Genomic DNA, 55943 nt, shown 5'->3' on the forward strand with positions numbered 1-55943 from the left:
CTGGGCCGTGTCTCAGTCCCAGTGTGGCTGATCATCCTCTCAGACCAGCTATGGATCGTCGCCTTGGTAGGCCTTTACCCCACCAACTAGCTAATCCAACGCGGGCCCATCCAAAGGCGATAAATCTTTGGTCCGAAGACATTATCCGGTATTAGCTCAAATTTCTCTGAGTTATTCCGAACCTAAGGGCAGGTTCCCACGCGTTACGCACCCGTGCGCCACTATCACCGAAGTGATCGTTCGACTTGCATGTGTTAGGCATGCCGCCAGCGTTCGTTCTGAGCCAGGATCAAACTCTCAAGTTTGTGTCACTTACCAATCCAGCACGATCCGAAGATCGCCATCCAGATAAGCAAGAGCATCAAGGAGCCGATACCTGCACTGTCAAACGTAATGGATACGAATGGACATGTATCATCACATGGAAAACGTGGAGTTTCCCAAGGATGTGGCATCGACTTGGTTACCGGTTACCGGAGCCTTGAGGTCCCCGGACCGGGCGCCGTCGCCCACATGTCCCTTCATCAAAAATCAACAATGTCAAAGAGCCACTCAACAAAAGAGGCGGACAACTGATCGATCCCCGATTTACACCGGGGGACCGGTTGTCCACATTTGTTGGCGACCGAAGCGGTGGGAGCCAGTTAGAAACCGTCATCACCGCGTCGGTGAGAGGCCATATATGTGGGGTGTTGATTCGGGTCAACGGGTTTTTGCAATTTTATTTCACGAAGTTTATAAACCCATGAAAATAAACGAGTAAATCTTCCACTTTTGGCCATTGGGGGTGTTTGGGCGACGAATCACGAAGGGCGTTGCCGAGGCATTCCCGAGGGCAATTCCCAGCATCCCTTTGGAAGATTGGCAAATCTTCACTTTTGTCGGCTATTCGGGCTCTCAGAGGTCCAATGCAAACCAACCAGACATCATCCATGGAATCGTCAGAAACACCTGCAACCACCGATCTGGCCGGGCGCGTGCGTAGTGCGCTCGCGTGGCGTTGGGGTTCGCAAGTGGCGGCGCAGTTCATCACCTGGGCATCCACTATTGCCGTTGTGCGGCTACTGTCGCCTTCCGACTACGGGCTGTTCGCTATGAGCCAGGTCGTGGTGACGGCGCTGGCCTTCCTGAATGGATACAGCTTCGCGACATCGCTGATTCAGGCCCGCGAGGTGGATGCGCGTCGTATCGGGCAGGTATTCGGGCTGCTGTTGCTGTTCGCGGGCGGGCTGGCGCTGGCGCAGGTGCTGATCGCACCGCTGGCGGCGGACTATTACAACCAGCCGATGGTGGCGCATATATTACGGGTGCAGGCGCTGCTGTTCCTCACCACACCCTTTATCGCCCTACCCACCGCCTTACTGCAACGGCGGCTTGAGTTCCGCAGTCAGGCCTATGTCAGCACGGCCAGTGCGATTATCTCCGCAGTCACTGCATTCGTCCTGGCATGGTTCGGGTTCGGCATCTGGGCGCTCGTGTGGGCACCCCTCGCCGGATTCGTGAGTCGCGCCATCGGGCTGACGATTGCCGCGCGCCTGCTGGTGAAGCCGGTCTTCAACTTCCGCGGCGCGCGAGAGATCATCTCCTTCGGCGGAGCGCTGACGCTGTGCCAGATGTTCTGGATCATCCAGAGCCAGAGCGACATCTTCATCGCAGGCCGCAGCTTCGGCGCTCACGAACTGGGCCTGTATTCAGAGGCGCTGTTTCTTACCCTGATCATCACCGGGCGTTTCCTCCCCCCGATCAACGATGTTGCCTTCCCGGCCTATGCCGAGTTGCATCAGCAGGGCAAAAGTCTCGCGCCCAGCTTCCTGCGGACGATGCGGACCGTCGCACTGGTCACTACGCCCTTATATGTAGGGCTGGCGCTGACGGCCGAACCAGCGGTGATCACGCTGTTCGGCCCCAAATGGGCAGACATGGCGCCAATCGCGGCGGGTCTGTCGCTGGCAATGCCGGCAATGGCTTTGCAGATCGTGTGCAGCCCGGCGACCAACGCGATGGGCGATGCGCGTATATATGTCATCACCAGCGCTGCCGGGGCGATCATTATGCCGGCGACGTTCCTGATAGGGATCGCTTACGGGCCGACCGGGCTGGTCCATGCGTGGTGGGTTGCGGCGCCCCTGTTGCTGGCAGTGACGCTGGCTGTGACATTACCCGCGGTCAGAGTCTCGTTGGGCAAATTGATTGCCGAGTTACTACCTGTCGCCATCGCCTGCGGTGTGATGGCGCTGGCGGTGACAGCGGTGGAACGCATGGCGCCGCCAATGGCGCCGATTCTCTTGCTCGCCCTGCTCGTTCCGGTTGGCGGCCTGGCCTATTGCGGAACCCTGTGGTTCGGATGGCGCTCTGTCGTGCGCGAAACCTGGGCCATGCTCAGGCAGCGCACGCCTCAGCCATCCGTTTCAGCGCCAGCCGATCGAACCACCACCATGCAGGATGCGCCCGCGGAGTAAATTGCGGGAGATATTGCGGATAAAGCGACGACAATTGCCGCGGCAGGCCAACCGGGCCCTCGCCCTGCATGATGTCGCTGATAATGCGGTTCTGAAAATGCCGCACCGCATAGTTGATCATGCGGCGATACTGGATCGACAGGCTAGCCGGGTTCATCCGCGTCGGTTCGCACAGGAAGCCTGCATCGGGGCACGGCGCCACCCCGGCCTCGCTCCAATGGCTCTCATTCTTCAGATCGGCCTTGGCGAACGCCGCCAACAGGCCATCGTCCCCCACCAGATCGTCAGGCAAACGGATACCGCCTGCCCGCATCCGCGCGACGAAATTGCCCCGCAATGCATAGAGATCGCCGAACATATTGTGATCGCGCATAATCATCTCGCGATAATAGGAAGCCCGACGGCCATTGCAGGGCAGGCCAGCGGCGGCATTGGCCGTGGGGTTATCGGCAAGAGTGCGCGCAAGTGCAGCGAGCGATCCGGGCCGAACCTCCGCATCGCCATCGACGAAGACATATGTCTTCGCCTCCAGTCCGGCGCTGTCGAGCACGAATCGGTTCCAGCTGCGCGACTTCCCGCCTTCGGCATATTCATGGACGGTCACACCGGCAAACTCGCGCGCAATCTGCGCGGTGCGGTCGGTGCTGCCATTGACCACCACATGCACCGCCACATCGGCTGCATCGAGCGGCAGGCTGGCAAGGCACGCAGCGATACGCCGTTCTTCGTTATGGGCCAGGACTGTCACCACGATCGGGGGCATTCGCAAGGCTCCTTATGCTCGCTCTGGTTATGCTCGCTCTGCGCTTGTTCTGGTCGTTGTAGAGCGAACCGGCATTATCTGCCATGTCATTCGGGCAGAGCCTTTGGGAGAGGGCCATGATTGCAACTCTATTGCTAACCGTTGCTGCGTCCGGGCTGGCACTGCCGCTTGCCCCGCCACCTGCGTACTCGCGAGCAGACCGATGTCACCGCGGACGATGTAAACAGGGCGTCGATTGCCGGGAAGCTGTCTTTGGCTCACAACGTCGTGATCGATCGGATGCAGTTGCATTCGATGCCGATCGCATTTGCCGATGCCCCCGCGTTTGCCGCGCTGGGATATGGCGACAAGCCCGCGTTGATTCTGGGCATGGAAAGCCTGCGCCTGTTCGACCGTGTGGCCATCGATTTCGCCCAACGGAAGGTGTTGTTCGACATGCCCGCCGGTTCAATGCGTGACAACCGAATGCGACCGGGCTGATTCGCCTGCCTTGTCCGGCAGACAGGTTGTTTAACCGGCCATGCGCCTCCACATGAAGGCAATGCCACCCGATCAGCCCGCCCCGACACCCGCCGATCACGATGGCTGGGCCACCCTGCGGCGCTTCCTGCCATATCTGTGGCCGAAGGACCGGCCCGATCTGAAACGACGAATCGTGGGCGCGATGGTGCTGGTGCTGCTGGCCAAAGCAGTGACGCTGGCAACGCCGCTGGCGATGAAGAAGGCAGTCGATACGATGGCCGCGCAGGGCAATCCGATGGTGTGGGCTGCGCTCAGCTTCGTCATCGCGTTTGTCGCCGGGCGCTTCCTCAGCAGCGCATTCGACCAGTGCCGCAATATCGTGTTCGAACGTGTCGGGCAGGATGCGACGCGCAAACTGGCGGAAGATACGTTCGACCGGCTCCACCGCCTCAGCCTGCGATTCCATCTGTCGCGCCGCACCGGCGAAATCACCAAGACCATCGAGCGCGGGACCAAGAGCATCGATACGATGCTCTATTTCATGCTGTTCAACATCGTGCCGACAGCGATCGAGCTGATCGCCGTAGCGGTGATTTTCTACACTCTGTTCGGTGCCGGGCTGGTGCTGGCGACCGCAATCACCGTGGTCGTCTATATTGCCCTCACCCGCTGGATCACCGAATGGCGCACCGAACTGCGCCGCCGGATGAACGAACTGGACGGCACCGCACTGGCCCGCGCGGTCGATTCGCTGCTGAATTACGAGACGGTGAAGTTCTTCGGCGCCGAAGCGCGGGAGAAAGAACGCTATGGCAGCGCCGCCCGCGAATATGCGGAAGCGGCAGTCAAATCCGAAAATTCGCTCGGCCTGCTCAATATGGCGCAATCGCTGGTGATGAACGCGCTGATGCTGTTCGCGCTGGCATATACAGTGTGGCGCTGGAGCAAGGGCGACCTGACCGTAGGCGATCTGGTCGCGGTGCAGACATATCTGACGCAATTGTTCCGCCCGCTCGATATGCTGGGCATGGTTTATCGCACGATCCGGCAGGGGCTGATCGATATGGCGGCGATGTTCCGCCTGATCGATATGCCGGTGGAAGTGGCCGATGCACCGGGCGCGCCCGCGCTGATAATCCGCGAACCGCGCGTGACATTCGACAACGTCGTGTTCGGATACGATCCCGACCGCACGATCCTCCACGGCCTCAGCTTCGAAGTGCCTGCCGGGGGGCATGTCGCGATTGTCGGACCTTCGGGCGCAGGCAAATCGACTATCGCGCGGTTGCTGTTCCGCTTTTACGATCCGTGGCAGGGTCGTGTGCTGATCGATGGGCAGGACATCCGCGAAGTATCGCAGGAATCGGTGCGCGCCGCGATCGGCATCGTTCCGCAGGATAGCGTGCTGTTCAACGATACCATCGGCTATAACATTGCCTACGGACACGATGGCGCCACGCAAGAACAGGTGGTGGCCGCCGCGCGCGGGGCCGCGATCCTGCCGTTTGTCGAACGATTGCCACAGGGCTTCGATACCGAAGTGGGCGAACGCGGGCTGAAGCTGTCGGGTGGAGAGAAACAGCGCGTCGCCATTGCCCGCACGCTGGTAAAAGATCCGCCGATTCTGCTGCTCGACGAGGCAACCAGCGCGCTCGATTCGCGTACCGAGCGCGATATCCTCGCCACCCTGCACCGGGTCAGCGCACACCGCACCTCGATTTCCATCGCCCACCGGCTGTCGACGATTGCCGATGCCGACACGATTCTGGTGATGGAGGCAGGGCAACTGGCCGAACAGGGCAGCCATGCCGATCTGTTGCGCCGCGACGGGCTCTATGCCGAAATGTGGGCGCGGCAGCAGGCGGAAAGTACCGTGCAGGCGGAAGCCGCAGAATAATGCGCGGGGTTGTGCTGCACTGCACAATAATGCACTAGCGCCGATGTAACAGTGCCGTGGCATTGCGCGGCGGGCCGTCTCAGGCAGCTGATAAAACAACAGAACAACAGGTATTCGGATATGTTTTCACCTGCCACGCTGAAACGCGACTGGCTCGCTCAGCCACGTGCCGATATTCTCGCCGGGGTGGTCGTGGCGCTTGCGCTGATCCCCGAAGCAATCGGTTTTTCGATTATCGCCGGGGTAGATCCGCGGGTCGGCCTCTATGCTTCGGTGGCGATTGCGCTGGTTATTTCATTCACTGGCGGGCGGCCGGGCATGATCTCTGCCGCCACTGCCGCCGTGGCGGTGCTGGTGGTGCCTCTGGTGCGCGATCACGGGGTCGAATATCTCTTCGCCGCGACGATCCTGATGGGGGTGTTTCAGGCGCTGGCAGGCCTGATGCGACTCGACCTGCTGATGCAGTTCGTCAGCCGCTCGGTCATTACCGGGTTCGTCAACGCATTGGCGATCCTGATTTTCATGGCGCAATTGCCGCAACTGACCAACGTGGGGTGGGAAACCTATGCGATGGTCGCGGTCGGGCTGGCGATTATCTATACCCTGCCCCGGCTGACTACGGCGGTCCCCTCTCCACTGGTCGCTATCGCAGTGCTGACGGCATTTGCCATCGCCACCGGCGCGCCGGTCAATACAGTCGGCGATATGGGCACATTGCCCGATGGCCTGCCCAGTTTCGCACTGCCGGATATCCCGCTGACATGGGACACGCTGGCGATCATCGCGCCTTATTCCGCGACGATGGCAGCGGTCGGTCTGCTCGAATCGCTGCTCACTGCTCAGATCGTCGATGACATGACGCATACCGATTCGAACAAGCGCCGGGAATGCGCCGGGCAAGGTGCCGCCAATATCGCCGCAGCCTTCTTCGGCGGCATGGGCGGTTGCGCGATGATCGGACAATCGGTCATCAACGTCACGTCGGGCGGCCGCGGGCGGCTGTCGACCTTTACCGCAGGCGCGACGCTGCTAGCCGGACTGGCTCTGGTCGGTCCCTGGCTGGCGCGGATTCCGATGCCTGCACTGGTGGCCGTGATGATTATGGTCAGCATCGGTACGTTTAGCTGGAACTCGATCTCCAACCTGCGTCACCATCCGTGGCCTTCCTCGGTGGTGATGCTGGTGACTGTCGTGACTGTTGTCACCACGCACGATCTCTCGATCGGGGTGCTGGCGGGCGTGGTGCTGTCGGGCATCTTCTTCGCCGGGAAGGTCCGCCGGATGTTCGCGGTGGAGCGTGTGCGCGAAGCGGACCGTGCGGTCTATATCGTGACCGGGCAGATATTCTTCGCGTCGGTCGATCGCTTTATCCGCTCACTCGGCCCGGAGAGCACGCAGCCCGACCCGTCGGATCACGTGGTGATCGACGTGAGCGGAGCGCATTTCTGGGATATCTCAGCGGTCGGCGCGCTCGATAAAGTGGTCGAACGGATGCGCCGCAATGGCCGCAGCGTTCAGGTGCTGGGCCTCAACACCGCCAGCGCCGATCTGGTCGACAAGTTCGCGCTTACCGACAAGACCGGCGTGGAAATCGGCCTGGCCCCGCATCCGTGAGGGTGGAGGCGGTCCGCGTCAGCAGCGGGCCGCCCCACCATCACCCGACGAAACGCATCGCGACATCGCATCGCGCATAGCGAGAGCCATATTGCGCCATGATTTCGGCATCGTGATCAAATCCGTGCTTTTCATACAGGTGGATCGCGGGGGCGCACCTGCTGCTGGTCAACAGATAGAGCGGATCGGCCCCCATCGCCCGCGCCCGTGCAATCGCAGCGTCGAGCAGGAATTCACCGGCCTTCATCCCACGCACCGATTCGCGCACACCCATCTTGGTCAATTCCACACCTGAAGTGCCGGATCGTTGCAGCGCGCAAGTGCCCACAATGCCCAGACCGGGCGCCTCGACGAACAGCACCGCCCCGCCGGGATCGACGATTTTCGTCCGGGGGTTTTCCAGCACTTCGATATCGACCGGTTCCAGCGTGAACATCTGTTCGATCCACACCGCATTGATGTCGTAAAAATGGTGGGCCAGCGAATCGTCGAATTCGCGAATTCGCAGTCCGCCCGGCTGTGCCCGACTCGCCCGTTCGGCAATCGATCCTTCATCCAGCGCTGCCTCTATCGCGGCGATCTGGTCGAGGAACGAGCCTGACGCACCGGCCATCAATTCTTCTGCTGCCATGCCAATGCGCGACCACATGTCATGCGTCGCCCGGTGGGCTGCATCGCGCCCTGCTTGCGTCAATTCGACCAGCCGGGTGCGCTGGTCTGCGGCGGGCGCATCGGTCAGAATATCCAGCTTGGCCAGTTGATTGACGCTGCGCGTCACGCCGGGCTGGCTGACCCCGATTTCCTCCGCCAGTTGCCCGATAGTGCGCGGCCCCGCCCGCAAGGCGGCCAGCACGGCCATATGCCCCGGCTGCAACGGCAGCCCGGCATCGGCAATCACACTGGTTGCGCCCGCCTGCATTCGTTCGGCCAGCCGCTTTAACCTGCTGCCCAGAAATGACGGCCCCATCTCGGCAATAACATCACGCATCATATGCTCCATACCACGTTATATAACGCGGTATGGATATCGCTCTTGCTGTCAAGCTCCTTTTCGTATTGCCACCTGCCGGGCAATATCGATCAGAGGATATACTTCGACAGGTCGCTGTCTCCGGCCAGATCGGCCAGCCGTTCGCGCACGTAATCGGCGTCGATCGTCACAGTTTCGCCCTTATGATCTTCCGCCTCGAAGCTGAGTTCTTCGAGCAGCTTTTCCATCACGGTCTGCAAACGGCGGGCCCCGATATTCTCGACGCTTTCGTTCACTTGCGCGGCGATGCGGGCGATTTCGGCAATCGCATCGTCGCCCAGTTCGAGGGTGACGTCTTCCGTGCCCAGCAGCGCCTTGTACTGCGCCACCAGATTGGCGCGGGTTTCGCTGAGGATGCGGACGAAGTCTTCCTCCGTCAGCGCGCGCAGTTCGACGCGAATCGGCAGGCGGCCCTGCAATTCGGGCAGCATGTCACTCGGCTTGGCGAGGTGAAACGCGCCGCTGGCGATGAACAGCACATGGTCGGTCTTCATCGGCCCATATTTGGTCGAAACCGTGGTCCCTTCGATCAGCGGCAGCAGATCGCGCTGCACGCCTTCGCGGCTGACCGATCCGCCGCGCACGTCGCTGACGGCAATCTTGTCCACTTCGTCGAGGAAGACGATCCCGTTGTGCTCCGCATTTTCCAGCGCGACACGGGCCACGTCGTCCTGATCCATTCGCTTTTCGGCTTCTTCGTCGACCAGCTTGTCCCACGCATCGGGGACTTTCAGCTTGCGCCGCTTGGTCGGGGTCTTGCCCATCGCCTTGCCGAACATGTCGGACAGGTTGATCATGCCGACATTGCCGCCCATCCCGCCGATATCGAACGGCATCTGCGGCGCTTCTTCGACTTCGATTTCGACTTCGACGTCGTTCATCGCGTTATCGACGATGCGCTGGCGAAAACTCTCGCGGGTCGCTTCGCTGGCGCTGTCACCCACCAAAGCACTCAGCAGACGGTCCATCGCCGCATTGCTGGCTGCCTCGCGCACGGCTTCGCGGCGACGGTCCTTTTCGAGACGAATCGCCTCTTCCACCAGATCGCGGGCAATCTGTTCGACATCGCGCCCGACATAACCGACTTCGGTGAACTTGGTCGCTTCCACTTTCACGAACGGCGCTTCGGCCAGTTTGGCGAGGCGGCGGCTGATCTCTGTCTTGCCGCAGCCGGTGGGGCCAATCATCAGGATATTTTTCGGCGTCACTTCGTCGCGCAGATCGGGCGACAGACGCTGGCGGCGCCAGCGGTTCCGCAGTGCCACGGCGACTGCGCGTTTGGCCTCCTTCTGGCCGATAATGTGCGCGTCGAGCGCTTCGACGATGGCTTTGGGGGTGAGATTGTCGGTCAAGATAATCGCCTTGGTTTTATGGTGTATCGCGCCGGATCGCATCCGGGATGCAGCCGAAGCTGCAAAGGTAAAGAGTCAGACGGTTTCCAGCGTCACCTGATCGTTGGTGAACACGCACACCTCTGCGGCAACCGCCATTGCGCGGCGGGCAATCTTTTCGGCATCGTCTTCGTAATCGGAGAGCGCCCGCGCGGCAGACAGCGCGAAATTGCCACCCGATCCGATAGCCGCAATGCCGCCTTCGGGTTCCAGCACATCGCCGTTGCCTGTCAGCACCAGCAGGGTATCCGCATCGGCTACGATCATCAGCGCTTCGAGATTACGGAGGTATTTGTCCGTCCGCCAGTCTTTCGCCAATTCCACCGCGGCGCGCATCAGTTGCCCGGAATATTGCTCCAGCTTCTTCTCAAGCCGTTCGAACAGCGTGAAGGCGTCGGCGGTGGCTCCGGCAAATCCGGCGACAACCGCGCCGCCCTTGCCGATGCGCCGCACCTTGCGGGCATTGGGTTTCATCACGGTGTTGCCCATGGAAACCTGACCATCGCCCGCAACCACGGTTTTGCCGTTGCGTTTCACACCGATGATGGTGGTGCCGTGCCACGGGGTCAGCCCGTGTGAATCGTTTCTGTCGCTCATGCCGCGGGATATGGGCTTGCGCGGCGCGGCTTCAAGTCAGGTGCCGTTCGGGCCGCCGCCCGTGCGCTGGCCCGGACCTGCCCCGGCGCCGACCTGCCCGATATTGCCGAACAGATCCTGGAAGAAACCGCGGTGGCGCCCCAGCGTGGGTGTTTCGGCCCCATCGGGCCGCAGATAGACCACTTTGTCCATGCCCGTGCGATCGACCGCAACGACATTGCCCGCCGCGTCGAACTTCACTGCCAGCACCGATTGATCGATGATGCGCGGGCGCACGAACGGCTTACGCCCCGTCACGCTCGACACGTAATACCATGTCGGCTGGCCATATTCGCTTTTAAAGCTGGGATCGCCCAGCGTACCGGCGACCGATGCCTGATTATCGATCCCCGGCTGCACGGCCGAGGTCAGCGTTTCATCGACCATATAACCGCGATGTTCCTTGATCGAAGCGCAACCCGAAACGGCCAGCGCCGCCGCCAGCGCTACGCCTGCCAGGATGGTCCGTTGTACGCTCATCGAAAATCCTCTTGTATTCCCGCCAAAAAAGGCGCGGGCGCCGGGCACCCGAAACATTCGTCCAACCCGCCTTAGGGCCGCCTGCGCGCGCTGGCAATCGCCGGTTGGCGCATGACTGTGCCCGGCGCGATGCAGATGCGTGGTTGAATTGCGGCTGAATGTCGCCGAAATGGCGCCAGACATGAGTATCTTTGCCCGCCTGTTCGCCCGCAAGCCCGATCCGCGCGAAGCTTTGCGCCCGCTGTGGAACGCTGTCGTCGCGGAAGCGCGCCGCCCGTTGTGGTATGCCGATGGCGGGGTGGCCGATACGGTTACCGGGCGCTTCGATATGGTCTGCGCGGTGCTGGCGACAGTATTGCTGCGGATGGAGCGCGATGCCGGACTGGAACGCGAATCGGTGATGCTCACCGAACTGTTCGTGCGCGATATGGACGGGCAATTGCGCGAATTCGGCGTGGGCGACGTGATCGTGGGCAAACGCGTGGGCAAGCTGGTGGGCGCGATGGGCGGGCGTCTCGGTGCTTACCGCAGCGGACTGGCTGGCGACGATGCGGAGCTGGCGGAAACGGTCCGGCGCAACATCACTCTGCTGGACAGTGCGGACACAGCGCTGATCGCCAACGGCCTGCGCGCGCTGGCCACACGCCTGGACATGACCGCAGATCCAGCCTTGCTGGCGGGCGAGATCGCCGCATGAGCGAAGCTCTGCCTCCGCCGCCCGAATTCAGTCGCATGGTGAAGGTGCGCCCGCACCCGCCGGAAGCGCTCACCATCGAAGCAAGCGACAGCGAGCGCGCGGCGCTGGCGCAGCGATTCGGCATTGCCGCCATCGATTCGCTGGTGGCAGTGGCCCGCTTTGCCGAAGATGGGGCGAACGTCTCTGTCGAGGGAACGGTCGACGCAGCGCTGGTTCAGGAATGCGCGGTCGCGGGCGATCGCTTCCCGGTGAAAGTGGCAGAGAGTTTCTCCGTCCGCATGATCCCGCCGGTACGCCATCCGACAACGCCCGATGAAGAGATCGAGCTGGACGAAGACGATCTCGACGAAATCGAGTTCGACGGCGAAAGTTTCGATCTGGGCGAAATCGTGGCGCAAACGCTTGCGCTCGCCATCGACCCTTACGCCGAAGGGCCGAATGCCGAGGCAGCTCGCAAGGAAGCCGGTATCGTCAGCGACGAAGAACCGCAGGACGGCCCGCTGGCCGACCTGCTGCGCGGATTGAAAAAGAACTGACGCGCCCCGTTCGAACCCGGAACGGGCTCAGAACGGGATATCGTCTTCCAGATCGTCGTAGTTCGAGCCGCCGCCGGAACCACCGGACGCGCCGCCCGACGAACCGCCACCGCCCTGGCCCCAGTTGCCGCCACCGCCGCCCGAGCCACCGCCCGAACCGCCACGGTTCCAGTCACCGCCGCCGCCGCCATTGCCGCCACCGCGCTGGCCACCGCCACCGGGCGCACCGTCGAGCATCGTCAGCGTGCCGTTGAAGCCACGCAGAACGATTTCGGTCGAATAGCGGTCGTTACCCGACTGGTCCTGCCACTTGCGGGTCTGCAACTGGCCTTCGATATAGACCTTGCTGCCCTTACGCAGATAGTTTTCGGCCACATTGACCAGACCTTCGGAGAAGATCGCCACGGTGTGCCATTCGGTGCGTTCCTGCCGCTGCCCATCGCGATCCTTCCACGTTTCGCTGGTGGCGATTCGCAGGTTGCAGACTTTGCCGCCGTTCTGGAAGCTCCGCACTTCGGGGTCCGCGCCGAGGTTCCCGATCAGCATTACCTTGTTGAGTGACCCGGCCATGTTCGATTCCTTTAAGCAAATTCGACCGGCGGCTTAACCGATGGCGCCAGCGCTGGCCACCCGTGGCGGCGGCGATTCCCACATCGGGTTACGACGTGCGCCGGAAAGCAGGCCGGTTGCCCGGCTACAACCCCAGCGCCACTGCGGTCCAATACGTCAGCCCGGCGAATATATAGGCGAGCGCAAACAGGTAGCCGAGCATGAACATCGGCCATTTCCACCCGTTGGTTTCCCGCCGCACAACAGCGATGGTGGACAGGCACTGCGGCGCGAACACGAACCATGCGAGGAAAGCCAGCGCCGTTGGCAGGCTCCATCGGGAGGAAAGCTGCGATGCAAGGCCCGCTTCTGTAGCGGCCTCGTCGTCCTCCGGCGCATCGACCGCATACGTCGTCGCCAGCGAACTGACGGCCACTTCGCGCGCGGCCATCGCCGGGATCAGCGCCAGCGCGATGTCGCGGTTGAAGCCGATCGGTTCGACCACCACGGCCAGCCCCTTGGACAACTGCCCCGCGATCGATGCATCGACCTGGCTCTGCCCCGGTTCGGCACGCGGAAAGCTGAGCAGAATCCACAGCACCACAGTGACAGTGAAAATGATCGTCCCCGCGCGGCGCAGGAACACCCATGCGCGCTGCCACAGGCCGATCAGCAGATCGCCCAGATGCGGCAACTGGTATCGCGGCAATTCCATGATGAACCCACTGGCGGCCCCTTTGGTAACCGAACGGCGCAGCACGAGTGCCACCGCCATCGCACCGACAATGCCCGCTACATACAGCGCGAACAGCACCAGCCCCTGCAACCCGATAAAGGCGAAACCGCTGGGGCCGACTTTCACTTGCGGAATAAAGGCCGCGATAATCACGGCATAGACCGGCAGGCGCGCCGAACACGTCATCAAAGGCGCGATCAGGATCGTGGTCAGGCGGTCTTTCGGATCGGCAATCGAACGGGTCGCCATGATGCCGGGAATGGCACAGGCAAAACTGGACAGCAGCGGAATGAAGCTGCGGCCCGACAGCCCCACACTCTGCATCATGCGATCCATCAGGAACGCCGCGCGAGCCATATAACCGCTGGCCTCCATCGCCAGAATGAAGGCGAACAGGATCACGATCTGCGGCAGGAACACCACGACCGACCCGACCCCTGCCAGCACGCCCTGCGTCACGAAATCGCGCAGAATTCCGCCAGGGAAAGTCGCCACCACCCAATCGGATATCGCCGCGATCAATGCCTCCAGCGCATCGGCAAATGGCGTGGCCCAGGCAAACACCGCCTGAAATACCACGAACAGGAAAGCGAACAGGATCAACGGCCCGATCCACGGATGCAGCAGGACTTTATCCAGCCCGGCGTGGAGGCGGCGCTCGGTGGTTTCCGAAAGAATCGCTGCCTTGGCGATATTGGTTGCGGCCAGTCTTCGTTCGGGCAGAGTCAGATGCGGGCGCTCGTGCGGCTCGCCCGGTTCCACCCGCGCTTCTGCCCTGGCGATAGCGTCGATCAGTTCAGCGATCCCGCGCCGCCGCACCGCCACGGTGGGCACCACCGGCACGCCCAACGACGATGCCAGCGCCGCCGGATCGAGCACCAGCCCGTCCCGCTCCGCCAGATCGACCATGTTGAGCGCGACCACTGTCGGGCGACCCAGCGCGATCACTTCCTGCGCGAAGACCAGATGTTGTTCGAGATTGGCCGCATCGAGCACCACCACCAGCACTTCGGGTGTCGCTTCGCCTGCAAACTGGCCGTGAACGACCTTGCGCGTTACTTCTTCATCGGGGCTGGTCGGATCGAACGAATAGGCGCCCGGCAGATCGATCAGATCCATCGGCTCGCCAGTGGGCAGGACAATCCGGCCCGCCTTCCGTTCCACGGTCACGCCCGGATAATTGGCGATTTTCTGACGTGCGCCGGTCAGCGCGTTGAACAGCGCGCTTTTCCCGGCATTGGGATTGCCGACCAGCGCGGCAATGCGAGAACCGGTCATAGTGGTTCGACCTCCATCGCGGCGGCATGAACGCGACGGACGGCAACAGTCATCCGCCCGACAGTGATCGCCAGCGGATCGCGGCCGCCGAATACACCGCGATGCGCCATGCCAACACAGGCCCCTTCATCGATGCCAAGCGCGCGCAGACGCGCGCCCTCGTCAGGAGCAAAGCGGTCCCAATCGACCGATACGATGCGCGCCGATGCGCCGCGTGCGAGAGCTTCCAGTGTCACGAGCCGGCTGGTGCCAGATGCGCGTGCTAATTGCAATTCATTATCAATAGAGAATTCGTGCAATCTTACCTGCCCCCCGCCTGCCACTGCCCGCCCAATATCATCGCGATGCGGGCGCACGGGGCTAGCATGGCGAAGCGCTGCACCGATTTGCGCTACCGCAAAAAGTGCGGATCAGCGTGCCGGGTAACGTAAACGGCCCAGAAAGCGGGATATGCTGAAGCGCTGGTCGTCGCCTTTCAGCAATTGCGCCTTGGCCTTTTCGAACCGCATCACGCCATCGATTCGCCGGTCGAGGAAAGCGCGGGTTTCCGCCTTTTCTTCGGTTTCGTCATTAGCGAACACTGCCAGCGTGGCGGCATAGATCGAAGAGAGGATCGCGCGCTTGGTATAATGATTGTAATCGGTGGCGGTATCGCCCGCCATGCGCCACATCTTGTCTGCGCTGGACCAGCCGAGCTTGCCGGCGCGGACCACGTTTTGCGGCATCGCCATGATCGCCGTGGCCCGCCGCAACGCCTCTTCCCGCCCGGCAATCGCATCGAGCCGGGCAAGCACAAGAGCGGTAATCTTTTCCCGAATCTTCATCGTCGCCAGCTTTCCCGGCGGCAACGCCTCCGCCATCGCCAGATCGACCGTGCCGATCCACGCGGCGATCATGTCCATCGCTCCGCCCGGATAGGCGAGTCGGGCAACATCGACATCGGCCCCCGCCATCTCTGCCGCCGCGACCAGCGACGCGTCGCTCCACCCGTCGAACGCAGCCGAATCGGCAATCGCCGGCGCCAGCGCCAGCGCCAGCTCGTCCAGCGTCATATCGGAAACGGGGATAGCGGCAGCACTCACAGGCCGGGACCGTAGGTTTTCGAGGGCGTTTCGCCGCGTTCGGATTCGGCCTGATTGATCGCGTCGATCACGCCTGCCGATTTGCTGAGCAACTGCGCGTAATCGCGCGCGGAACGGCCCGAATTGTCCGTCCGGTCGGCGTTGGCACCATGCTTCAGCAGCAGGCGAATCATCGGGATATTGCGCTGATGCACGGCATTGATCAGCGGGGTTTCGCCGGTATCGGTCTTGTCGTCGATATTGGCGCCTTTGTTCAGCAGACGCTCTGCCCCTTCGACCCAGCCCAGGTTGACTGCCAGCCCCAGCACAGTGGCGCCATTATAGGCCGAAATATTGGGATTGGCCCCCTGATCGAGCAGGAAACGCAGCCACACTTCGTCGCGCCGCTGGACCACCGTGAACAGCGCGGTCTGCCCGGTCGACTGATCGCGCGCGTTGATCACTGTGCTGCCCGGTGCCTTCAGGTATTTGGTCGCGCCGTCGCCATCGCGTTCCTTCACCGCTTTCAGAAACTGGTATCCATCCGAAAACTGCTGCGCCATCACGGGCGGCGCGCCGAACATCAACGCAGCCGCCAGTATCAGGCCGGTCTTGCGAAGGGCGGTACGGGACATTTCATCGATCTCCATAAAAACCAGCCAGCGGTCGAAATTCGCACGATCGCACTTGTCGTGAGCCGGTTAGCAGACCATGAAGCGATGCGCCATGCTGCGTAAGATCAAAACCCCGCTCGCCCTGTCCTTCACTCTCGCGTTGTCGCTCGCTGTTGCGGGCTGCGACGGGCCGCCCAAAACTCCGCTCGATCAGGCTCCGCTGGCCGGCGCGGCCATCGGCGGACCGTTCACGCTGACCGATCAGAACGGCAAGCCGCGGAAGTGGAGCGATTTTCGCGGCAAGTTCACTGCGATCTATTTCGGCTACACCTTCTGCCCCGACGTGTGCCCGGTCGACATGCAGCGGACCGCGCAGGGCATCGCGCTGTTCCGCAAGGAACATCCCGATCTGGCAGACCGGGTGCAACAGGTGTTCGTCACTGTCGATCCCGCCCGCGATACACCGGAAAAAGTCGGCCAGTTCGCCGCTGCATTTGGCAAGGATATCGTCGGCCTGACCGGATCGCCCGCCGAAATCGAGAAAGCGGCCAAGGAATTCAAGGTATTCTACGAAAAGGGTAAGGACGAAGGCGACGGCGCCTATCTCGTCAACCATTCCAACGTCACCTATCTGTTCGGGCCGGAAGGGCAGCCGGTCGCCACGCTACCGACCGATCTTGGCGCGAAAGATATCGCCAAAGAGCTTGCCAGGTGGGTGCGTTGAGAGATCGCTTCTGGGAACTGCCGCTGGCCGACCTGACTCGCGCGGAGTGGGAGGCATTGTGCGACGGGTGCGGCCGGTGCTGCCTGCACAAGCTGGAAGATGAAGAGAGCGGCGCGATCGAATATACCAACGTGGCGTGCAAACTGCTCGACACGCAGACCGCGCAGTGCAGCAACTATCGCAACCGCAAGGCATTCGTGCCCGATTGCCTGCGACTGACCCCCAAACTGGTCCGCGCCGTCGGCTGGCTACCGCATTCGTGCGCCTATCGCCGCCGCGAGGAAGGGCGCCCGCTGGCCGACTGGCATTACCTGATCAGCGGCGACCGCGAAGCAGTGCACCGGCGCGGCCCCGGTGTGGCAGGCAGGGTGGTCAGCGAAACCGACGCCGGGCCGCTGGAGCATCATATCGTGTCGTTCGACGATTTATCGGGCGGACCCACCCCGTGATCGACTGGTTGCGCCGCCCGCAGAGCGACCCGACGGTCGACATCGCGGGGCGCACACTGCCGGTCGAAATCACCCGCAACCGCCGCGCCCGCCGTCTGACCATGCGACTGGCCCCCGATGGCAACGCGGTTCGGGTTACGCTGCCCAACTGGTGCCGCACGGCGGAGGCGCTGGCTTTCGTCCACGCACGTACCGCATGGCTGGCCCAACAGATCGCCAAAGTGCCTGAACGCCGCCCGCCCGCACCCGGCGGCACACTGAGTTATCGCGGGGCGGAGCTGGCGATCGACTGGTGCGCCGACGCCCCGCGCACCCCCGCGCTGACCAATGATCGGGTGACCATCGGCGGCCCACGCGACAACCTGCCCGCCCGCCTGCAACGCTGGCTGGAGCGGGAGGCGATGCATCTGATGGCGAGCGATCTGGCGTTTTATGCCGACCGTGCCGGGATCGAGACGCCCAAACTCGCGCTCAGCCGCGCGCAGCGGCGCTGGGGCAGTTGCTCCACCGCGGGCATAGTGCGAATCAACTGGCGGCTGGTACAGGCCCCCGATGCAGTGCGCCGCTCGGTCGTGGCACACGAAGTGACCCACTGCCTCCATTTCGACCACAGCCCGGCCTTCCACGCCGCGCTGCGGGCGATATTCGATGGCGACATTGGCGAGGCCGATGCATGGATCAAGGCGCATGGCCGCACACTCTATGCCAGCTTCGGGTAATAAGCGGGAAGCACCGCGCGCCGTCATTGCGACCTGGCAATCCGTCTACCGCACCTCGCCTCCATCGCAACTGTTGCACTGGAAGGGGGCGTCGGGCGGAAGATTGTCACACGAAGGCACGAAGAGGGTTTGGTTCAGGAGCAGGACGCACTGCCAATGGCTGGCCAAAACTATCGCGTGCATCCCCGCCCCTCGTCATTGCGAGGAGCCATAAGCGACGTGGCAATCCATGGCACGCCCTCGCCTCCATCACATCCGCCGCGATGGGCGCAACCGCCGCGTCATGGATTGCTTCACTGCCGTCGCAATGACGAGAGAAGGGGGTTTCGGCTCCGGGCCTTTGCATAGCGGCAGGCGCTGGCGGATGGCAGGAACAGCGCCAGAAATGCCGCTTCGCTTCCCGGTCACTAGCCGAACCGGCGCTTTGCCCCTATCTTGCCGACCATGCGTGTATTGCATCGCCTTAACCCCGGCCCCGGATTCGCGGATTTCTGGTCTGAATTCAGACGGCCCAACCCCTATCGCTGGCCGATCCTCGCGGTATCGATACTGGCCACATCGTCGCTGCTCTATCTGTTAAGCAGCGACGCGCAGCGGCCCAATCTGCTGGTGGCGATCATCCTGCTGGCATTCGGCGCAGTGGCTGTGACGATGTTCGTGATCGCCCGCATCCGGCTGCGCTGGGGCATTCTGGCGATTGCCGCGCTGATCGCCGCGATCCCGATGTACCAGTTCGCCAAGTTCCGCGTGATCGGCCCCGGCCCCAAGGCGGACGTGACATGGATCACCACTTTCGCGCCGGATCGCACAGACGAAGAAATCATGCAGTCCAACATCGCCGCGCAAAAACGCGCCGATGAACGCGCCGCGCTGGAAAAACAAAGCGAGGAACGCAAGAAAGATCTCTACCGCGCGCTGGGCCGCGCCACCGGGGTCGATGTCGATGCGATCCAGAAACAGATCGACGCGGAAGAGGCACAGGAAAAAGCCGCCGCCGAAGCGGAGCGCAAGCAATTGCGGGAAGAAATGGGCGAAAGCGCCCAGCCCGGCCAGTGAAGCGGCCCATTGCGTGGCCGATAGTCTGACCCCTTCACCGACCGCCGATCACGCCAGCGACCGTCGCTGGCTGGCCACCGCCGCCCGGCTGGCGGGGCGCGGCAGACCGCTCAGCCGCCCCAACCCCGCTGTCGGCTGCGTGATCGTGCGCGATGGCGTCGTGGTTGCCCGTGGCTGGACCCAGCCCGGTGGCCGCCCCCATGCCGAAGCGATGGCGCTGGCGGCTGCGGGGGATGCGACACGGGGCAGCACGATCTACGTCACACTGGAACCATGCGCCCATATCAGCGTACGCGGCCCCGCCTGTGCCGATCTGCTGGTCGCCGCACATCCGGCGCGGGTCGTGGTCGGCACACTCGATCCCGATCCGCGCACATCGGGCAAAGGCATGGCCCGCCTGCGCGATGCCGGGATTGCAGCGGACCACGTGCCCTCTGGCGAAGCGGAAGACAGCCTGTCCGGATACCTGATGCGCCAGCGCGCCGGGCGGCCGCACGTCACGCTGAAGCTGGCGATGTCGCTCGATGGCTGCATCGCGCTGGCCGATGGCACATCGCAATGGATCACCGGACCGGCGGCGCGCGCGCATGTCCATGCTCACCGGGCGCAGGCCGATGCCATTCTCGTGGGCGGCGGCACATGGCGCAATGATCGCCCCCGGCTGGACGTGCGCCTGCCGGGGATCGAACAGCGCAGCCCGCAACGCTGGATTCTGACCCGTGGCCCCGCGCCAGAGGGTGCGCTGGCGCTGCCTTCCCCGCAAGATATCGCCGCAATGGCAGGTGTGCAGTATCTCTATGTCGAAGGTGGCGCGCAGACCGCCGCGGCTTTCCTCGCCGCCGATCTGGTCGACCGTATCGAGCTGTACCGCGCGCCAATCGTCGTGGGCGATGGTTTGCGGGCGGTCGGCGCGGTCGGCCTCACCGATCTGGCCGCTGCCCACGGGCGCTGGCAATTCGAAGAGAGCTGCCAGCTTGGCAGCGACAGCTACACGGCCTATCGCCGCACACGCAGCAGTTGAGGAAGTTACCATGTTTACCGGGATCGTCACCGCCATCGGCACAGTGGAAAGCGTGGAACAGCGCGGCGATCTGCGCCTGCGTATCGCGTGCCCTTGGGATCCGGCGAAGATCGCCATCGGCGCATCGATCTCCTGTTCGGGCGTGTGCCTGACAGTCATCGAACGCGGCGGCGAACCGGGCGCGGCATGGTTCGCGGTCGATGTATCGGGCGAAACCGTCGCCTGCACCGCCGCGCACAAGTGGAAACAGGGCGCGAAGCTCAACCTCGAACCCGCGCTGAAAGTGGGCGACGAACTGGGCGGTCATATCGTGACCGGCCATGTCGATGCCGTGGGCCGCGTGGCGCATTGGGAACCGGAAGGCGATTCGATGCGCGTCACCATCGATGCGCCCCCCGCGCTGGCCCCGTTCATCGCCGCCAAAGGATCGATCACGGTCGATGGCGTGTCGCTGACGGTGAATTCGGTGGAGGACCGCCCTGACGGCGCGGTCCATTTCGGCCTCAACATCATCCCCCACACCGCCGAAGTGACCACTCTGGGCGAACTCAGTCAGGGTTCCGAAGTGAATCTGGAGATCGATACCGTGGCCCGTTATCTGCAAAGGCTGGAAAGCCTGCGCGGGTAAGGCATCAGGCGACAATACCGCATTAAAGCTTCTCGTCATTGCGAAGAGTCGAGGGCGATGCGGCAACTCATGGACGGACGCCCGCGCGCCTCACAACCGCCGCGGCAATGGCGGGCCTCGGCCCATGGATTGCTTCACCTGCGGTTCGCAATGACGAAGTGAGGGAGCAACAATCACTTACGGATTCGTCGTTGCGCCTGTCATAACACCGTCGCAATTCGTGCACTTGAAACACCCGATTGCACCCGCCGTCTACATGATCGCCAACCACCGCAACGGCACACTTTACACCGGCGTCACCTCCAATCTGGTGAAACGCATCTGGCAACACCGCGAAGGTACCATCGAGGGTTTCACCCAATGTTACGGCTGCAAACGGCTCGTCTGGTTCGAACACCATGCGACGATGGAACACGCGATCGCACGGAAGAAACGGATCAAGGCCGGCCCGCGTAAGCGCAAGATCGCTCTGATTGAAACGGCCAATCCCAACTGGCGCGACCTGTGGTTCGATATCTGCCGGTGATCGTGCTGCACGGATGACGCCATTGGGTGGTCGCCATGGTGAAGGGGAGAACAGGATGCCTCCCCACCCCTCGTCATTGCGAGAAGCCGCAGGCGACGTTGCAATCCATCGCCAAACGTCCGCCGCCCTCACAACCGCCATGATGACATCAGACCCCAGTCCACGGATTGCATCACCAGCGGCCCGCAATGACGGACCAGGCGCGGCACCGTCCTCGCAGCACCCCGCCGCTTTCCTACACGCGCGGGTGGTGCGACAATCGCCGCCCGCTCTTTCTCAATGTGCAAGCTACCACGGTTCACCGCGCGCTGTTCGTAATGCAGAGGCCGAAAGTCACACACGACTGCGACTCTGCCTAAAGCAAAGTCCACACCCGACACGCGCGAAAACGCCCGCTCACCCTCGGGGCAGGCAGCGAAAGTCACAGCTTTCAAAACTGCAAGGAGCGGTCCACCGATATGTGGACTTCGCCCCCCCGCAATGAGGCCCCGGCGATCAGACGGAAACGGCGGCCACTGCGTCGATGAACTTGTCGATGTTGCCCATGGTCAGGCCCGCCACGTTGATGCGACCGGAACCGGCCATGTAAATGGCGTGCTCGCTCCGCAGCGTGGCGATCTGATCCTTGCTCAGCGGCAGCATGGAGAACAGGCCGTTCTGAATGCCGAGCGGGGTCATATCGACCGCACCCGCCGTTCCGGCAGCGGCCAGCCGGTCGCGCACCTGACGCATCCGGGCGCGCATGGTGTCGAGTTCGTCCAGCCACATCGTAGTGAGCACGGGATCGGTCAGGATCAGGCGCACCGCCGCACCGCCGTGATCGGGCGGCATCGACCAGTTGGCGCGCGCCAGCGAAGCGGCGTTTGACATGATCGCATCGAGCTGACCCGGCTCCTTCGCCATAACGTAGAACGCGCCCACGCGATCGCGATAGAGGCCAAAGTTCTTGTCGCAGCTATAGGCGATCAGCGCTTCGGGCACCGATGCCAGCACCTTACGCAGGCCATAGGCATCCTCTTCCATCCCGTGGCCGAGGCCCTGATAGGCGACATCGATGATCGGCAAGGCCTTGCTGGTGGCCAGCGCGGCGGCAATCGCATCCCACTGTTCGGGGGTGTAATCGATCCCGGTGGGGTTGTGGCAACACCCGTGCAGCAGGATCGCGTCACCCTCTTCCGCATTGCCAATCGCGGCCAGCGCGGCATCGACATTGGCGGTGCCATCGTCGTTGTCATGATCGAATGCGACCATGTCGAGCGGCAGGTCGGCCAGGATCTGCGCGTGGTTGGGCCAGCTTGGTGTGCCCATGAACACCCGGCGAATGCCCGCTGCCCTGGCCAGTGCCACGGCAAGGCGCACCGCGCCGGTGCCGCCGGGCGTCTGCATCCCCTGAATGCGCCCGCCCATCGACGGGTCTTCAGCGCCGAAGATGTAAGGCATCAGCGCCTCGACGAAACCCATGTCCCCTTCGGGGCCGAGGTACGCCTTCGAATCCTGCTCATCCACCAGCTTGCGTTCGGCGGCCTTGATCGCAGCGAACACAGGGGTATCCCCCTGCCCGGTGCGATAGACCCCGACCCCCAGATCGACCTTGTCGGGCCGCGGATCGGCAGCATAGAGCTTGATAAGCGCGAGCAGCGCATCGGGCGATTGAGCTTGGAGACGGTCTAGCATGACGTTCGTCCCCATACTCCATGCAGATGGGGCCGCAACAGCAAACCCGTCGCGGCCCCATGCAGGCGATGCAGATTTTCTTGAGGTATGCCTAGAACGGCAACCAGCGCTGCTTGTGGGAGAACTTCATATACCCGGCGTTGACCCCCAGCCGCAGCCCGGCACCGACGCGAATCGGGATGATGACGACATCGCCCCAGCGCATATACGAAGCCGTCAGCCCGCCCACGACATAGGCCTGCCCCTCTGCCGCGGGGAAGCGTTTGAACAGGTCTTCGGTATCGTAGAGGTTATAGACCAGAATGAAGGTGTTGCCGGCATTGGCCCCGGCATCGAACCCGATCGACGGGCCGGTCCAGTACACCGGTTGTTTGCCCTCGACCTTGTGGAACAGCGTTCCCGAACCATAGCGCGCGCCGATCACGAACGCCCCGCTCGCCTCGCGCCCGACGATATAGGCATTGGGTTCGCCCTGCTTGGCAAGGATGTTCTGGATCATCCGCGCCAGCCCTTCGGCCCCCTTGCCGAACACGCCCTCTGCCGCGCCGATCAGGTCGTCCTGCTTGTAAGTCGTGCCTTGCGCGGATGCGGTGCCGGGTTCGGCTGCCGCCTGCCCTGCGGCAGTCGATGGATCGGGCGACGTGACCACTGGGTCGGCCCAGCTTGGCGCAACCTCGGGATTGGTGCTGTTCGCGACGCTGCTATCCGCCGGGGCCGGGGCCGGGGCCGGCGCGGTCGTCGGCGTTTGCGCGTTATAGGGTGTCGGTTCGCCCGGCTGTTCGAGATCGGCATCGACCGCATTGTTCGGGTCAATGGTTTCAATCGATTGCGCCATGACCGGCGTTGCCGCGATCGCGGCACCCGCCGCCACGGCGATCCATGCGCGGCGCAGCGCTTTGAGAGTGCGGCTCATGCTGTCCCTCCGTCCGGCCCGGCCCCTGTGGCCGGTGCAGCAAATATCCAGTTCGCAACAGAGTCCTTCGCGGCTGAAGCGACAATGAACCGGCGACGAATCGAATCGCTTTTGCGGCGAACCGAGTCCAGCCGCTCTCTACATCGCACTCTGCCGCATGGGGCACCCGATCCGCGCTGCAAGTCATTGTAGCACAACGCAGGCAAAAACGATGCAACGTGCCCCTTGCCGCCCCCCGCCCCCCTCGCTATAGGCCGCCGCTCGCTAGCTGCGATCCGGAGACGTGGGTGAGTGGCTGAAACCAGCTCCCTGCTAAGGAGCCATACCTCTATCGGGGTATCGAGGGTTCGAATCCCTCCGTCTCCGCCACCTTTCGTTGAAATCAACGAATTAACAGCCAAATCCGAAGACTTACCCCTTCCTTTCCCTCATAGGATTTGGGCACGATCCAATGGCCGATCGGTTCGATTTGATCGCTTGGCGGCGCTTGCTTGTTGGCGACTGCGGATTGGTTCGTTGTTGAGACTAGCCTGATCGAAGTCTTCGGATACATATAGCCGCATGTATGTGAATCTCGAAAATCAACTCCCTGACAACGTCCTTCGAATTGTCGTCGATACGGAAGGCCCTGTTCGGGCCGAAAACGCTGTCGAATGGGCGCTAAGTATTGTTCGCTATCTTCAGTCGATCCGAGTTGGCGACGGCGAACCCGATATCGAAGTTCGTCACCTTGGATACGGTTCAACGGCTCTTGAACTTGTGTTCCTAGGTGCCGCCGCATTCGCTGGCGTAGGAATGTTCGCTTTGGAATTGAAGAAGTCTCTTGAAGCGGGCGACGTTCAGACTGCCCAAGTTACCCGTAATTTTGCCGAAAATTTCGGCGGTCAGACCGTAACGATAATCTGTGCCGATCGCGAACCGATAACAGTTCAAATCGCGGATATGCCCGGTCAACCGACCGAAGCGACTGGCAGAGCGTCGGGCAGTTCGAGCGCTCTAGGATATGGGGGAGACCCGATCGGAGGGGATTCCGCTTCGCCGGTCGTCAACGATGACGAAGACACCTTCGAAGCTTCAGGCCGAATCGTCACAACGCACGGCGGACGCTTCGCTGTTTTCCGCACCGGCCAATCGGAATATGTCGTTTCCTCGCCCCTCGATTTGATCGATCGCGTGCCGATCGGCGAAGATATCGTTGTAACGGCTTCGCATCCGAATGGAGACGCGAGCCATATCGAAATCAGCGATTGGCGAATGGCGAGCGACGATCACATTGATTGGGAGAACGAAGAAGGTTTGCCGGGCATTCAAGTTGAAAAGCTAAATGCGATCGAACAACGTAACCAATGGAAGGGGTTTGGAACGTCCGATGATTGGGAAGGTGAAACCGACTATCGAACGAAGATTCCCGAAATTAAGGGCGAATATCCAAGCCCCGATAGTTTGACGCCCCCGCTTAGCAGCGAAGCGAGGGTCATTGATGCAGCGGACGCGCATCTGCATCCATTCGTCAAACTCGCCGGGCACTTTGGAACCGCATCAAACGCCGTTCTCTATTTCGGAACTGACAAGCTTTATGGCCCCGTAGCGAACCCCGATGATTATTGGGAAGTCGAAGGACCGGTATTCGCGAAGATTAAGATCGAAAGCGCGGCATCGGAGAACAAGGTCGTGCTTCACATCGAAAGCATAGAACCGATAGATTCGTTATAGCCCACAGAGCTATGCCCCGACCTATCAACCCGAAAATAGGCCGGGGCACGCACCGCCGTAGGGCTGTAAGGAAGGAAGAACTACGGCGGCAGGCACAGAGCAACGTCGATCGGACTTGCGGACTAGATTTCGACGCGGCTCTTTGCCTTTTCCGCGATCGCGTTGTTGAACCATGATGAACGAATGCTCTTCGTCACCTTCGGGTATTTCGCGGCGAGTTCGCGCATGGCAACGGCGTCGTCGATCTTACGCATGGCGTCGGGCTGGTGCATCCGATAGCCGGCTTCAAGAAGCCGATCGCGAACGTCGCTCGCCAGCCCCATGATGTAGGGCTTCGAATGCTGAAGCACGATTACGATTTCAGGGTCGTTTTGCATTTCGGCGCGGATACGCTGAAGCTCGTCTTTCGCCTTCGCCGTCTCGCCAATCCATTTGCCGATTTCGAGTTGGATAAGCCCACCGACAATGCGTTCATCGAAGCGTTCAACAGCAAGCTACGGAGCGAATGCCTGAACGCGCACTGGTTCCTGTCGCTGCAAGATGCTTGCGAAAAGCTGGAGGCGTGGCGTAGACACTACAACGAAGAGCGACCGCACAGCGCGATCGGGACTATCCCTCCGATCTTGCTGGCAAACTCAGCCGGTGCCACCAGCCCATCGGATCTGAGCGAGGCGGAAAACTCCAGGCCCGAGTGGTCCAAGGTTGGGTAGCAGTGCAACAACCGCCCGGCTCTAATCCCAGATGGGGGAAAGCTGGGGGTCACGTCATGACGTTCCGCTCGCACCGAATTCCCCCCGGCCGTCGCCGCGTCAGTCCGCACGGTCAAGTACTTACCACCGGACTGGATTATGAAGGTCTGGAGCACAGCTTCAGGCGGCGGGCCGCGTGGTGGGTATCCCATGCCGCGCGCCGCGTTCAAACAGGGTCACGCGTGAACTGGAACCATCACTGGGGCGAGAACCGATGCGCCGGACTCGAAAAGCCTACCTCGCGATCGAGATTGTGCTTTTCGCGGCACTGGTTGCGTTCATGTCCTTTGGTGCGGTTTACGCGCTTGCCGGCGTGGTATCGAAGGCGTGGCATTGGGTGATGGGCTGAACACGCGGAGTCTGTGATGCAGCGCTGTGCGTTGAGCTAGAATTTCTTTCGCAGCGTTAGTCGCACCGTTCGACCAAGCGGATCGATCTCGTCGCGACTGTATCCGGCGGGAACGCTACCATCATCCAGTGTTACCCGGCGGTAGCCATTAAAGAGATTTCGCACATCGAACGAAATCTTGAGGCCGTCGATCAACGCGCCACCTTCTGACTTGCCGAGGAGGCGATCGGGCTCGATGAACGTCGAGAGATTGAGCACGATCGGCGGTTCGGAGACGAAGCTATCGTCGCCCGCGCGAATTCGAGTCGCACTGCTCCAGTTTCCATTCAAACTTGCACCAATCCCGGCCTTTCCTACGGTTGCCTGCACCGACACGTTGTGTCGCGATTGACCGCCATTGCTGAGCTGATCGATAGGCGGGACACCGAGCCGGGTGAGCAGTTCGCTCTTCAGCTGCCAACGATGATTGACCGCGAGACTGAACTGCAGCGGATCGGTATCGGATGTGCTGCGCCATCCTTGACGGAGGCGCAATGCAATACCTGTCGTCAACACGGAATCGGTGTCGCGGACAATGTTGATGGCGCGCGCATCGACAGCAATGAGCCGTCCTTGTGCATCGCGTGTCACGCGCTCGGGAAACGCCGCCTCGATAACTGGGGTCAGCTCGGGAAACGACGCCACATCTCCCTTCGCGATATGCTTTCGATAGCCGATCTTGAGCGACAGCGTCTGATCGTCGAACGGCCTTATCAGGGCTCTCAAGTCCAGGCTCTGCCGGCTACCACGGCCAAGCGCAGGATTACCTCCGGTGATCCAGACGGGTTCGGCGATCTCCTGTCGGGTGTAATCGAAGATCCGGTTGACCGTCGTAACGATCGGAGCGTCGAGCTGATCGAACGAGGGCGCTGTCTGGGCAAATTCGAACGAGCCGCGCAGACGGAGGATCGAAATGGGCGACCAGATCATATCACCGCCGAACCGCGTCTGCGTCCGTGTGTTGGTCATTGCCTGCCCCTTGAAGGATAGGTCGAGGGTTAGGTCGCCCAATGGTCCGATCGCGGCTCCATCGCGGGCCGAAATCGGCAGACTGAGCGACATCTGGCCGTTCAGTTGATCCCGACCCGAATTATTCACCGAGAGGAGTTCCCCACCGCTGTCGTTCTGCCGGCTTCGCGTCCGATTATGGCTAGCGTTGGCAGCCGCGCTCAAAACGACCTGGCCGGCAGGCAGACCGACAATATTCTTCCGGACATTGAGCCGGGCGCTCAGACTTTCTCCGCGCGCGCGATTGCGGTTGGAGAGCAGCAGGCTGTCCTCCCACGGGCCGTAGGGGTTGAAGTCGGGCTCGGCAGCATCGATCAACTGCTGGACGTGTTCGACGTCGATCCCGCGCTCGAGGAGGTTGTCCGCCCAGTTGCGCGAATAGCTTGTCCCCAGGCTCGTTCGCCAGTCTCCGATTCTGCCATTTAGCGTCAGCGATGCGCTTAGCGATTCCGAGCTATTGTCCGCGCGCAGCACGCGCTCGCCGGAGAACGGCCGCGTGAGGACAATGTCGTTGACAAAAGGCGACGAGGGATGGCCGGCGGGAATGACGATCGACGCCATCGGGAGGCCGTGCAAACCCTCGCTGCTGCTGCTGTTGGCGTTGAGGTTCAACGATGCGGAGAAGGCGCCCACCGGGTGTGCAATACCGACACTGAGCGAGGCATTGCGTCGGCCCGATCGCAGAGTTTCGAAGGCGTTGGGATCGGCCGGATGACGAAGGCCGGCGGTTGCGACGAAGTCCTCGAGTGTCGGCGAACCTGACCCCAAGTTGCCGGGAATAGCCGCGTCGGTGACGCGTTCTCCCACCGCAATACTCAGAGCGGGATCAATCTCCCCGCCTCCAGCGCGCCCGATATAACCGACGCTGTCGAAAGCTCCGTCTTGCGCTGGAATATCTCTTGCGTCCCTGCGCAGGGAGCCATCGCGGCCGATCCTGGCTTGGACATTCCAGCGGGTTTCACCGCTAATTGCGGTACGCCCGAGAGAAAGATCACCGCCATACTGGCCGCCGGCGGTGGCGAACTCCACGCCAGCATCGGCGTTCAGCATGGAAAAGCTCTTCTTGAGCACCAGGTTGACGACGCGCTTGCCCGCCGCCTCGCCGTAGTGCGCTGCCGCCTCGGGCTTCAGCACCGTGAGGCGGCTTAGCGCTTCGGTGGGATAGGATAGAATTGAGCGGTCGAACCCGGCAGGTTTGCCGTTGATGAGAATGACGGGCTCTTCCCCGCTTGGATCGATAAATGGAGCGAAGCGGGCGAGCAACTCCTGAATACTATCGGCACCTTGGCTCGCGATCTCTGCTTCATTGAATTCAGCCTCGGCGGGAACATCTGCCTCGTCACGACGGCCAGCGGTGACAACAATGTCGTCTTCAGATGCGCGATCACCGGGGGCGGCTTCTACTTCGGGCATCCTAGACGTGGCGGGGCTTAAGTCCATCGCTCTCGTCTCGCCCTGAAGGTGCTGCCCGTAAGATGGATCGAGCGACAGCAACATGACAAATCGAGGCAATATCATCGCTGGAATACGCTCACAGTAAGCTATGTCGCCAAGTGCTGTGAGTTGCTTCCCGCGTAGATCCGGCCGGAACTCACGTGAAGCCGGAGCTCATTGCATGAGCGACGCTGCGACTTAACAGAAGAAGGCCTTTCACTCAGCGAGTAAAGGTCAAGCGGGCGCGCAAATTGCGCGCCCGCCAACTCCAAATCATATCGCCGTAGAAGGCGTCCGATCTTACGACGCGAAGCCCTCAACGGTGCAATCCGCCCCTGCCGTCTTGGCGGGAAGGATGTCATCGATGAGTAGGGTCGTTCCATCCCAGGTGCCACTGATATCACCAGCGCAATCGCCCAGAGTAATGGTGGTCACGTCCACATCATGGAAGGTCAACACGCCGCTCGAATAAGACGTATCGTAAGGCATTCCGTTGAAATTCAACGCAGCACAATTTGCATCACCAGGGTTCATTGCGATGGACCCTTCGTTCGCGCCTGCGTCGAGCGTGAGCACCAGCTCACAGTTCAGTGTGATTCCCTTAGTGGCCACAACAAAGCCATTCAGAACACCATTCGGCGCTGATTGAGCCATTGCCGCGGTACCAATAAGCTGCGCTCCGACAAAAGCTGAGGAAAGTACAGCAATCTTTACAAGCCTTTTCATTGCAATCTCCCAACTGCATTTACTATTCGTAGCCGAATCGCTACATCTATAATATTCCATATTACATATTATTAGTCAACATATACTTAAAGTATTGTGTGCTATTTCGATAGCCATCCGCTGTCATTATTCTAGAACCCCTTGGTCACGCTGAAGCCGATGATGCGCGGATCGAGAGTGAAGACGTTGCTCGTCAGCCCCGTATCGTCGCTGTTGGTGAAGAAGTCGGTGATCGGCGCATCGTTGAACACGTTCTTTACGTAGAGCTGGAACGCGAGCTGCGATTCCGGACGTTCGAGCGTCACCGCGAGGTTGAGGTTGTCCCACGCTTTCAGTCGGTCGTATTCGGTGTTGTAAACCCGCGCATAACTCTTCGCCTGACGATAGTAGTCGCCGCGGAAGGTCAGCTCCCAGTCGTCGTCCTCGAGGAAGAAGGTGTACTGGGCGCCGAGGTTTATCGTCCAGCGCGGCGCGTTGGGCAGCTCATTGCCGGACAAGTCGGCATAGAAGCCGCGCCCGCCGTTGGGGGCGCCGCTGCCGCCATCGGCGATATCCAAACCGACCGTGCCCGGATTGTATGGCGCGAAGGGATCGTACGTGAAGCCGTATCTTTCGTAGAACCGGTTAAGGCGAACATCCACGGCCGGATTATACGTGCCTATTCGAGTAGCCCCGGGGCACAGTGCTGCCAAAGCGATGGTATTTTCCGGTCCCGCCAGAACTTGCTCAACGAAATCGCGCGGCGCGATACAATTCGACGGAACCTGAAGCCACGGGCGAAGAAGAACCCAATCCGGATCGCCCTGTGTCCGGTTCATCACGTCGATCGACTGCGCGCCGTCTCCCAACCGCGTCCTGAGATAGCCCAGATTCGCGTGCAGACTAAATGCACGGGATGGACGCCATGCCGCCTCGAACTCGAGTCCCCATATCGTCGCATCAAAATTCTCGTTATAGGCGATGCGATCTACGATCTGGGATATCTGGTAATCTGTGTAGTCGTAGAAGAAGGCACTGGCGTTCAGCGTCAGTCGACCACCGTCAAACGCGTTCTTCGTCCCGATCTCGAATGCATTGATAAATTCCGGCCGGAACGTCTGAGGCAGAAACTGATACTGCACAATTTCAGGATTGAAATCCACTCGGGGCGGATTGGTCCCGCCCCCTTTGTAGCCCCTGGACGCGGACACATAGACGAGGGTTTTGTCTGTAAAATCGAGTACCGGCTGCCAATCGAGTACCGCACGCCCGGTGAACTCACCCCATTTCTGCTCAATGTCTGGAAGCGCCGGATAGCCGCTGTTTACTCGTCCGCCCGTGATGTCGCCGACGAACTCCGGCCCGAACGGATTTTCCGTACCGCCCGCCAGCAGCAATTGGCTTGGGATCTGATCCGATACCTTCTTATCGCGTGTATATCGCGCTCCAAGCGTCAGCTTCAAATCATCAGCGATATCCCAATATATTTCACCGAATATCCCGAGACTCTTAATTCGGATTCCATTCTGGCTGAGAAAGTAGTTATGCCCTTGATTATCTAGATTTTCGATTGAGTTACGATCAACGTAGGGGCACTCCCGACCCTCGAACCCCAGATCGCATGGTGGCTGGGTAGGACGACGCGGAACTCCGCTGGCACTGTAGAACCAGTCCGCGATTAGAGTGAACATATTGTTGAAAACGTAGTAATCGTCCTGTGACTTGAAATCTAAATAATTCGCTCCGAGATTGAAGTTAAGTGGTCCACCGAAGTCGGATTGGAGACGGAACTCCTGCGACCACTGGCGGTTGCGCGAACGGCTGAGATCAGCAGACACCATCCGATCAGAGCATCCGAGCTGCGGATCACAGAAAATGCCTCCCGGCGTAGGACCAGGAAACTCGGTGGTGTCTATGGGTCTGCCAAAAATGTTGACGAGCGCTTGTGTGGAATCGTTGAAAACAGGGTTCGTGACGAAGCGATTGTAATCTTGCGTCGAGTAGAAGCGATCCCGCGAGTAAGCTGTTTGCGAGACCAGTTGCAATCCATCGGCCGGTTCAAACTCGAGGTTGAGCTGAACCACATCATTCTTCGCCCGAAACACCGGGTCGTAACTGGTTGAGATTTCCCGCAGGTTGCGGGACTGGGTCACTCCGGCGAAGGGATCGCCACCCTTTACGGCGTACACAAGAGGGCCAACACCTCGGGGGGCGCTGGGGTCGGATTGGAAGCCGAGACTAATGGTAGAGGGGACCTCAAGATAAACCAGGCTGAGCCCGTTGGGCACTCCGTACGCCGAGTCATCGTAAAGGGAGCCGGGCAAGCAACCTTGACTGAGCTTACCGCGCACCGCCTCGGGCACCGGAGTATCTCCAACCATTTCAGGTCCCGAATCGGTGCGACAAAGCTGTTTGCCCGTACGCGACCGGTTGTCGTCCTCTTCGAAGTGCTGCCAGATTATGTTGGCGCGGAAGCGGTCGCTCGGCTCCCATTGCAAGGTGGCGCGAGTGGACCAAAGATCACGGCCGTTCACATCCTCCTGCGTAAACGTGTTGTAGTCGAACCCATTGCGTTTGGTCAGTTGACCGGCGATGCGAGCGCCGAGCGTGTCACCCATCGGCACATTGAGCATGCCTCGCAGTCGCCGAGTGGCGTAGCTGCCAACTTCGCCCTGGATCGATCCTTCGAACTCATCGGTTGGCAGTGCGGAGATCATGTTGACCACACCGGCGGTGGCATTGCGGCCATAAAGAGTACCCTGCGGCCCGCGAAGCACCTCCACTCGCTCAAGATCGAGAAATTCTTGCTCAAACAGGCGATTGCGCACCAGGGGCGTATTGTTGAAGCTGACTGCCACCGCCGGGTCGCTTGACGCCGAGATCGCTTTCGTCCCGATCCCGCGGATCGAGAAGTTGTACATGCTGAAGTTACTTTTGGAGAAGTTCACGTTGGGCACCGCCCGCAGCAACTCCGAACCACCCTCGATCTTGCGGCCATCAAGCTCGGCATTGGATAGCGCCGTGACCGCGATCGGCACGTCCTGAATCGATTCCTCACGCTTCTGCGCGGTCACGATGATTTCGGAAGCTGCTGCCACGACGGGGCGGGGAGAAGCGCTCGGTGACGGTGCGGGCTGCGGCTGCGGCTGCGCCTGCGTCACCACGAACACACTACCGTCGCGCCGATAGGTCAGCCCGGTGCCTTTCAGCAGCGCACGCAGGGCCGTCTCTGGTCCTGCCCGGTCGCTAAAGCCAAGCGTCCGCTTACCGCGGACAAGCGCAGTGTCGGCCATGATCGTCATGCCATTCTGCACACCGAAATCCCGCAAGGCACCCTCAAGCGGTTGCGCCGGAATATTATAGCTTATGAGTTTCTCGCCCGCCTGTGCGGGCACTGCTGTAGCGGCCAAACCTACAACGGCCGCGCTGCTCAAAAGAACCTGTTGCAGCGCAGATGCACCAAAATGCATGTATCCCTCTCCCACGTTATTTTTGTGTATCCGGGAGTTCCCCCAGAGTTCTCGATGTGGACTGCCCCATCACTTCATAGGACGCAAAATAGGCGAGTCAGGGGGGGCGCCGGCCGACATTTTTTCGGAAGTTCTCGCCTGCCGTAGGGGAACCCCTAGAAAGAATTTTTAGGTAGACGCAGATTTCGCCCCCCCTAGTCGCCAGTTTGCGCGTCTATTCCTTTAAGTGCCAATGCATCGGGGACAATCGGTGGAAACTTAGAATGAACGAGAAGTTTGGCGAGCACTGTCGGATCTGGCCTCTCGCGAGCGTTCGCTGACGATGACTTCGGTACAACCACGGCCAGATTACGGCGCCTGGATGACAGTGTACGGACCAGGTCTTCGCCGCTATTTTCGGCGCCGCGTCCCCGAGCAGGACGTCGATGATCTGGTTCAGGATGTTTTTACGCGGCTCCAGTCCGCCCAAGCAAATGACGCGATTGAGAACATTGAAGGCTATCTATTCAGAACCGCGCACAATGTGCTCGTCGACCGGTATCGCAAGCAGGCCGCGCGCGTCAGTCTGCTGCATGAAGACTGGGGCGAAGGCCACGACGCCCCCGACCCGCTTTCCCCCGACCGCATCGCGATCGGACGAGAGGAATACCAACGCGTGCTCACAGCAATCCGCAATTTGCCGCCGCGAACGCGCGAAGCCTTCGAACTGCACCGGTTCGAGAACCTGACCTATCAGGCGATCGCCGAGCGCATGTCCATCTCCAGAGAATCCGTGAAAGACCTCATGCACCGCGCGCTTGTCCGCATCGCCGAAGATCGCGAGCTTGACCGATGACCGGCGCGCAATCCGACCGTCGCGCCAAACTGCGATCCGAAGCGGCGGACTGGTACAACGAGCGGCTCGCGGGCGATATGACGCCGGAAGACGAAGTTCGCTTCCGCGACTGGATCGGCCAATCTGACGCGCATCGCGGCGCCTACGAGGTGATCGACAGAGCATGGTACGTCGCCAGCACGACGGCGGCCGATCTCGCCCCGTCGGATGACTCCGCCCCCCCCCGCACCGGGTTCAGCCGTTCGAAGGTTTTCGCTGCGGTTGCATCGATCCTGCTGGTGGGAGGCATCGGTTGGCTTTCCCTAGGTGGCCTCCCGTTTGGCGAGCGGGGTCATCCGGAGCAGTCTTTCCAGACCAAAACCGGGCAACGTGCCACTATCACGCTTCCCGACGGGTCGATCGTGAAGCTCGACTCCGAAACCGACATGAGCTTCTCGGATCTGCCTGACGAGCGCCGTGTGCAGCTGCTCCGCGGGCGCGCCTATTTCGAGGTCGCGAGCGAACGGTCCAGGCCCTTCATAGTCTATGCGGCCGGCAAGACAGTCCGCGCGGTGGGAACCGCATTCGAGGTCAGCATGGATCACGGGGAATTGACGGTCGTCCTGGCCGAAGGAAAGGTTCGGGTCGAGGATGCGAGCGAAAGCGGAAACGGCACCGGCACCGATATGACTCCGGGTCGCCAGCTCGTGATCGATACAGATCGGCGCTGGACGCTGACCAACGCAGACGTGGAGAAGGAGACGGGCTGGACCGAAGGCCGTCTCATTTTCATGCACGACCCGTTGTCAGAGGCCGTCGCGGAGGTGAATCGATACTCCACGCGAAAGTTGACCTTCAAGGACAAGACCATTCCAGACCGGGAGATCGTGGGGGTATTCTCGGCGGGGGATGTTGACGGGTTCATCAAAGCACTCGAACTCAATGGTATAGCAAAGCAGGAATCTGCAACGGACGATGAGATTATACTGACTGAGAACTGATCAGTTCTACCGTCACGCGCAAACCTTGAAAGTCACGAACGGATCTATCGCGGGTAGGGATCTTTATTCGAGTACACAGCACATCTCCCTCTCCCCGAGGAATCACTGGGCTGATGCCAATTCTAGCCTCTCCAGGATTGGCGTCGGCTCCCTTTTTTTGCTTTGTGTCGATCTCGGGGGCGGTGCCGAGCAGCGTTCAGACTGCGGGCGCCTGCCTGGCGCGCGGGCGCCGCGCCGGCGCTTTGGCTGACGTCTTCGGCTTGCGCCCGAGACCGAGTTCCCTGGACACCAGACTTGCCCTTGCGCGCCGGGTGCTTGCGTTTCGCCTTGCTCGTTTCAGTCATTGTCAGTCTTTCGCTTTGCGCGCCTTCGCGCCGATGTTTTGAGAGGTTCCGCAACGCTTGCCGATGATGCGCCCGCCCGGTTCCAGCCGTTCCAGATCGAATTGTGAAGCGGCCTCAGGGCTTGCTCCTTTCAGGACATAGGCAAGCGCCGCCTCCAGATTGACGGCGTGGAGATCGGGATTGCCTGCCTCCAGCCCCAGCCGCCCGCCAATCGGTTTGCTGTGGATCACGCGCGCCCGGTAAGGTTGCCCGGTGATCCGGCGAAGCCAGCCCCGTTGCAGGGCTGTCAGGCGCGAAACGGGATCAGCAGGCAAATAGGGCGAGCAAGTGACAGTGCCCGCCTTTGTCATGGCCGTTGCCGGGGACGTTTTCATGCGTCCAGAGCCATGCCATGCGGCTGCCATGCCGGGCCAGCGCCTTTGTCAGCAAGTCGGCATAGCGATAGGTCGCCTTCGCCATCCCCGCCACTGGCACGCCAGCCGCCTGCCAGTGAATCGAGATCATGCGGGTGAACGGCAGCCCGATCTTCTCGGCATGGCGCTCAGCGGCCTTCAGATTGGCAATCTGAGCGGGTTTCAGTGCATGGCTTTCCCGGTCGGCACGGTTGCGCACGCCGCCCCGGCCCGTGCCTCCAGCGGAAAGGGCTGCCACACCAGAGGTAAAGTAGTTAATAGCAAGCGCCGTGCCAGTTCGGTCAATCGGCGGATTTGCGAGCGATTTTGGCTGGAGCGGTGCAATTGAAGCTCCACCGAAACCGCAATCCCGGTGGAGTTTCAAAGCGCCGCCATGCCGGGCGCTCTGTGGCGTCTTTGGCATGGCGGCAGCGATCACGCGGCAATCCAGACAATGGCCAGCTTGCCGGTGCTATTCGGCCTGCGCTGCCCGCTGTCACGGATAACCCCCTTGCGCTTCAATTCGCTGGTGCGCGGCTGGATTGACCAGCGGTCCATATCGAGCCGTGCCGCCAGTTCGTCGGCGGTAAGGCCATGCGCGCCAGCATCGCGGATTGCGCCCTCTGCCATGCGCTGGAGCCACCCCAGCTTGGGCGCAAGGGCATCGGCAGCGGCAATCGAGGTTTCCACGTTCCGGTGCCCCGGTGCATCGGGATAGGTGCTCATGCCGCGCCTCCCTCTGCCATCGGTGGCAAGCCTGCGCGATCCAGCAACTTCGCCAGCCAATCGGCCTGCGCTTCGCTCATGGGCGTTGGATCAACCGCAAGCTGGCCAAGGAATTGCCCGGCCTTGCGGCTCAGGCGGCTGGTGCCGTTGAGCAGGGCGAGCGCCGCTGCCCGGTGATCGGAAAAGCGCCGTTCAGTCATTGCAGCCCTCCCCAAAGCAGAGCCGTGCCATATCCAGCGCCATCCAAGGCGAGAGGCAAAAACGGGAGGCGATCAATTGCACCTGCCGATCCGATGCAGTAGAGGGGGAATGCAACCAGCCGCCAAGTCGATTGCGCGAAGCCCCGGCCTGCCCGCCGAGGTTTTGCATAAGTGTCGCCATTGCTCATGCTCCCGCCTGATAAGTCGGGAGGCTGGCCAGATAGGCGTCAAGCGACGCGACGGAAACGAGTGTTCGTCGCCCGCACTTTTTCGCTTCAATCTTGCCCATTTTCAGGACTTCATAAATCGAAGTGCGCGACGATCCAGAGTAGGCAACCGCGCCAGGAATCGGCAAGTGCGATGGTTTGATTTGCATTGTTGTCATTGGAAAGAATCCCGCAAGGTCCGTGCGGGATTGCCCAGACATTGCGGAAACCAAGGACACCGGATGCTAACCGAAAAACATGGGGGGTTATTCAGTTTCCTGCTGGTGGAAGCTCGCAGCGGCGAATTGTTGAACCATCGGCAAGATGATGCTCACGGCTTCGTTCTCGCCAAAGTCCGTTGATGCGCGCTCAAGCCAGGAATCGATTACACCAGCCATCACGCTTGCCGGATGATCGGACGCATCCTGAGAGACAAGTTCACGAGCTTGCCTGACGCGGGCAGCGTCCAAGTCTCCCAAGCCAGAATTTTGCATCAAACGCGCGACCGCAGCCAAGCGACTCTTCATTGGAGTCGACTTGTCAGCATTGTGAGCTAGCCAGTGATTGGCGATAGCCGCGATTATCCCGTCTTGTTGATTCCGCTTGAGGGAACGGGACGGCGCACCTTGCCGGATGCGCTCGCAAAAGATTGGATCAAGACGATTGTTCTCGCGCTCAGTCAGGGTTTCGACCGCGTGCAAGATCGGCTGGAGGTGTCGAAGGTCAACACCGTTTTCCGAAAGATAGCTTGCCGTCGATAGCAGGCAGTTCGCTATCGCATCGCGTTGATCCTGCGAGGGACCGTTCTCATAAATCTCGGTGTTCTTGGCTAGTATCGAATCCAATAGGTTTAAGCTGTCGATAATTCCAAAAGGCCTGAAACGGCTTGCCTCGTTCATGCAGCCGCTCCCCGGATTGGCGAAACCTTGGCACCAGCCGCGCCGTCGCTGGCACAATATGTGGCCCAATCGTCCATGAGCCGCCGCCGTTTGTCGAACAGATCGCCGCGCCGATAGGCCCGCTCCACCTTGTTCTCGATGGTGTGGGCCAGCGCCATTTCGGCAACCTCATGGGCATAGCCCGTGCATTCGGCGGCCCAGTCGCGGAAACCCGAACGGAAGCCGTGCACGGTCGCGTCAACCTTCATGCGGCGCATGAGCATCGCCATGGCCATGCCGGACAGCTTGCCGCCCTTCGCGCCGGGAAACAGGTATGCACTGCCAAGCGGCTGGAGGCTTTCGAGGATGGCAACAGCGCGCGGGGACAGCGGCACGCGATGCTCTTTCGCGGCCTTCATGCGGTCGGCTGGGATCGTCCAGATCGCCTTTTGCAAATCGACCTCTGCCCAAGTCGCGCCGATCACTTCGCCAGAGCGGGCAGCGGTGAGGATCGTAAATTCGAGCGCCAGCGCCGCGACAGCCTCCCGCTTGTGCAGCGCGCGGACAAAAGCCGGGACTTGCTCATAGGCGATGGCCTTGTGATGGCCGCGCGATAGCTGGGTGCGAGCGGGCAGGATTTGTGCAAGGTGTCCGCGCCAGCGCGCCGGGTTTTCTCCCTGCCGATAGCCGCGCGCCTTGGCGCTATCGAGCACGGTTTCAATCCGCCCGCGAATGCGGCTGGCAGTCTCGGCTTTCCCTTTCCAGATCGGCTCAAGGATTTTCAAGACGTGCGCGGTTTCGACCTCGGCAACCGGCAAATCCCCGATCACCGGATAAACATAGGTGTCGAGCGTGTTGCGCCATTGCTGGCGATGCTTGGGGTTGCGCCAGCTTTCCTCATTCACGGCGATATAGGCGGTTGCCACGTCCCTGAACGTGGTTCCGGCGACCTTGGCAGCCTGAGCCGCCGCGAGCGTCTGAGCGGCTTCCCTGCCCCTTTCCTCCAGCGGATCAATGCCCGCCTTGACCTTGAGGCGCAGCGCCGCCGCTTCGTCGCGCGCATCGGCAAGCGACATGCCGCCTTGCCCAGCCGCGCCAAGGCCAACATCGCGCGATCTGCCATTGAGCATAAAGCGAAAGACCCAAGAGCGCGCACCGGTTGGCTTCACCAGCAAATGCAGCCCGCCACCATCGGCATGGCGTCCCGACTTGGCGTTCTTCACCGCAAGAGAGGTTAGCGCGTTGTGCAGCTTCTTTGGCATTTCGGCTCCCTGTCAGGGAATCGAACCTGCCAGCACCCTACCTCATTGGCGGAAATAGCAGCCGTTCCCATAACCGTTCCCCGATAATAGCGTTTTTTATGGGAACGCAACGGAACACATGCGGCCGGTCAGATTGTCACGATGGCATAAGATCATATATTTTACAGTATGTAAGAAGACAAATTCGAACACATCTGGCGGATAGTTAGGCGGAATCCTTCTCCGCCACCTGTATCACAGGCCGATCTTTACCCCCGCCCACACTGTGCGCGGGGTGCCGAGGTCGATTGATCCGGCCTGATTACGGGTAACGATCGCTTCATTGCTCAGGTTCTCTCCCCGGATCACCAGTGCCAGACGTGCGGTCAGGGGTACTTGCAGGTAAGCATCGATGGTCGTCGCGGCAGGCAGCAGGTCGGTCTGCAGATCGTCCTCGAACTGTGCGCCGACATGGCGCAGCGTCGTGGCAACGAGCCAACCGGTATCGGGGCGATATGTCGCCGTGGCGCTGCCTGCCCATTGCGGCACCTGTTGCGGACGATTGCCGTCAAATGCAGCACTCGCCTGCTCCATCCGCGCATCGGTATAGGCCAGCGATCCGCGCAAGCTGAACTTGCCCAGCGATAGCCCGGCCCCGGCCTCCAGCCCGCGCGCGTGGATCGCACCGATATTACGGCGCTGGCGGGTCACGGCATCGAGCGTGACATTGGCAATGGCATGCTCCACCCGATTGTCGAAGGCGGTCAGCGACAAGTCCACCGCTTCGCCGGGTGCGAAGTCGATACCCGCTTCGTATCCCACCAGCCGTTCGTTATCGAGCGCGGCATTGGCCTGCGTGGTCACGGGGAAGACCACGAACGGGCGGTACAGTTCGTTCAGCGTCGGCAAGCGCAGCCCGGTATAGGCCGCAGCGCGCAGTCGCACGCCATTGCCCAGCCGGTAGAGCGCTCCGCCGCGCACCGATGTGTCCCAACCCGAACGGTTGGCGAAGCGATCGCTGATCCTTACCGCGCCGCCCCCGGCACGCTCCACATAGAACCCGTCGCGTATGGTAAACCGGTCGGCCCGTACGCCTGCGGTCAGCGTCAGATCGCCCAGCGTCAGATCGTTTTCCAGATAGAGGCCGAGGTCGGTATTGCTGCCCCCGGCATGACGGCGGGCGGTAATCTGGCCGGTGAAAGCGCTGAGCGCGGTTTCGGAGAGTTCGCCCGATGCCTTGCGATAATCCAGCCCGATCCGCAGCACATTGGCCGGGCCAAGCGGAGGGCGCAGCTCGATCTTGCCGCCCAGCCCGGTGGTCGGCGTGTTGCGTTGATCGAGCACTGGCACGAACCGGGTCGAACTGACGACGACATTCGTGAAATTGCGCGCCTGCACATATCCCAGAATATCGAACTGCCAGTCCCCGCGCCCGACCAGGCGCAAGCTGGCATCCTGCCCTTCTATAGTGCTGTCCGCCCCGGTGAAGCGCAGCGTCCTGTCATCGCGATAGGCCAGCGCATGGGCCTGCAACTCGACATTGTTGCTCAGCGGCGCGACCCCGCGCATCTGCACCGAATAGCTATCGTAAGCCGCACGCGCGCTGGCAGGCACCCGCTGTCGTTCGGGCGTGGTCCAGAAACCCTGCCCGCGATCCCATCGCCCCGACACCGTGGCGAAGCCCGCGCCGAGCGGTGCGGCGAGAGTGGCACTGGCCTCTGTCTCGCCTCGATCATTCAACAGCACCTGTCCGCTGACCGGGCGGAGCGATGCGGCATCGGCACTGACCATTTCGATGGTTCCCGCCAGTGCGCCCGCGCCGAACGGGCCCGATCCGCCGCCCCGTGTCACTTGCACATAGGCAAACCGTTCGGGCACAATCGCGCTGAACGGAATATAGCCGAAGAACGGATCGCCCATTGGCACACCGTCCAGCAACACCAGCGCCCGGCTGGAAGCATTGCCCCCCAGCGCCCGCAATGTTGCCCCCTGCGCCGATGGATTGGCGGAGCGGCTATCCGATCGGCGGAACTGCTGAAATCCGGCAACCGACGCCAGCGCATCCTCTATCCGCCCCGATGCCGTGGTCGCCAGCACCTCCCGCTCGATCCGCCGGGTGTCGTAGGCAGGTGTCGCGGGCGTATCGCTCAGCCCCTTTCCCGTGACGATAATCGGCGGGCTGCCGTCGCCAGAGGCCTCTTCCGCCAATACGGGAGCAGGCACCGCGATCCAGACTGACAGCGCAGCGACCAGCCCCGGAATGACGCGCACCGATCCCGCATCGTTCTGCATGCCCATATCTTACCAGCCAGAGGTTATTACCCAAGAACCGCGGCGTTGCCCCGGTTGACTGGCCGACACAAGCCGTTCTCCGCACTTTCGCAGCTTGCCAAAGCGCGCAGGGCAATGCCATTGGGTTCGCGATTGGAACTGAATGCGGGCAACGTCCCGAACGGGAGAATACAATGGCATATGAAACCATCACGGCCGAAAGAGACGGCGATGTCCTCAAGATAACGCTCAATCGGCCCGAACGGCTCAATGCCTGTCCCCCGGAAATGGCCGGGGAACTGTTCGATGCCTTGCGCGAAATTGGCGATGCCCGCGCGGTGTTGCTGAGCGGTGCTGGCCGTGCGTTCTGTTCCGGCGCCGATCTGGCTACCAATGCCAGTTCTTCGATCAGCGGCGGCGACCGTGCATACGCTTCGTTGCAACAGGGCTATAATCCAATGATCCAGCTGCTTGCTTCGGTCCCCGTGCCGGTGGTGGCCGCAGTGAATGGCCCGGCGGCAGGTGTCGGCTGCTCCATCGCACTGGCGGCGGATTTCGTGATTTCAGGCAAGAGCGGATATTTCCTGCAGGCGTTCGTCAACATCGGTCTGGTGCCCGATGGCGGGTCCAGCTGGATGCTGCCTCGCCTGATCGGGACCGCGCAGGCGACGCGAATGATGATGCTGGGCGAAAAGATTTCTGGCGAAGAAGCGGAGCGGATCGGCCTGATCTACAAATGCGTGGAAGACGATGCGCTGATGGACGAATCATCTGCCCTCGCCACTCGTCTCGCTGGCGGACCGACAGTGGCGCTCGGCCTGATGAAGCGCACCTTACGGGCCGGCTTGTCCGGCGATCTGAACACCACGCTGCAGGCAGAGGCCGATACTCAGCGGATCGCAGGAAACACTGCCGACGCAGCCGAAGGGGCGATGGCATTCCTTCAGAAGCGCAAGGCCGCTTTCAAAGGGGCGTGAGCTCCGCTTCGCGAGCATGTCGCTCGGCAATTGCCGTGGCATAACTGGCGAACAGATCCGCGAAGTGTTCTTCCATCGTCCGGCTTTTCCACGTGAACGGCGGGAACGGCTTGCTGAACATTTCCACGATGGCCTGCGCTGCGCTGGTCGCGCTGCGCGCGCGATAGCGGATGCCTGCCCCGTTGCGCGCATGATCTGCCGCACCGCCAAGGTCGGGCACAATGCTTGGCGTACCCGAAGCGCGGGCCTCCGCCGCCGCCATGCAAAACGTTTCCGCTTCGCAACCGTGGATTAGCGCATCGGCGCTGGCCACGATCCGGGGGAACTTGGCCCGGTCGGTTTCAGGGCCGAACACCCGGATATGCGGGCTGCCCGCGATGCGGCGCTTGATATTGTCCTTTTCCTTGCCCTGCCCGAACAGGACCAGCCCGATCTGCAATTGCTGCCCGGCCAGATGAACGGCATCGACCACCATCGGCCAGCGCTTTTCGGGAGATAGCCGCCCCACGCCCAGCAACAGATGCGCGCTGGGTGGCAGTTTGCATTCGCGCAGCAATTCGGCCCGCAGTTCGGGATCGCGCTTTTCCGGGGAGAAGCGATGCGCTTCGATGCCCATCGGATTGATCTCGATATGATCGACCCCGCCCCGCCGCAGCCGCTCGCCCAGTTCGTGACTGGCGCACACGATGCGGTCGAACCGGTGGCCCATTTCGCGCATATGATCCCAGAATTGGTAGAAATGGCGATCGATCGTCGCACGCCTGAACGGCGGATTGAGCCAACGATAGGCATAGGCCGACAACGGATCGGCGTGCATCACCATCGAACGGGCGACCGGCGCATCCCATTCGGCGACCATCTTCGAACTATGCCAGGGGGTCGATACCTCGACGAAATCGGGCGCCAGTGCATCGAGCGTATCGTGCACCTGATCGGTATCGTCAAAATAGTGATATTTGCCATCGAGAGGGAAGCGCGGGCACGGCACGAACATGATTCGTGCATTCGGCCCGCGCTCCGATATCTCGGCCCTGGGGCCGGGAGCAACGATAGTGATTTCATGCCCCAGCGTCGGACCTATAGCGAGTTTCTGTTCGACATAGGTCCGCACACCACCGCCATGCGGGGAATAGAATCCGCAAACGTCAACGATGTGCATGGGCCAAAGCCCTTAACGCTTGAGCGGGGCAACTCCAAGTCCGCTGCGATAATTCATCACGACATCAATCGTAGTCGGGCTCGATCCGGCGCGTGTGGCAACGTGCTTCACGTTCGGCTTACCCCACCCCAGCTTGGGGTTGGAGGAGAAGCCGATACCATCAACTTTCCAGCCAAATTTCCGGTTCTTGTCCCGGTCATGCAGCACGCTGACGGCATATGTGCCCGCACGCGGCACGCGGATGCAGATCGGAGTCGAAGACGATGCAGGCACTTCCACCCGGCTGAATGTCTTGCCCTGCATGACGAGGATGTTGTCGTCCTCAAGGAAGTCTTTCTTAGTTGCCGGGTAAACTTCGATCTTCAGGTTGCCGGTGCGGTCTTTCATGCCGACCGGATTGACCAGGAAGGCGGGCCCGCTTTCATTCGCGCGGCACTGACCTTCGGCCTTGCCGAGATCGGGTGTCGAGGGGATCGGGGCCGCGGCGACGAGCAGCAGCCCGGCGGGGAGCAATAGAGCTCTCATTCGGTTACCTCCGGTTTTACGAGATCGGCCACGCCGAGCACCGCTGCGACACACATATGCGTGATCAGCAGCAGGCCGGCCATCATCGCCATCAGCGTGCCGATCGCAATGTCCTGGCCGAATAGGAACACTGCGAGCCCGGCGAACACGACATCCTTGTTCGGGATGAAGGGCAGGCGAGAAATAAGCATGCGAACGGTCGCAAGGAACATCCACCAGACAACTGCAACACTGGGCAGCGTCAGATGCCACAACAGCGCCGACAGTGCGAGCGATGCCACGATACGCGCGATGTGCATCGCGAAAATGAACACCAGTTCATTGCGGGGCAGCGAGAAAATGGACTTGCGAAACACCATCGCTGCGAATGAAATCAGCAGAACCACCGCCAGCGACCACAACAGCGGGCGGCTGCCTTCCTGCAGGATCGTGCTGCCGATCATCGGCCATACGCCGATCAGCAGCAGCAAAGTCATCACGTTGCCCGCCACAGCGGACAGGATCGTCACATCCTTCACTGCGCCGAATGGAGCGGCGACCATTGCCGTCCGTTTGCGCGCCCAGGAATAGAAATAAGCCTCACCCAGATATCCGAGCAGCAGTTCGTTCGCGACCTGCTTACGCAGCAGTGCGCCGAAGCCCGAGAGAGGAATCTGCCACAGGCGACGGAAGATGATCCATTCGCTGATCGGGCCGGCGAGGTAGAAGAATGGAAACACCAGCCAGAACAGCGGTGAACGCGGAACCATCGCCCACAATTCAGCGAGGTTGATCGAACGCAACTGCCACGCCACCGCCCCCAGCAGGGCAAGCGAAATCGCCATCGGCACCAGGTTCCACAACCGGTTGCGCGTCGGGCGGTCGAGCGGAGCCAGCTCGATACGGTCGCTATCAGGCGTCAAGGCAAGCGTATCCTGCGTCATATTGCGACGTTTTTTCGAGCCTATCCTGTTCGAAATGAAGGCCGGACAGAGCATCGCCTGCCAGCATACGGCACCGTGCCGCTATGCCCGCGATATGACACACAGCAGATTTATCCAGTGTGAACTCCATCGGCAGCTTCCGGTCAGGCAGCATATGCGGCGCGACTATGCAGTGGGATACCGGTCGCACGGGGGCGGCCGATAGGGAAATCGGGTCAATTGGCAGCATTGGCATCCAGATCGGCATAGCGCCCCACAGGGCGGCGACGCGCGAAGGCGCCAACGGTGCGATCGATATCGCGGAGGATCGATTGTTTGGTCGTATCGCCAGGGTGAACAGCGATCCGCACCGTGTTCAGCGGGTGCAATCCGGTACGCGCCAGCCCGGCAAAGAATAGTGACGAAGCCGTCCGCATCGTGGATCGGCTGGCCCAGGTGATCACCGGGCCTTTCGCCAGCACCGCGCCATCCGACGGGCGCCAGACGCGGAAGTGATCTTCTGCCAGACGGAAGCCGACTTCGAATAACGCCGCCCGCGCGCCATCGCCATAAAGCCACGCGGGAGCGATAAATCCGGTAGCCTCCCGCCCGATGGTGTCTTCCACCAGAGCCTTGCCATCGCGCATCCGCCGCACGGCTTCGTCATGCGACAGGCCGAGGAATTCGCCCTCCCCCGCTGTCATATGCTTCGCCTTGAAGTTCGCCAGCCCTTCGTGCTGCGACAGATCCTTGTGGAACCAGCCGTGGACGAACATTTCCACTCCGCGGTCGGCCCATTCGCGCAACTTTGCCCGATAGGCGACGTTTGGTTCCAGCGGGTTGGCGCCCCAGTGATCGGGCACCACCAGCATGGCAAAACGCGGCCCGCCCAGCAGCCTTTCCAGACGATCGGCAAGGCGATCGACCTGATCGGAAAAACCGGGGCCGACATCGTGTATCGACACAAGCAGACGGCGCGCGCTCATCCCCGCGGCATCGCACGGAAGAGGGCAGCCCCGCAAAGGGCGACCGGAAAGGCCCGAATGGACAACATAACAATCTTGTCCGCACGGGTAATGTCGATTCCGGGGAATTCAAGCTTGCACGGCATTAATGAATTGATGAAACCCACGGCGGAACCGGGCATTATCAGCCGTATCATGATCATCTCCATCGACGCCCATTTCGACTTCACGCTGCCGCAGCTCACTGATGTCGCACTACAATTCGAAGCCGCGTCGCTGCCCGAACAGCGACTAATCCGCTGCGACACCCGCCTTTCGCCCAGCGAATATTTCGCGCGCATCCCGGCAGAAGATAACATCGGTGAACGAATCATGTTGAGCGCCGATGGCTTTTTCAGCGTCGATTATTCGGCGGAAGTGGAAATCGACCGCATCACCGCCCCGCTCGGTTCACTGGAGGCGCTTCAGCCACACGAATTGCCAGGCGAAGTGTTCAGCTACCTGATGGATTCGCGGTATTGTCAGGCAGACCGGTTCCATTCCTTCGTCGACGACGAATTCGGTGCCACGACTGGGGGTGCGCGAGTGCTGGCGATCCGCGACTGGATTGCCGGACACTTCACCTATGAACCCGGTTCGAGCACGCCCGAGACCACCGCGATGGACAGCTTCATCGAACGCCGGGGCATCTGCCGCGATTATGCCCATGTGCTGGTAACACTGGCGCGGGCATCCACGATCCCGGCGCGGTTCGTCTCGTGCTTTTCCCCCGGCGTCGAGCCGCCCGATTTTCATGCCGTGGCGGAAGTCTTTCTGGCCGACCCCACGGTGGCTGGCGGCGGTGCCTGGCATCTGGTCGATGCGACCGGGATGGCGACACCAAGCGATATCGTGAAAATCGGCGTGGGTCGCGATGCCGCCGATGTCAGCTTCCTGACGACGTTTGGCGACTCCCAGTTTGGCAACAAGACAGTGGCCGTCAGCCAGACATAATCGCCTGACCGCGCGGCTGCGATAGAGGCTCAGCCGATCCGTGGATTGCTGCGTCGCGCCACCCATCTCAACGGCGGGGCCGCTCCTCCAGACCCTGCTCGCCCCCCGTTAACTTTTACGCGAGCGGCGTCCCACAGGGAGACGCGCCTGCCTTCGCCTCTGGCCGTCACGGTCGGTTCGCACCATAATGGGGGCATGAATACGATGGTAAAATGGATTGGCGGCGCCACCGCGGCAGTCGTTCTCGCTGCCGGTGGGGCCATGCTGGTCAGCGACCGGATGGCCGATAGCCAGACCGAAGCGAGCCCCGCTATCGAAGATGCGATTCCGGTCGATCCGGCAGCTCTGACTGACGAGAAGGTCGCTGATGACGATGCGAAGCCAACCGCATCTGCCACCCCAGAAGCGGATGAGCGGTTCGTCGTGAAGCGCATTCTCGATATCCCCGGCCCGATCAAATACGGCCAGTATTTCTGGGATGACAAAGATGTGCCCGATGGTCCGCTGGTGATGACAGTGGACCTCGATGCGCGGGTGCTGTCGGTATTCAAAGGCGGGTATGAAATCGGCGCGGCTGCCGTCCTGCTCGGCACGGACGATTATCCCACACCGCTGGGTACGTTCCCGATCATGTCGAAGGAACGGCACAACGTTTCGGAGAAATACGGCAATGCGCCTATGCCGTGGACCATGCGCCTGACCAGCGACGGGGTGGCGATCCACGGCGGCTCGAATGTTGAAAACGGCTATGCCAGCCACGGCTGCATCGCCGGGCCGGACGAGTTCGTCTCCAAGATTTATTCCATCGCCAAGCCGGGCGACAAAGTCATCATTACCCGTGGTGAAACGATGACGAAGGGCGATTCGATTATTTAGGATCGTGTCCGGGCGTTCTGCGCGCAGGTTCGGGCCGTAAGATCCAGTCTGCCCCGCGGAGTTGCGCCAGCACGCCGCCCAGATTGGCGGCTTGTCCTGCCCGTAAAGCCTGATCGAGCCGGGCGATGGCCGAACCGCGCGCATCGCCGCCCAGTTCCCCGATGGCCCGTGCCAGCACCCGCAAGCGAACCGCGCGTGGGGCCTGCGGGCGATAGGTGATTTCGGCGCCGTTCACGGCAACCTGCCGGTCCCATTCACTTTGCGCGGCCCATTCGATCGCTTCGTCCGCATCCGCCAGATGGGCAGCACTGGTCGCCAGCGCCAGCGGATCGATCCAGTCGGCTACGGAAAGCTGCGCGCGCACTCGCGCCCTGTCGTACCGCGGATCAGCATTCGACGGATCGGTGGCAGCCATCAGCCCCGCGCCATCGACAATGCCCTGCAATTCCGCCTTGCGCCAGCCAAGCAGCGGGCGGATCAGCGGCACACCGCCCGGCGAGGCCCCTGCCGCGCGCACCCCGGCAAGGCCCGCGACACCGCTGCCCCGGTTGAGCCGCATCAGCAGGGTTTCGGCCTGATCGTCCGCATGGTGCGCGGTCGCCAGCGCACCCAGCCCGCGCGCGGTGAGCCAGCCTTCCAATGCGCCATAGCGGGCGAGACGCGCTTCTGCCTGAACATTGCCCGGCTCCACCGAAACCGGCAATATCGCATGCGGCACGGCCAGATCGGCACAAATACGCGCGACCATCGTCGCTTCGTCCACGCTTTCAGGGCGCAGGCGGTGATCGACGGTGGCCGCCTCTATCCGCCCCGGCAATGCAGCATGGGCGAGCAGCAGGAGTGCAAGACTATCCGGCCCACCCGACACAGCCAGTCCCAGTCGTGGGGCATCCGGCGCGGGCGATGGAACAGCGGCATCGGCGGCATCGGGCCAGACCCGTTCGAGGTCTGCCCGAAACCGCGCGATCAGATGCGGATGCAGCCCGCTATCAATTGCATTTCACTTTCTTGAGATTGGCCTGATACTGGCCGCTCAGCCGCCCGGTGGCGACCGCCGGATAGGTATCGCTGAATTCGGCCAGTGCGATACAGGCGCGCTTGGTATCTTTCAGCGCGATCATCGCCTCTGCCAGATAGAGCAGGCTGTCCGGCGCACGCGCGCCCTGCTTGTCGGATTGATAGTTCTTCAGGAACCATGCCGCCGCTTCCTTGGGCTTGCCATCGTCGAGATAGGCGCGGCCCAGCAGGTTGCGGCCATAGCTGATCCGCGAATGCTTCGGATATTTTTCGACGAACATAGAAAGCTGCTGTTCCGCTTCGGGATAGAACTTCGCATCCCACAGGCGGAAACCGTAACTGTATTCGTCATCCCCGGCATCGTCGGTCTTAGGCTTGGTAATCGCCTGCACCGCCGCCAGCCGCTCAGCAGTCGGGCCGCTGGGCTTCGCTGCGGGTTGTGCCGATTGCGCGGCCGGCTTTGGCGCCGAAGCGCCACCGGTCATCGCAGAAAGGTTCGAACCCACTGCTTCGCTCGATGTCGTAGTGGTCGCGGCAGGCGCCGCACCGCTAAACGTATCGAGACGCTGGTTGATCAGATTGATCGCGTTGGTGTTGACTTCGGTCTGTGCCGTCAGCCCGGCAATCCGCGATTCCAGAGCATCGAGCCGGGCGAGGATATCGGTCACCGCCGTTGTCGTGGGCGCGGAGGTGTTTGGTGCGGTGGTCGGCTGTGCCTGCGTAATCTGCGGTTCGAAGAACTTGCCGTCCGCACCGGGGAAGACCTTACGCTGCAGCGCGCGGATTTCCGCCTCGACCTTCTTCAGGCGCGCTTCGGAATTGGCATCCTGTGCTGCGACCGGGGTCGCGGTGGCGGCGATGGCAGCCAGCGCCAGCGGCGCGGCGATCGCCCGAATGGTAAAATTGCCCATGTGGTCCCTTCCGTCAGATGCCTTCAGACATATCCGACCCTTCCCTTGAACGGGTCAGTCGAACGACGCCTGAACGGCAACGGCGGCAATTTGCCGCCGCGTGGCGTGCTTGTCGAGCCGCCGGTTAACCTTATTCGGGGAAACTGCGCGAGATCAATTTCCCATTGCCGCCGATTGGGTGTCAGATTGGGCCGATCGGTCCAGCAGCGCCTTCGCAGTCACGGGCACATCTTTCATCACTCCCTGTTCATCGGACAGTTTGGGAATGGAGCGACCGCCAACTGTGATCGAAAAGGCATCGGGCCGTCCGGTCCACGCCATCGGCCCCTTGGCATCGGCGGGAACGGTATAGCTTTCGCCTTTGGCCATCTGCTTCTGCATCAACTGCTTGCCATCGGCGTCGTAGAACTTGATCCACATCCCTTCCTGTTCAGACGTAAATACGACCGGGCCACTGGAAGGGGCCGCCGCCGGTTTCGCGGCAGGGCGCGGCGCCGCGGTCGCGCTGGCCGATGCAACGGGTGCATCGTCAGGGCCAAGCAGCGATGCAGGGCCCGAACCCGGTGCGACCACGCGGGTATAGAACATAAATCCGCCGACGAGCAGCAGGAGCACCGCCAGCACACTGAGCGCAGTAAGCCCACGCGAGGGCACCCGCGTCGGATCGCCCGGCTCGAACGTCGCGACCCGTTGCCGTTCCGAATAATCGGTCGCGCCCAGTTGCGCGCGCACGTCGTCCAGAATTTCCTTCTCGTCGAGGCCCAGCATACGCGCATATGTGCGGGAAAAGCCGATCGCATATGTCCGCGCGGGCAGCGCACCGAAATCGCCCGCCTCGATCACTTCGAGATGGCGCAGCGGAATGCGGGTTTCGGCGGCGACCTGTTCGATCGTCATCCCGGCAGCTTCGCGTGCCTGACGCAAGCGGTCGCCCGCACCATGCAGCGGGAGTTCTTCGTTCGGCGTAGCCGTATCCTGATCCATTACCTGTCCAAATGATTGTGCGCCCCGTCCCCCGGGCTTGTTATCAGAAAAGTACCGCGTGTTACCTGTCAATAATTCGATGTTATGCGTGGCGTTGTTGTCGATGAAGTGGCCGAAGAGCGCGGTGAACCCCGCAAAACCATGCCAAATCAGTCAGTTTCAATGCCCCTTTCGTCTGCCCATTGCTGTAAAGCGGCACGCATATCCGGCGGCGGCGAATGCAGCCACCCCGTCATCGCCGCGCCGATTTCTGACAATTCCACCTTACGAACCAGTTCCTTGATCGGGCCGATAGCGGCAGGTGTGATCGACAGCTTGCGGAAACCCAGCCCGAGCAGAGCCAGTGCCTCCAGAGGCCGCCCCCCCATCTCGCCACATACACGCAAATCCACCCCGCTGCCTTCCACCGCCAGCACGACACGGCGCAGGAACCGCAGAATAGCGGGACTGACCCAGTCATATCGCTCCGCCAGTTTAGGATTGGCGCGGTCCGCGGCGAACAGGAACTGTGTCAGATCGTTGGTTCCGATCGAGAGAAACGAAATCCGGGGCAACAATGCATCCAGCACTTCGGCCAGAGCGGGCACTTCCAGCATGGCCCCGTAATGGATCGCTTCGGGCAGGACTTTCTTCCGTTTTTTCAGGAAGGCAAGCTGGCCATCGAACACCGCCTTCGCAGCGTCGAATTCCCACGGTTCGGATACCATCGGGAACATGACGTAAAGCGTCCGCCCACTGGCCGCTTCGAGCAAAGCGCGGGCCTGCGCCTTGAGCAGCCCCTCACGCTCCAACGCGAGCCGCAGTGCCCGCCAGCCCATCGCCGGATTCTCTTCGTTTTCCGCCTCTTCCGAATGGATATACGAAACCGCTTTGTCGCCGCCGATATCGACCGTGCGGAAGACCACCGGTTTATCACCCGCTGCTTCCAACACGTCGCGATAGAGCCGCGTCTGGCGTTCGCGTTGCGGCATCGTGGCGGAGACAAGGAACTGAAATTCGGTGCGAAACAGCCCGACCCCGTCCGCCCCGACCAGCGGCAGCGATGCAATATCGTCGCGCAGACCGGCATTCATCATCACCTGTATCCGCGTGCCGTCGCGGGTGAAGGGTTCGACATCACGCAATTCGGCATAGGCCGCCTGCCGTTCGCGGGTGCGTGCGAAACGATCGACAAACAGATCGAGTGTTTGCTGCGCCGGACGGACATGGACAATCGACTTGTCGGCGTCGAGCAGCACTTCATCGCCATCGCGCACAATCCCGCGAATGCCGCGCGCGCGCCCCAGCACCGGAATACCCATTGCCCGCGCCACGATCACGACGTGCGCGGTCAGCGAACCTTCTTCCAGAATAACGCCCTTGAGACGCCGCCGATCATATTCGAGCAATTCCGCCGGGCCAAGGTTGCGAGCGATCAGGATCGTATCGCGCCGCAGCCCTTGCGTCGCAGCAGTGCCGAGCTGGCCCGAAACGATCCGCAACAGGCGGTTCGACAGATCTTCCAGATCGTGCATCCGATCGGCCAGCAACGGATCGTCGATTTCGCGCATCCGCATCCGGGTGCGTTGCTGCACCCGCTCGATAGCCGCCTCTGCCGTCAGCCCGGAATCGATCGCTTCGTTGATCCGGCGGCTCCACCCTTCATCGTAAGCGAACATCTTGTAAGTCTGGAGGACTTCGTCATGTTCGCCGCCGGTTCCGAACTCGGCCTGACTGGCCATCGCTTCGATCTGATCACGCATCTTGTCGAACGCGAGATAGACCCGCTGTCGCTCGACCTCGATATCGTCGGCCACGACCTGATCGATCTGGATACGCGGCTGATGGAAGACCGCAACGCCCGACGCGATGCCTTTCACCAGACTGAGGCCAGTGACCATCTGCGGCCCGGAAAGCAGCTCTCCCAGCGCACCGGTTTCTTCGTCCACCAGTCCATTGTGCGCGATCAGTTCACTCAGCACCATCGCCACGGTCTGCAGCGCTTCGATCTCGACATCTTCGTAGCGGCGGGGGTCGGAATGCTGGACGCACAACGTACCGACTGCCCGTTCGCGATAGACGATCGGCACCCCGGCAAACGAATGGAACCGTTCTTCGCCCGTTTCCGGGCGATAGGCGAAGTCGGGATGCGCCGCCGCTTCCGCGAGGTTGAGCGTTTCGATCCGGTCGGCAATCACCCCGTTCAGGCCTTCGCCCACTGCCAGCCGGGTCACGTGGACCGCGCTCTGTTCCAGACCGCGGGTTGCGAACAGTTCGAGCATCCCTTCGCGCAGAAGGTAGATCGAGCAGACTTCGCTGTGCAGATTTTCGCCGATGATTTCGACCACACGATCCAGCTTGCCCTGCGGATGCAGGCGCGAAGCCATGACTTCGTGCAACTGGGTAAGTATCGAGCGGGCGGCGGCGGCGGCGGACATCGGCTGCCATGTCTAACCGATTGTGCCCGCGTTGGGAAACGCCCATTCGCAGCTGTTGCGGATTATCATGAGAAATGGCGCGTGCAGCAGGCCATCCGGCCTCTGCGACGCGCCATCCTCCCGCCGGTCAAGCGGTGATCGTGCCTGCCGAAAGGGGTTGGCAGGCGCGCAAAACCCTCATGCGGTACTAAATCTGGTTCAGCTCTTCTTTGATGCGGAGCTTTTGTACCTTGATGCGCTTGATCGCCTCCACATTGGGTGCCGGTCGATTCATCTCCTCGCGCAAGCGGGCTTCGAGACCAGCATGTTTGGAGTGGAGGGCATCGGCGTGGGACGATGAAAGCATATCGTTCTCCTAAACGAAGGGGCCCCTTCTCGCGGGGGACACCCGGTGAAGCGACTCGCACCTTCGCGGAACGAGCCGCGTCTCATTATTGAAACATAACATTGATGACTTGCGAAGCCCCCACGAATCCCTAATCGACGGACCGCACGCGAATCTGCGACGAGGCGTTCGCACCTGAGCGCGAGCATAGGGAGTAGAGCGGGGATGACGGAAGAAGAGCTTCGCAAGCGCCTCGCGATGCTGCGAACCGAGCACCGCGATCTGGATGCGGCAATCGATGCCCTGACAGCCGCCGGATCGACCGATCAGTTGCAGATTGCCCGGCTCAAGAAGCGCAAATTGCGTCTGAAAGACCAGATCTCGATGGTCGAAGACGAATTGTTGCCCGACATCATCGCCTGACCGCCGCTCGCTGTCCCGCTGCGGGACAGCGAACAAAGTGATGCGGGAAAACTCAGTTACCAAGCTGGAATCGACGATTCGCGCGATCTAGGCCGTTGACATGGGGAAACCACGCAGCATCAGCCAGCCGATTATCGAAGCGCTTTATTGCGAAGCGCTGATCCTTGCCGACGAAGTGAGGTCAGCGTTCGATCTGGCGCCCTCCGCCAACGAAAGCAATGATCTGGGCCGGATCGCATTATCTGCGGAAGGGCTGCGAACGACCACCCGCATGATGCACCTGCTGGCGTGGTTGCTGAACCAGCGCGCCTATCATGCCGGTGAACTCAGCGAATTCCAGTTGCGCCGTAACGGTTACCTGCCACCCGACCGCCCATCGGACCCTGCCAATCTTGCCTATCTGGATTCGGAAACGTGCTCGCTGATCCGGGAAACCGAAGCGATGCATTTGCGCGTTTCGCGGCTCGACAACGCATGGCGCGACCGGTTCGCTATGCGCGATTCCACAGTCCGCGGATTTCACGAAAAACTGGGCCGGGAAATGGGCGCCTGATCGGGCTCTGCCTGAACAGGCAAGCAGAGGCCAACCCGGCTTAAACCGCCGCCAGCGCCTTTTCCCAACGCTGCAACCGCTCCACGCGCACCTGTTCCGACATATGCGGCTCGAACGTCCGCACTGTACCGCGCATGGCGTGGACTGCATCTTCCAGCGATCCGAACAAACCGCCCCCCACCGCTGCCAGAATCGCCGCGCCCAGCGCAGTTGTTTCGACCATGTCGGGTCGCTCGACGGGCATCTCCAGCATGTCGGCCAGATCCTGCGCCATCCAGTCGTTCGCGCTCATCCCGCCATCGATCCGCAAGCCGGTCCATCCGGCATTGTCAGCAGCGAATGCATCGGCCAGATCGTGTGTCTGATGCGCCATCGCCTCCAGCGCGGCACGGGCCATCTGTGCGCGCCCGCTGGCGAAGCTGAGTCCGGCGATCACCCCCCGCGCCTGCGCCAGCCAATGCGGCGCGCCCAGCCCGGAGAGAGCAGGCACGATCGTCACCCCGCCACTGTCGGCCACGGATCGGGCCAGAGCCTCTGTTTCGCTGGCGCTGGAGATAATACCCAGCGAATCGCGCAGCCACTGGATCAGGCTGCCAGCCACGAACACTGATCCCTCCAAAGCATATGTCCGTTCGCCGCCGCGCTGCATCAACACAGTGCCGAGCAGGCGATGATCCGAATGCGGCACTTCGCCGCCCTTGTTCGTCAGCACGAATGCGCCGGTGCCATATGTCGCCTTGGTTTCCCCGAAGGCGAAGCAGCCCTGCCCCACGGTGGCGGCCTGCTGATCGCCTGCCAGCCCGGCAATCGGCGTTGCGGTGCCAAGCAGCGTGGTTTCCGCCAGAGCACCATGCGTATCGATCACTTCGGGCAACGCACCTAGCGGCACCCCAAACAGATCGCATAGCCCGCTGTCGAAATGCGGTGCATCGAGCGGTAGCAACAGAGTACGACTGGCATTGCTGGCGTCGGTCATGTGCGCCCCGCCGGTTAGATGATAGAGCAGCCAGGACTCCACTGTTCCGAATGCCAGACGACCGGCCCGCGCCGCTGCCCGCACCTGCCCATCGTTATCGAGCAGCCAGCGCATCTTGGTGGCAGAGAAATACGGATCGAGCAGCAATCCCGTTGTCCGCTGCACCGCCGGTTCGTGCCCCGCTTCTTTTAAACCGGTGCAAAATTCGGCTGTGCGGCGATCCTGCCACACGATCGCGCGGGCCAGTGGTTCGCCGCTCTGGCGGTCCCACGCCACCACTGTCTCTCGCTGGTTGGTAATGCCGATTGCAGCAATATTGGCAGCGCCGACCTTTCGTGCGACTTCGTGCATGCAGGCCAGCGTCCGGTCGCGGATTTCGCTCGCATCGTGTTCGACCCAGCCCGGCCTTGGATAGTGCTGCGTCAGCGGTCGCTGCGCCACCGCGGCCACCGCGCCGCGCAAATCGAACGCGATCGCCCGGGTCGAT

Annotated in this window: 56 protein-coding genes, 1 tRNA gene, 1 rRNA gene and 1 pseudogene (1 of these 59 running past the window's edge); 24 read left to right on the plus strand and 35 right to left on the minus strand. The window is 61.6% G+C overall.

The features are described from left to right. Window positions 1-305: ribosomal RNA gene (locus tag CV013_RS02605) — 16S ribosomal RNA — on the minus strand; the annotation flags it as partial. 627 nt (window positions 306-932) lie between these two features. Here CV013_RS02605 and CV013_RS02610 point away from each other — a divergent pair. Then, the gene (locus CV013_RS02610; protein WP_223805141.1) at window positions 933-2459 is read left to right on the plus strand and encodes a lipopolysaccharide biosynthesis protein; all 1527 of its coding nucleotides are present in this window, start codon (window positions 933-935) and stop codon (window positions 2457-2459) included. Here CV013_RS02610 and CV013_RS02615 read toward each other — a convergent pair. After that, complete coding sequence (locus CV013_RS02615) at window positions 2380-3222, minus strand: glycosyltransferase family 2 protein (protein WP_102153730.1); 843 nt, start codon at window positions 3220-3222, stop codon at window positions 2380-2382. The two genes, CV013_RS02610 and CV013_RS02615, sit on opposite strands and share 80 nt — an antisense overlap. Window positions 3223-3390: 168 nt before the next feature. Between CV013_RS02615 and CV013_RS02620 the strand changes: the two genes are divergently transcribed. The 3 genes from CV013_RS02620 (at window position 3391) to CV013_RS02630 (ending at window position 7195) form a co-directional block, all read left to right on the plus strand. Next, a complete protein-coding gene (locus tag CV013_RS02620) occupies window positions 3391-3702 on the plus strand; it encodes a hypothetical protein (RefSeq protein ID WP_123639861.1) in 312 nt (103 codons plus the stop codon). Window positions 3703-3763: 61 nt separating this feature from the next. Further along, on the plus strand, window positions 3764-5581 hold the full coding sequence (locus tag CV013_RS02625) for an ABCB family ABC transporter ATP-binding protein/permease (RefSeq protein WP_102153888.1): 1818 nt from the start codon (window positions 3764-3766) through the stop codon (window positions 5579-5581). Window positions 5582-5701: 120 nt separating this feature from the next. Continuing rightward, the gene (locus CV013_RS02630) at window positions 5702-7195 is read left to right on the plus strand and encodes a SulP family inorganic anion transporter (protein ID WP_102153732.1); all 1494 of its coding nucleotides are present in this window, start codon (window positions 5702-5704) and stop codon (window positions 7193-7195) included. A 40-nt stretch (window positions 7196-7235) separates the two neighbouring features. On the opposite strand, the gene CV013_RS02635 is transcribed toward CV013_RS02630, so the two are convergent. The 4 genes from CV013_RS02635 to CV013_RS02650 all read right to left on the minus strand — a co-directional run bounded on the left by CV013_RS02635 (window position 7236) and on the right by CV013_RS02650 (window position 10732). Continuing rightward, window positions 7236-8183, minus strand: a complete 948-nt coding sequence (locus CV013_RS02635) for a bifunctional helix-turn-helix transcriptional regulator/GNAT family N-acetyltransferase (protein WP_232806554.1) — start codon at window positions 8181-8183, stop codon at window positions 7236-7238. Window positions 8184-8275: 92 nt separating this feature from the next. Beyond that, a complete protein-coding gene (hslU, locus tag CV013_RS02640; protein WP_102153889.1) occupies window positions 8276-9577 on the minus strand; it encodes an ATP-dependent protease ATPase subunit HslU in 1302 nt (433 codons plus the stop codon). A 75-nt stretch (window positions 9578-9652) separates the two neighbouring features. Continuing rightward, on the minus strand, window positions 9653-10213 hold the full coding sequence (hslV, locus tag CV013_RS02645; RefSeq protein WP_102153734.1) for an ATP-dependent protease subunit HslV: 561 nt from the start codon (window positions 10211-10213) through the stop codon (window positions 9653-9655). A gap of 36 nt (window positions 10214-10249) precedes the next feature. Further along, window positions 10250-10732 carry an outer membrane protein assembly factor BamE gene (locus tag CV013_RS02650; protein ID WP_102153890.1) on the minus strand — a complete coding sequence of 161 codons (483 nt, stop codon included), beginning with the start codon at window positions 10730-10732 and terminating at the stop codon, window positions 10250-10252. Window positions 10733-10913: 181 nt separating this feature from the next. On the opposite strand from CV013_RS02650, the gene CV013_RS02655 reads away from it, so the two are divergent. Together CV013_RS02655 and CV013_RS02660 are read left to right on the plus strand one after the other, a co-directional pair. Beyond that, window positions 10914-11429: a ubiquinol-cytochrome C chaperone family protein gene (locus CV013_RS02655; protein ID WP_102153735.1), complete on the plus strand. Its 516-nt coding sequence runs from the start codon at window positions 10914-10916 to the stop codon at window positions 11427-11429. Continuing rightward, window positions 11426-11965 (plus strand): YceD family protein, encoded by a 540-nt coding sequence (locus CV013_RS02660; RefSeq protein ID WP_102153736.1) that lies wholly within the window; start codon window positions 11426-11428, stop codon window positions 11963-11965. The genes CV013_RS02655 and CV013_RS02660 overlap by 4 nt, the downstream gene beginning before the upstream one ends. Before the next feature lie 27 nt (window positions 11966-11992). Here CV013_RS02660 and ssb read toward each other — a convergent pair whose 3' ends face one another. The 5 genes from ssb to CV013_RS02685 all read right to left on the minus strand — a co-directional run bounded on the left by ssb (window position 11993) and on the right by CV013_RS02685 (window position 16224). Next, complete coding sequence (ssb, locus tag CV013_RS02665; protein WP_102153737.1) at window positions 11993-12535, minus strand: single-stranded DNA-binding protein; 543 nt, start codon at window positions 12533-12535, stop codon at window positions 11993-11995. Window positions 12536-12659: 124 nt separating this feature from the next. Next, on the minus strand, window positions 12660-14528 hold the full coding sequence (gene feoB, locus CV013_RS02670) for a ferrous iron transporter B (protein WP_102153738.1): 1869 nt from the start codon (window positions 14526-14528) through the stop codon (window positions 12660-12662). After that, window positions 14525-14764, minus strand: coding sequence for a FeoA family protein (locus CV013_RS02675; RefSeq protein ID WP_102153891.1), 240 nt, complete (start codon window positions 14762-14764; stop codon window positions 14525-14527). Before CV013_RS02675 ends, feoB begins: the two co-directional genes overlap by 4 nt. Window positions 14765-14938: 174 nt before the next feature. After that, complete coding sequence (locus CV013_RS02680; protein WP_102153892.1) at window positions 14939-15580, minus strand: COQ9 family protein; 642 nt, start codon at window positions 15578-15580, stop codon at window positions 14939-14941. A gap of 26 nt (window positions 15581-15606) precedes the next feature. Further along, window positions 15607-16224 carry an ankyrin repeat domain-containing protein gene (locus CV013_RS02685; protein WP_102153893.1) on the minus strand — a complete coding sequence of 206 codons (618 nt, stop codon included), beginning with the start codon at window positions 16222-16224 and terminating at the stop codon, window positions 15607-15609. Window positions 16225-16300: 76 nt separating this feature from the next. Between CV013_RS02685 and CV013_RS02690 the strand changes: the two genes are divergently transcribed. From CV013_RS02690 to CV013_RS02720, 7 genes are all read left to right on the plus strand, one after another. Next, window positions 16301-16927 carry an SCO family protein gene (locus CV013_RS02690; RefSeq protein WP_102153739.1) on the plus strand — a complete coding sequence of 209 codons (627 nt, stop codon included), beginning with the start codon at window positions 16301-16303 and terminating at the stop codon, window positions 16925-16927. After that, window positions 16915-17376: a YcgN family cysteine cluster protein gene (locus CV013_RS02695; RefSeq protein ID WP_102153740.1), complete on the plus strand. Its 462-nt coding sequence runs from the start codon at window positions 16915-16917 to the stop codon at window positions 17374-17376. Before CV013_RS02690 ends, CV013_RS02695 begins: the two co-directional genes overlap by 13 nt. Further along, entirely contained in the window at window positions 17373-18095 is a 723-nt protein-coding gene (locus CV013_RS02700; protein WP_102153741.1) for a M48 family metallopeptidase, read from the plus strand. Before CV013_RS02695 ends, CV013_RS02700 begins: the two co-directional genes overlap by 4 nt. A 444-nt stretch (window positions 18096-18539) precedes the next feature. Beyond that, window positions 18540-19151 carry a hypothetical protein gene (locus tag CV013_RS02705; protein WP_102153742.1) on the plus strand — a complete coding sequence of 204 codons (612 nt, stop codon included), beginning with the start codon at window positions 18540-18542 and terminating at the stop codon, window positions 19149-19151. A 13-nt stretch (window positions 19152-19164) separates the two neighbouring features. Beyond that, window positions 19165-20172 carry a bifunctional diaminohydroxyphosphoribosylaminopyrimidine deaminase/5-amino-6-(5-phosphoribosylamino)uracil reductase RibD gene (gene ribD / locus CV013_RS02710; protein ID WP_223805143.1) on the plus strand — a complete coding sequence of 336 codons (1008 nt, stop codon included), beginning with the start codon at window positions 19165-19167 and terminating at the stop codon, window positions 20170-20172. A gap of 10 nt (window positions 20173-20182) precedes the next feature. Further along, a complete protein-coding gene (locus CV013_RS02715) occupies window positions 20183-20800 on the plus strand; it encodes a riboflavin synthase (RefSeq protein WP_102153744.1) in 618 nt (205 codons plus the stop codon). A gap of 256 nt (window positions 20801-21056) precedes the next feature. Beyond that, window positions 21057-21326, plus strand: coding sequence for a GIY-YIG nuclease family protein (locus CV013_RS02720; RefSeq protein WP_102153745.1), 270 nt, complete (start codon window positions 21057-21059; stop codon window positions 21324-21326). Window positions 21327-21821: 495 nt separating this feature from the next. Here CV013_RS02720 and CV013_RS02725 read toward each other — a convergent pair whose 3' ends face one another. After that, the gene (locus tag CV013_RS02725) at window positions 21822-23000 is read right to left on the minus strand and encodes an amino acid aminotransferase (RefSeq protein WP_102153894.1); all 1179 of its coding nucleotides are present in this window, start codon (window positions 22998-23000) and stop codon (window positions 21822-21824) included. A 91-nt stretch (window positions 23001-23091) separates the two neighbouring features. Beyond that, on the minus strand, window positions 23092-23913 hold the full coding sequence (locus tag CV013_RS02730; protein WP_102153746.1) for a DUF1134 domain-containing protein: 822 nt from the start codon (window positions 23911-23913) through the stop codon (window positions 23092-23094). Window positions 23914-24190: 277 nt separating this feature from the next. On the opposite strand from CV013_RS02730, the gene CV013_RS02735 reads away from it, so the two are divergent. Both CV013_RS02735 and CV013_RS02740 read left to right on the plus strand, forming a co-directional pair. After that, window positions 24191-24282: transfer RNA gene (locus CV013_RS02735), tRNA-Ser, on the plus strand. A gap of 192 nt (window positions 24283-24474) precedes the next feature. Next, a complete protein-coding gene (locus CV013_RS02740; RefSeq protein WP_102153747.1) occupies window positions 24475-25626 on the plus strand; it encodes a hypothetical protein in 1152 nt (383 codons plus the stop codon). Window positions 25627-25748: 122 nt separating this feature from the next. On the opposite strand, the gene CV013_RS02745 is transcribed toward CV013_RS02740, so the two are convergent. After that, window positions 25749-25949, minus strand: coding sequence for a hypothetical protein (locus CV013_RS02745; RefSeq protein WP_102153748.1), 201 nt, complete (start codon window positions 25947-25949; stop codon window positions 25749-25751). 129 nt (window positions 25950-26078) lie between these two features. Between CV013_RS02745 and CV013_RS02750 the strand changes: the two are divergent. Next, window positions 26079-26336: pseudogene (locus CV013_RS02750) on the plus strand (integrase core domain-containing protein); the annotation flags it as partial. A gap of 253 nt (window positions 26337-26589) precedes the next feature. Next, window positions 26590-26724 carry a hypothetical protein gene (locus CV013_RS15925; RefSeq protein ID WP_268968800.1) on the plus strand — a complete coding sequence of 45 codons (135 nt, stop codon included), beginning with the start codon at window positions 26590-26592 and terminating at the stop codon, window positions 26722-26724. Between the two features lie 36 nt (window positions 26725-26760). Here CV013_RS15925 and CV013_RS02755 read toward each other — a convergent pair whose 3' ends face one another. The 3 genes from CV013_RS02755 to CV013_RS02765 form a co-directional block, all read right to left on the minus strand. After that, complete coding sequence (locus tag CV013_RS02755) at window positions 26761-29289, minus strand: porin family protein (RefSeq protein ID WP_123639862.1); 2529 nt, start codon at window positions 29287-29289, stop codon at window positions 26761-26763. A 216-nt stretch (window positions 29290-29505) separates the two neighbouring features. Then, window positions 29506-29931, minus strand: coding sequence for a hypothetical protein (locus CV013_RS02760; RefSeq protein ID WP_102153750.1), 426 nt, complete (start codon window positions 29929-29931; stop codon window positions 29506-29508). A 131-nt stretch (window positions 29932-30062) separates the two neighbouring features. Further along, window positions 30063-33380 carry a TonB-dependent receptor domain-containing protein gene (locus CV013_RS02765; RefSeq protein WP_102153751.1) on the minus strand — a complete coding sequence of 1106 codons (3318 nt, stop codon included), beginning with the start codon at window positions 33378-33380 and terminating at the stop codon, window positions 30063-30065. Between the two features lie 322 nt (window positions 33381-33702). On the opposite strand from CV013_RS02765, the gene CV013_RS02770 reads away from it, so the two are divergent. Continuing rightward, window positions 33703-34215 carry an RNA polymerase sigma factor gene (locus CV013_RS02770; protein ID WP_232806555.1) on the plus strand — a complete coding sequence of 171 codons (513 nt, stop codon included), beginning with the start codon at window positions 33703-33705 and terminating at the stop codon, window positions 34213-34215. After that, window positions 34212-35195, plus strand: coding sequence for a FecR family protein (locus CV013_RS02775; protein ID WP_102153753.1), 984 nt, complete (start codon window positions 34212-34214; stop codon window positions 35193-35195). The genes CV013_RS02770 and CV013_RS02775 overlap by 4 nt, the downstream gene beginning before the upstream one ends. A gap of 346 nt (window positions 35196-35541) precedes the next feature. Here CV013_RS02775 and CV013_RS02780 read toward each other — a convergent pair whose 3' ends face one another. The 8 genes from CV013_RS02780 to CV013_RS02820 all read right to left on the minus strand — a co-directional run bounded on the left by CV013_RS02780 (window position 35542) and on the right by CV013_RS02820 (window position 41474). Next, complete coding sequence (locus CV013_RS02780; protein ID WP_123639863.1) at window positions 35542-35889, minus strand: hypothetical protein; 348 nt, start codon at window positions 35887-35889, stop codon at window positions 35542-35544. Then, window positions 35843-36151, minus strand: a complete 309-nt coding sequence (locus tag CV013_RS15620) for a hypothetical protein (protein ID WP_190276447.1) — start codon at window positions 36149-36151, stop codon at window positions 35843-35845. The genes CV013_RS02780 and CV013_RS15620 overlap by 47 nt, the downstream gene beginning before the upstream one ends. 215 nt (window positions 36152-36366) lie before the next feature. Continuing rightward, a complete protein-coding gene (locus CV013_RS02790; protein ID WP_102153756.1) occupies window positions 36367-36657 on the minus strand; it encodes a hypothetical protein in 291 nt (96 codons plus the stop codon). Next, on the minus strand, window positions 36654-36857 hold the full coding sequence (locus CV013_RS02795; RefSeq protein WP_102153757.1) for a hypothetical protein: 204 nt from the start codon (window positions 36855-36857) through the stop codon (window positions 36654-36656). The genes CV013_RS02790 and CV013_RS02795 overlap by 4 nt, the downstream gene beginning before the upstream one ends. 184 nt (window positions 36858-37041) lie before the next feature. After that, window positions 37042-37242 carry a helix-turn-helix domain-containing protein gene (locus tag CV013_RS15625; RefSeq protein WP_232806556.1) on the minus strand — a complete coding sequence of 67 codons (201 nt, stop codon included), beginning with the start codon at window positions 37240-37242 and terminating at the stop codon, window positions 37042-37044. 87 nt (window positions 37243-37329) lie between these two features. Further along, window positions 37330-37962, minus strand: a complete 633-nt coding sequence (locus CV013_RS02810) for a hypothetical protein (RefSeq protein ID WP_102153759.1) — start codon at window positions 37960-37962, stop codon at window positions 37330-37332. Beyond that, window positions 37959-39203, minus strand: coding sequence for a tyrosine-type recombinase/integrase (locus tag CV013_RS02815; RefSeq protein WP_102153760.1), 1245 nt, complete (start codon window positions 39201-39203; stop codon window positions 37959-37961). Before CV013_RS02815 ends, CV013_RS02810 begins: the two co-directional genes overlap by 4 nt. Before the next feature lie 234 nt (window positions 39204-39437). Next, on the minus strand, window positions 39438-41474 hold the full coding sequence (locus tag CV013_RS02820; protein WP_102153896.1) for a TonB-dependent receptor: 2037 nt from the start codon (window positions 41472-41474) through the stop codon (window positions 39438-39440). A 173-nt stretch (window positions 41475-41647) separates the two neighbouring features. On the opposite strand from CV013_RS02820, the gene CV013_RS02825 reads away from it, so the two are divergent. Then, window positions 41648-42430: an enoyl-CoA hydratase-related protein gene (locus CV013_RS02825; RefSeq protein ID WP_102153761.1), complete on the plus strand. Its 783-nt coding sequence runs from the start codon at window positions 41648-41650 to the stop codon at window positions 42428-42430. On the opposite strand, the gene CV013_RS02830 is transcribed toward CV013_RS02825, so the two are convergent. The 4 genes from CV013_RS02830 to CV013_RS02845 form a co-directional block, all read right to left on the minus strand. Then, the gene (locus CV013_RS02830; protein WP_102153762.1) at window positions 42417-43589 is read right to left on the minus strand and encodes a glycosyltransferase; all 1173 of its coding nucleotides are present in this window, start codon (window positions 43587-43589) and stop codon (window positions 42417-42419) included. The genes CV013_RS02825 and CV013_RS02830 overlap by 14 nt on opposite strands. A 12-nt stretch (window positions 43590-43601) precedes the next feature. Then, window positions 43602-44114, minus strand: a complete 513-nt coding sequence (locus CV013_RS02835; RefSeq protein ID WP_102153763.1) for a DUF2141 domain-containing protein — start codon at window positions 44112-44114, stop codon at window positions 43602-43604. Then, the gene (locus tag CV013_RS02840; protein ID WP_102153764.1) at window positions 44111-45037 is read right to left on the minus strand and encodes a hypothetical protein; all 927 of its coding nucleotides are present in this window, start codon (window positions 45035-45037) and stop codon (window positions 44111-44113) included. Before CV013_RS02840 ends, CV013_RS02835 begins: the two co-directional genes overlap by 4 nt. A 215-nt stretch (window positions 45038-45252) precedes the next feature. Further along, window positions 45253-46002, minus strand: coding sequence for a DUF2334 domain-containing protein (locus CV013_RS02845; RefSeq protein WP_102153765.1), 750 nt, complete (start codon window positions 46000-46002; stop codon window positions 45253-45255). Window positions 46003-46137: 135 nt separating this feature from the next. Here CV013_RS02845 and CV013_RS02855 point away from each other — a divergent pair, with 135 nt between their 5' ends. Together CV013_RS02855 and CV013_RS02860 are read left to right on the plus strand one after the other, a co-directional pair. Then, window positions 46138-46974, plus strand: a complete 837-nt coding sequence (locus tag CV013_RS02855) for a transglutaminase-like domain-containing protein (protein ID WP_321196958.1) — start codon at window positions 46138-46140, stop codon at window positions 46972-46974. Window positions 46975-47169: 195 nt separating this feature from the next. Continuing rightward, window positions 47170-47850 carry a L,D-transpeptidase family protein gene (locus tag CV013_RS02860; RefSeq protein WP_102153768.1) on the plus strand — a complete coding sequence of 227 codons (681 nt, stop codon included), beginning with the start codon at window positions 47170-47172 and terminating at the stop codon, window positions 47848-47850. On the opposite strand, the gene tilS is transcribed toward CV013_RS02860, so the two are convergent. From tilS to CV013_RS02885, 5 genes are all read right to left on the minus strand, one after another. Continuing rightward, window positions 47843-48718 carry a tRNA lysidine(34) synthetase TilS gene (gene tilS / locus CV013_RS02865; protein ID WP_223805145.1) on the minus strand — a complete coding sequence of 292 codons (876 nt, stop codon included), beginning with the start codon at window positions 48716-48718 and terminating at the stop codon, window positions 47843-47845. The genes CV013_RS02860 and tilS overlap by 8 nt on opposite strands. Window positions 48719-48839: 121 nt before the next feature. Then, on the minus strand, window positions 48840-49778 hold the full coding sequence (locus CV013_RS02870) for a tetratricopeptide repeat protein (protein WP_102153770.1): 939 nt from the start codon (window positions 49776-49778) through the stop codon (window positions 48840-48842). 153 nt (window positions 49779-49931) lie between these two features. Beyond that, window positions 49932-50762, minus strand: coding sequence for a helix-turn-helix domain-containing protein (locus CV013_RS02875; RefSeq protein WP_102153771.1), 831 nt, complete (start codon window positions 50760-50762; stop codon window positions 49932-49934). Window positions 50763-50911: 149 nt separating this feature from the next. Further along, window positions 50912-53179: a phosphoenolpyruvate--protein phosphotransferase gene (ptsP, locus tag CV013_RS02880; protein WP_102153772.1), complete on the minus strand. Its 2268-nt coding sequence runs from the start codon at window positions 53177-53179 to the stop codon at window positions 50912-50914. A gap of 187 nt (window positions 53180-53366) precedes the next feature. Next, window positions 53367-53525, minus strand: coding sequence for a YdcH family protein (locus CV013_RS02885; protein WP_102153773.1), 159 nt, complete (start codon window positions 53523-53525; stop codon window positions 53367-53369). A gap of 204 nt (window positions 53526-53729) precedes the next feature. Here CV013_RS02885 and CV013_RS02890 point away from each other — a divergent pair, with 204 nt between their 5' ends. Further along, entirely contained in the window at window positions 53730-53927 is a 198-nt protein-coding gene (locus tag CV013_RS02890) for a YdcH family protein (protein WP_102153774.1), read from the plus strand. Between the two features lie 100 nt (window positions 53928-54027). Then, window positions 54028-54480 (plus strand): DUF1465 family protein, encoded by a 453-nt coding sequence (locus tag CV013_RS02895; RefSeq protein WP_102153775.1) that lies wholly within the window; start codon window positions 54028-54030, stop codon window positions 54478-54480. Window positions 54481-54520: 40 nt separating this feature from the next. Here the strand turns inward: CV013_RS02895 and CV013_RS02900 are convergent, their stop codons facing one another. Next, on the minus strand, window positions 54521-55943 hold the 3' portion of the coding sequence (locus CV013_RS02900; RefSeq protein ID WP_102153897.1) for a glycerol kinase. 38 nt of this gene lie beyond the right edge of the window; only the last 1423 of its 1461 coding nucleotides appear in the window; its start codon lies off the right edge, out of view; it ends in the stop codon at window positions 54521-54523.

Origin of the sequence: Tsuneonella flava (assembly GCF_002870965.1) — a bacterium.
GTDB lineage: Bacteria > Pseudomonadota > Alphaproteobacteria > Sphingomonadales > Sphingomonadaceae > Tsuneonella > Tsuneonella flava.

Bases quoted from the DNA above. Each gene is read 5' to 3' on its own strand.
- CV013_RS02855 (WP_321196958.1), top strand. From the start codon at position 46,138: ATGAAACCCACGGCGGAACCGGGCATTATCAGCCGTATCATGATCATC.
- CV013_RS02810 (WP_102153759.1), bottom strand. From the start codon at position 37,962: ATGAACGAGGCAAGCCGTTTCAGGCCTTTTGGAATTATCGACAGCTTA.
- CV013_RS02845 (WP_102153765.1), bottom strand. From the start codon at position 46,002: ATGAGCGCGCGCCGTCTGCTTGTGTCGATACACGATGTCGGCCCCGGT.
- CV013_RS02835 (WP_102153763.1), bottom strand. From the start codon at position 44,114: ATGAGAGCTCTATTGCTCCCCGCCGGGCTGCTGCTCGTCGCCGCGGCC.
- CV013_RS02760 (WP_102153750.1), bottom strand. From the start codon at position 29,931: ATGAAAAGGCTTGTAAAGATTGCTGTACTTTCCTCAGCTTTTGTCGGA.
- CV013_RS02730 (WP_102153746.1), bottom strand. From the start codon at position 23,913: ATGAGCCGCACTCTCAAAGCGCTGCGCCGCGCATGGATCGCCGTGGCG.
- CV013_RS02715 (WP_102153744.1), top strand. From the start codon at position 20,183: ATGTTTACCGGGATCGTCACCGCCATCGGCACAGTGGAAAGCGTGGAA.
- CV013_RS02705 (WP_102153742.1), top strand. From the start codon at position 18,540: ATGCGTGTATTGCATCGCCTTAACCCCGGCCCCGGATTCGCGGATTTC.
- CV013_RS02860 (WP_102153768.1), top strand. From the start codon at position 47,170: ATGAATACGATGGTAAAATGGATTGGCGGCGCCACCGCGGCAGTCGTT.
- CV013_RS02745 (WP_102153748.1), bottom strand. From the start codon at position 25,949: ATGGGGCTGGCGAGCGACGTTCGCGATCGGCTTCTTGAAGCCGGCTAT.
- CV013_RS02790 (WP_102153756.1), bottom strand. From the start codon at position 36,657: ATGAGCACCTATCCCGATGCACCGGGGCACCGGAACGTGGAAACCTCG.
- CV013_RS15925 (WP_268968800.1), top strand. From the start codon at position 26,590: ATGCGCCGGACTCGAAAAGCCTACCTCGCGATCGAGATTGTGCTTTTC.
- CV013_RS02630 (WP_102153732.1), top strand. From the start codon at position 5,702: ATGTTTTCACCTGCCACGCTGAAACGCGACTGGCTCGCTCAGCCACGT.
- CV013_RS15625 (WP_232806556.1), bottom strand. From the start codon at position 37,242: ATGACAACAATGCAAATCAAACCATCGCACTTGCCGATTCCTGGCGCG.
- CV013_RS02720 (WP_102153745.1), top strand. From the start codon at position 21,057: ATGATCGCCAACCACCGCAACGGCACACTTTACACCGGCGTCACCTCC.
- CV013_RS02740 (WP_102153747.1), top strand. From the start codon at position 24,475: ATGTATGTGAATCTCGAAAATCAACTCCCTGACAACGTCCTTCGAATT.
- CV013_RS02820 (WP_102153896.1), bottom strand. From the start codon at position 41,474: ATGCAGAACGATGCGGGATCGGTGCGCGTCATTCCGGGGCTGGTCGCT.
- CV013_RS02685 (WP_102153893.1), bottom strand. From the start codon at position 16,224: ATGTCCCGTACCGCCCTTCGCAAGACCGGCCTGATACTGGCGGCTGCG.
- hslV (WP_102153734.1), bottom strand. From the start codon at position 10,213: ATGAGCGACAGAAACGATTCACACGGGCTGACCCCGTGGCACGGCACC.
- CV013_RS02890 (WP_102153774.1), top strand. From the start codon at position 53,730: ATGACGGAAGAAGAGCTTCGCAAGCGCCTCGCGATGCTGCGAACCGAG.
- CV013_RS02780 (WP_123639863.1), bottom strand. From the start codon at position 35,889: ATGACAAAGGCGGGCACTGTCACTTGCTCGCCCTATTTGCCTGCTGAT.
- CV013_RS02690 (WP_102153739.1), top strand. From the start codon at position 16,301: ATGAAGCGATGCGCCATGCTGCGTAAGATCAAAACCCCGCTCGCCCTG.
- CV013_RS02680 (WP_102153892.1), bottom strand. From the start codon at position 15,580: ATGACGCTGGACGAGCTGGCGCTGGCGCTGGCGCCGGCGATTGCCGAT.
- CV013_RS02655 (WP_102153735.1), top strand. From the start codon at position 10,914: ATGAGTATCTTTGCCCGCCTGTTCGCCCGCAAGCCCGATCCGCGCGAA.
- CV013_RS02895 (WP_102153775.1), top strand. From the start codon at position 54,028: ATGGGGAAACCACGCAGCATCAGCCAGCCGATTATCGAAGCGCTTTAT.
- CV013_RS02775 (WP_102153753.1), top strand. From the start codon at position 34,212: ATGACCGGCGCGCAATCCGACCGTCGCGCCAAACTGCGATCCGAAGCG.
- CV013_RS02875 (WP_102153771.1), bottom strand. From the start codon at position 50,762: ATGGATCAGGATACGGCTACGCCGAACGAAGAACTCCCGCTGCATGGT.
- CV013_RS02825 (WP_102153761.1), top strand. From the start codon at position 41,648: ATGGCATATGAAACCATCACGGCCGAAAGAGACGGCGATGTCCTCAAG.
- CV013_RS02725 (WP_102153894.1), bottom strand. From the start codon at position 23,000: ATGCTAGACCGTCTCCAAGCTCAATCGCCCGATGCGCTGCTCGCGCTT.
- feoB (WP_102153738.1), bottom strand. From the start codon at position 14,528: ATGACCGGTTCTCGCATTGCCGCGCTGGTCGGCAATCCCAATGCCGGG.
- ptsP (WP_102153772.1), bottom strand. From the start codon at position 53,179: ATGTCCGCCGCCGCCGCCGCCCGCTCGATACTTACCCAGTTGCACGAA.
- CV013_RS02610 (WP_223805141.1), top strand. From the start codon at position 933: ATGGAATCGTCAGAAACACCTGCAACCACCGATCTGGCCGGGCGCGTG.
- CV013_RS02765 (WP_102153751.1), bottom strand. From the start codon at position 33,380: ATGCATTTTGGTGCATCTGCGCTGCAACAGGTTCTTTTGAGCAGCGCG.
- CV013_RS02615 (WP_102153730.1), bottom strand. From the start codon at position 3,222: ATGCCCCCGATCGTGGTGACAGTCCTGGCCCATAACGAAGAACGGCGT.
- CV013_RS02650 (WP_102153890.1), bottom strand. From the start codon at position 10,732: ATGAGCGTACAACGGACCATCCTGGCAGGCGTAGCGCTGGCGGCGGCG.
- CV013_RS02870 (WP_102153770.1), bottom strand. From the start codon at position 49,778: ATGGGCAATTTTACCATTCGGGCGATCGCCGCGCCGCTGGCGCTGGCT.
- CV013_RS02660 (WP_102153736.1), top strand. From the start codon at position 11,426: ATGAGCGAAGCTCTGCCTCCGCCGCCCGAATTCAGTCGCATGGTGAAG.
- CV013_RS02885 (WP_102153773.1), bottom strand. From the start codon at position 53,525: ATGCTTTCATCGTCCCACGCCGATGCCCTCCACTCCAAACATGCTGGT.
- CV013_RS02840 (WP_102153764.1), bottom strand. From the start codon at position 45,037: ATGACGCAGGATACGCTTGCCTTGACGCCTGATAGCGACCGTATCGAG.
- CV013_RS02770 (WP_232806555.1), top strand. From the start codon at position 33,703: ATGACTTCGGTACAACCACGGCCAGATTACGGCGCCTGGATGACAGTG.
- CV013_RS02755 (WP_123639862.1), bottom strand. From the start codon at position 29,289: ATGATATTGCCTCGATTTGTCATGTTGCTGTCGCTCGATCCATCTTAC.
- ssb (WP_102153737.1), bottom strand. From the start codon at position 12,535: ATGGCCGGGTCACTCAACAAGGTAATGCTGATCGGGAACCTCGGCGCG.
- CV013_RS02795 (WP_102153757.1), bottom strand. From the start codon at position 36,857: ATGACTGAACGGCGCTTTTCCGATCACCGGGCAGCGGCGCTCGCCCTG.
- CV013_RS02815 (WP_102153760.1), bottom strand. From the start codon at position 39,203: ATGCCAAAGAAGCTGCACAACGCGCTAACCTCTCTTGCGGTGAAGAAC.
- CV013_RS02625 (WP_102153888.1), top strand. From the start codon at position 3,764: ATGCCACCCGATCAGCCCGCCCCGACACCCGCCGATCACGATGGCTGG.
- CV013_RS02635 (WP_232806554.1), bottom strand. From the start codon at position 8,183: ATGCGTGATGTTATTGCCGAGATGGGGCCGTCATTTCTGGGCAGCAGG.
- CV013_RS02830 (WP_102153762.1), bottom strand. From the start codon at position 43,589: ATGCACATCGTTGACGTTTGCGGATTCTATTCCCCGCATGGCGGTGGT.